Here is a 57,397-nt window from a genome sequence, read left to right as displayed (position 1 = left end):
AAGCGGCTACGACCAGAGCTAACCTGAATACGGTCACCATCCAATACCACTGTGATCACTGAGTTATCTGATAATCCACGGCAGATATCTAGGAATTTACGTGAAGGTACGGTAATGCTGCCCGCTTCGAAATCACCTTCAAGCGTTACACGGCTGATCAGTTCAACTTCTAGATCCGTCGCTGTCATCGACAACACGTTATCTTCTACTTTAATCAGTAGGTTTCCTAGAATTGGAAGCGTTGGCCTGCCACCGAGTGCGCCAGATACTTGTTGTAATGGCTTAATCAGGTGACTACGTTCAATGGTAAATTTCATATCTTGCTCTTACGGTCTAAATGGCACTGCGTCATAGTACGTGGCCAAGATTCTGCTTATTAAGGTTAAGAATACTGTGTATTAAGAAGAAAGGGTACGAATCAGGTTCGAATAATCTTCTTTAATGTCGTGGCTCTCTTCACGCAGCTGAGCAATCTTACGACAAGCATGCAGTACCGTCGTGTGGTCACGACCACCGAATGCATCGCCAATCTCAGGCAAGCTGTGGTTTGTTAGCTCTTTCGCCAGTGCCATCGCCAATTGACGTGGACGAGCAACAGAACGAGAACGACGCTTAGACAATAGATCAGCGACTTTGATTTTGTAGTACTCAGCGACTGTCTTTTGAATGTTATCAATAGTGACCAGTTTTTCTTGCAGGGCAAGTAAGTCACGCAGTGCTTCACGCACGAAGTCGATCGTGATCGGGCGGCCAGTGAAGTTTGCATTCGCAATAACACGGTTCAATGCGCCTTCCAGTTCACGAACGTTAGAGCGTAGACGCTTGGCAATAAAGAACGCCACTTCATCCGCAAGGTGAATTTGGTGGTCTTCGGCTTTCTTCATCAAGATCGCAACACGTGTCTCAAGCTCTGGTGGCTCAATCGCTACCGTCAAACCCCAGCCGAAACGAGATTTAAGACGATCTTCTACCCCGTTGATCTCTTTTGGATAACGGTCAGACGTTAGGATGATCTGTTGGTTGCCTTCAAGCAGCGCGTTAAAGGTATGGAAGAACTCTTCCTGAGAACGCTCTTTATTAGCAAAGAATTGGATGTCATCGATAAGCAATGCATCAACACTACGGTAGTAGCGCTTAAATTCTTCGATCGCGTTGTTTTGCAGAGCCTTTACCATATCCTGAACAAAACGCTCTGAGTGCATGTAAACCACTTTCGCATTCGGCTTATTATCAACAATGGCGTTACCCACCGCATGCAACAAGTGCGTTTTACCTAAACCAGTGCCGCCGTATAGGAACAACGGGTTGTAGGCTGTACCTGGGTTATCAGAAACCTGACGTGCCGCAGCCAAACCGAGTTGGTTCGACTTACCTTCAACAAAGTTATTGAACTTATGTTTTGGGTTCACGTTTGAGCGGTGATTCAAGTCAACCGCGACAGGCTCTTCATCACGCCAGATATTATGGACAGGTTTGCGAGCTTGTAATTGCGCAGGTGCTGATGACTCAGCGGCCACATCAGCTGCAGTGCGAGTCTGAGTTGGTGTCGGTGTCGCAGGCTTTGGTGCAATCACACGCTTGCTTCCCACTTCAAAATGAAGATGTGGGATATCGTTACCGCAATATTCTTGCAGCAGACGGTTAATGCTATTTAGATACTTATCACGAACCCAATCGAGTACGAAACGGTTCGGTGCAAATAGAGTTAGAGTATTGTCATTGAGTTCCGCTTGTAACGGACGAACCCACATACTGAATTCTGTAGCTGGTAACTCTTCTTGAAGCTGTTGCAAACACTGCAACCAAAGCGAAGATGACACGGTGCCCTCACTCTATTTAAAGTAATATGAAATGACCGCTAATTTTACCTGTTGATAAGTCAGATCACCAGCAATTGATCACAGATCCAGTGAATAAGATCCAAGTTATTCACAATAAATTTGTAATTTATCGGTGGATCCACACATCTTGCCCCTAATTTACTCACACAATGATCCACTTATGCCCGGATCCTTGCTAGTTATCCCCAAATCGGGAATTCAATCTGGTTATGGTTAATAACATCTGGTTATTTATTCTAGTGAGCATTTTCCCAGTAACATCCAAACCCATAAATATAAGGAGTTACCAAATGAATAACTGGATTAAGGCTGCAATTGCGGCTATCGCACTCTCTGCTGCTACTGTTCAAGCTGCGACTGAAGTTAAAGTCGGCATGTCTGGTCGCTATTTCCCGTTTACGTTCGTTAAACAAGACCAGCTACAGGGTTTTGAAGTGGATTTATGGGATGAGATCGGTAAGCGTAACGATTACAAGGTTGAATACGTAACGGCAAACTTCTCTGGTCTGTTTGGTCTTCTTGAAACGGGTCGCATCGATACCATATCAAACCAAATTACAATGACGGATGCACGTAAAGCGAAATACCTATTCGCAGACCCATACGTAGTAGACGGCGCACAAATTACCGTTCGTAAAGGTAATGACAGCATTAAAGGCATCGAAGACCTTGATGGCAAGACGGTTGCGGTAAACCTAGGCTCAAACTTTGAACAACTGCTTCGCAGCTACGACAAAGATGGCAAGATCAATGTAAAAACCTACGATACAGGTATTGAACATGACGTGGCACTGGGTCGTGCCGATGCATTCGTAATGGATCGCCTATCAGCACTAGAGCTTATCAAGAAGACTGGTCTACCATTACAACTAGCAGGTCAGCCATTCGAAACAATTGAAAACGCTTGGCCTTTCGTCGACAACGATAACGGCAAAAAACTGCAAGCAGAAGTAAATGAAGCATTAGCAGCAATGCGCGCAGATGGTACGCTAGAAAGTATCTCTCAGAAATGGTTTGGTGCGGACATTACTCAGAAGTAATTACTCACTTTCTCCATTCAAGGCCCACTGCTTTATACAGCGGTGGGCTTTTTGCTTTTGTGCACTGATTAAAAAACCTGATACAACAGTACTTACATATAGAACAACACTGCCAATAAAAATACGAGATAGATTATGGGATTTGACTTTAATTACATGCTAGAGCTGTTGCCAATACTACTGAAGTATTTAGGCACCACGATGGAGATGGCGACCTGGGGCTTGTTCTTTGCTCTGATCCTGTCTCTGATACTGGCGAATATTCGTGTATTCAAAATCCCAGTGCTCGACCAACTGAGCCAGCTGTACATTAGCTTCTTCCGAGGCACACCACTGTTGGTGCAACTGTTCCTCCTTTATTACGGCTTACCACAAGTCTTCCCGTGGATGGTTGGGTTGGATGCCTTCAGCGCCGCTGTGATTGGCTTAACCCTGCACTTTGCCGCGTATATGGCAGAAAGTATTCGTGCCGCGATTATCGGTATTGATCGCAGCCAGATGGAAGCCAGCCTTTCGGTCGGTATGACAACCAGCCAAGCGATGCGCCGAGTGATCTTACCGCAAGCAACTCGCGTGGCACTGCCGTCGTTGATGAACTACTTCATCGATATGATCAAGTCGACTTCACTTGCCTTCACCCTAGGTGTCGCCGAAATCATGGCTAAAGCTCAGATGGAGGCTTCTTCAAGTTTCCGCTTCTTCGAGGCTTTCTTAGCAGTCGCACTGATTTACTGGGGCGTGGTGGTTATCCTCACTCGTATTCAAATTTGGGCCGAAGTGAAACTGAATAAGGCGTATGTACGATGATCAAATTACAAAATATCCACAAGCAGTTTGGTGACACCGAAGTTTTGAAAGGGATCGACCTAGAAATCAAACAAGGTGAGATAATTGTCATCATAGGTTCAAGTGGTACGGGTAAATCTACCCTACTGCGTTGTGTGAATTTTCTAGAGCAAGCCGATCAAGGCACGATTTCGATTGATGATATCAAGGTTGATACTCAGAAACACACTAAGGCAGAGGTGCTTGCACTGCGTCGTAAGACCGGTTTTGTGTTCCAAAACTATGCACTGTTCGCTCACCAAACCGCGAGACAGAATATTGCTGAAGGTTTAATTACCGTTCGTGGTTGGAAAAAACAGCAAGCCCATGAAAAAGCACAACAAATACTTGATGATATTGGCTTAGGTGACAAAGGTGATAGCTACCCAGCCGCGCTCTCTGGTGGCCAGCAACAACGGGTGGGTATTGGCCGTGCAATGGCACTACAACCCGAGCTTTTACTGTTTGATGAGCCGACTTCAGCGCTCGATCCTGAGTGGGTTGGCGAAGTGCTTAACCTAATGAAAAAACTGGCAAATCAGCATCAAACCATGCTGGTGGTTACCCATGAAATGCAGTTCGCGAGAGAGGTCGCAGACCGAGTGATCTTCATGGCTGACGGTCATATTATCGAGCAGGGATCTCCACAGGATATTTTTGGTAATCCACAGGATCCTAAATTAAAAAAATTCTTAAATAAGGTTGGGATCGACTAAGGATCCTTGTGATTTTAGTTATTCTACGTATAATCCCCCGACCGGAATTTTAGTTAACCCAATCATTGACACTTTTTGTGACAGTGATTACAATTCCGCCTCTTTGTTGAGAGGCGTCGGTTTTCCTTTCTTAATATAAAGAAGAGAAAAAATGCCCACGCCGGGTTTAACAAAAACCTAAAACTACTGATCAGTAAGGTAATTACAATGAAACGCACTTTTCAACCTACAGTTCTAAAGCGTAAGCGTACTCACGGTTTCCGTGCTCGCATGGCTACTAAGAACGGTCGCGCAACAATCAATGCACGTCGTGCAAAAGGCCGTAAGCGTCTTTCTAAGTAATCTTTGATTATTTTGAATAAGCTAGCCTTCGGTCGGGAGTTACGCTTGTTAACTCCCGAACATTATCAAAATGTCTTCAAGCAAGCTCATCGAGCTGGCTCCCCTCATTTCACCATCATTGCCCGAAATAACTCTCTTTCAAATCCTCGTCTTGGATTAGCCGTTCCGAAAAAGCAGATTAAAACCGCCGTGGGTCGTAACCGATTCAAGCGTCTTACTCGTGAAAGCTTTCGTAACACTCAACACAAACTTCCTAACAAAGATTTTGTTGTAATCGCTAAGAAGAGCGCGCAAGATTTAAGCAATGAAGAAATGTTCAAGCTACTCGACAAATTATGGCTTCGCCTGTCTCGCCCTTCGCGTGGATAGCGCTAATACCCATCTATTTTTATAGATGGTTTATTAGTCCACTCATCGGCCCACGCTGCCGATTTACTCCAACCTGCTCTTTATATGCGATAGAAGCGTTGAAAGCTCACGGTTTTGTAAAAGGGTGTTGGTTATCAGGCAAACGTCTATTAAAATGCCATCCTTTGAACGAAGGGGGCTTTGACCCCGTTCCACCAGTCCAAAAACAAGACAGAGATAAATAACGATGGATTCTCAACGTAATATCCTGTTAATCGCATTGGCTTTGGTTTCTTTCCTACTGTTCCAACAATGGAACGTAGCTCAGAATCCAGCACCACAAGCGGTTGAGCAGGCACAATCTGGCAGCACCCTACCAGCGCCATCTTATGCAGATGATCTAGACCCGGCTCCTGGTCAAGTTGCTTCTTCTGCTAAAACTATCACAGTAACAACTGATGTACTGACTCTGTCAATTGATACGGTTGGTGGTGATGTCGTTAAAGCAAACCTAAACGATTACTCTGCTGAGTTCGATTCTGAAGATACGTTTGTTCTTCTTAAAAACGAACCAGGTCACCAATTTATCGCACAAAGCGGTCTAGTGGGTCCTCAAGGTATCGATTTAAGCAGCACAAACCGCCCAAGCTACACAGTTTCAGCAGACAGCTTCACGCTTGCTGATGGTCAGGATGAACTACGCATCCCGATGACTTACCAAGCGAACGGCCTTGATTACACGAAAACATTCATCCTTAAGCGTGGCAGCTACGCAATGGATGTTGAATACGATGTAGTCAACAACTCTGGTAACAACGCGACATTCGGCATGTACGCTCACCTGCGTCAGAACGTAATGGATGACGGCGGTAGCCTAACAATGCCAACTTACCGTGGTGGTGCTTACTCTACGGAAGATACGCGTTACAAAAAATACAGCTTCGACGACATGCAAGATCGCAACCTGTCTCTTAACCTAGCAAACGGTCAAGGTTGGGCAGCGATGATTCAGCACTACTTTGCAAGTGCATGGATCCCACGCGACGAAGCAGGCAGCAACCTTTACACTCGTGTAATTGGTAACCTTGGCGACATCGGTGTTCGCATGCCGAACAAAACCATCGCTACTGGCGACGAAGCAAACTTCAAAGCAACGCTTTGGGTTGGTCCTAAACTTCAAGACCAAATGGCTGCTGTTGCACCTAACCTAGACCTAGTAGTTGACTACGGTTGGTTATGGTTCATTGCTAAACCACTTCATACTCTGCTTTCGTTCATTCAAGGCATCGTTGTGAACTGGGGTCTGGCAATCATCTGTCTAACTTTCATCGTTCGTGGTGCTATGTACCCACTAACGAAAGCTCAGTACACGTCTATGGCGAAAATGCGTATGCTTCAGCCTAAGCTGACTGCAATGCGTGAGCGTATCGGCGACGACCGTCAACGCATGAGCCAAGAAATGATGGAGCTTTACAAGAAAGAGAAAGTAAACCCACTAGGTGGCTGTTTACCTATCCTTCTGCAAATGCCTATCTTCATTTCGCTATACTGGGCACTAATGGAGTCTGTTGAACTGCGTCACTCACCGTTCTTCGGTTGGATTACTGACCTTTCAGCACAAGACCCATACTACATCTTGCCACTTCTGATGGGTGCTTCAATGTTCCTAATCCAGAAGATGAGCCCGACAACTGTAACGGATCCAATGCAGCAGAAGATCATGACCTTTATGCCGGTTATGTTCACATTCTTCTTCCTGTTCTTCCCTTCAGGTCTGGTTCTATACTGGCTAGTATCGAACATCGTAACTCTGATTCAGCAAACGCTTATCTACCGCGCGCTGGAAAAGAAAGGCTTACATTCTAAGTAAGTTCGATAATAGAAAGAGACAAAGAAAGGCGACCAAAAGGTCGCCTTTTTGTTTTTAGCTGATTACAATTCAGCTAATTGATTAATCGTGAGCGCCCCTTTTTGGCTTTCACATGCTAGCAGGCACAACTATGACTACAGATACGATTGTTGCTCAAGCGACTGCACCCGGCCGTGGCGGCGTCGGTATTATTCGCGTTTCAGGCCCACAAGCAGCCCAAGTTGCGCTTGAAGTTACCGGCAAAGTACTGAAACCACGTTACGCTGAGTACACCCCTTTTAAATCTCACGATGGTTTAGAGCTAGACCAAGGCATCGCGCTTTACTTTCCTAACCCGCACTCGTTTACCGGTGAAGACGTATTAGAGCTACAAGGCCACGGTGGCCCTGTGGTAATGGATATGCTCATCAAGCGCATCCTCGCGATTCCAGGGCTACGCGCAGCACGCCCTGGTGAGTTCTCGGAGCGTGCCTTCTTGAACGACAAGATGGATTTAACCCAAGCAGAAGCGATTGCTGACCTCATTGATGCCAGTTCAGAAGAAGCGGCGAAATCAGCTCTGCAATCGTTGCAAGGTGAGTTCTCGAAACGCATTAATACGCTGGTGGATTCTCTGATTCACTTACGCATCTATGTTGAAGCCGCTATCGACTTCCCAGAAGAAGAGATTGATTTCCTTGCTGACGGTAAAGTAAGTGCTGACTTACAAGCTATCATCGACAACCTCGAAGCGGTTCGCCAAGAAGCCAATCAAGGTGCCATCATGCGTGAAGGTATGAAGGTGGTGATTGCAGGTCGTCCTAATGCCGGTAAGTCGAGCTTACTGAATGCATTATCGGGTAAAGACTCCGCGATTGTGACTGATATTGCAGGTACAACCCGTGATGTACTTCGTGAACATATCCATATTGATGGTATGCCACTGCACATTATTGATACCGCAGGCCTGCGTGAAGCCTCGGATGAAGTCGAAAAAATCGGTATTGAACGCGCTTGGGAAGAAATTGCTCAAGCCGATCGCGTTTTATTTATGGTCGATGGCACCACTACCGATGCAACCGACCCGAAAGATATCTGGCCAGATTTCGTTGATCGTCTGCCGAATAACATCGGAATGACCGTGATTCGTAACAAAGCCGATCAAACCGGTGAAGATCTCGGGATTTGCCATGTTAATGATCCAACTCTGATTCGACTATCAGCAAAGACGGGACAAGGCGTTGATGCACTACGTAATCACTTAAAAGATTGCATGGGCTTTGCTGGTGGCAATGAAGGTGGCTTCATGGCACGTCGTCGCCACTTAGATGCCCTAGAACGCGCATCTGAGCATCTAGATATTGGCCAGCAACAGCTCGAAGGCTATATGGCAGGGGAAATCTTGGCAGAAGAACTGCGTATAACGCAGCAACACCTTAACGAGATTACTGGTGAATTCAGTTCCGATGACCTACTCGGCCGTATCTTCACCTCTTTCTGTATTGGTAAATAACCTTTAAAGGCCGGCTCATGCTGGCCTTTTTCTTTAGTAAGGACAGCTTAATGATCCACATTATTACAGGCAGCACCTTAGGTGGTGCAGAGTACGTTGGCGATCACCTTAATGATCTTCTTGAAGAGCAAGGCCACGAGATCACCCTTCATAATCAGCCTGAATTCGATGATATTCCCCAACAAGGCTTTTGGTTGCTGGTGACTTCAACTCATGGTGCGGGTGAATTTCCAGATAATATTAAGCCGTTTATCGACGCATTGACCCAGCAATCTCCAGATTTAAGCCCGGTTCGCTTTGCTGTCGTGGCGCTTGGTGATTCGAGTTACGATACCTTCTGTTTGGCGGGAAAATCAGTCCACAGCCAGATGAAAGAGCTCGGTGCTCAGCCTATTTCTGACTGTTTTACCATCGATGTATTGGAAACTCCGGTACCAGAAGACGCAGCAGAAGCTTGGTTCAACGATCATAGCGACCAGTTTTAACCTCTCTCCTCTCTCCTCTCTCCTCTCTCAAAAAGCGGCTTATGCCGCTTTTTTTGTCTCTGAACATCGTGACTGTGAATAACTTTTTTTCAAAAACATCGAAAATTAGCGATCTATTTTCAATTTCTGCTGTGGATAAGATCATACATATACGGTGATTAACCTATAGTTATCCAAATAACAAGTTTTAGGCTAATTTCCTCCTGTGAATAAGTAGCCATTTTGATCCCAGCTAATCCTCATCCTGATCAAAGTTAGATCACATCATTTGATCCAAAAAAGATCCATGATCTCGTTGATCATTTCCGACTTATCCACAGATACCCTCGATCCTAATAATAGATCTAATAAAAGATCTCCTTAAAGATCTTATCTATATTAATTAAAAACAGCTTTTTCGAAAAATCCCAAAAACGTTTTCTCAGGCTATGAAAACAGGTAGAATATCGCTCCTTTTTATCAATCTAGAAAACGTTTGAATACCTGAGGTCGGTTCATGCTTTATCACGAAAAATTTGACGTCATCGTTGTTGGTGGTGGCCATGCAGGAACGGAAGCCGCACTCGCATCTGCACGTACTGGTCAAAGTACGTTATTACTTACTCATAATATCGATACACTAGGACAAATGTCTTGTAACCCAGCCATTGGCGGGATCGGTAAGGGCCACTTGGTAAAAGAGGTCGATGCAATGGGTGGATTAATGGCGCAAGCTATTGATCATGCAGGTATTCAGTTCAGAACATTGAACGCATCAAAAGGCCCTGCGGTTCGTGCTACTCGTGCACAAGCTGACCGCGCACTGTACAAAGCCTTTGTTCGTAACGTTCTTGAAAACACGTCAAACCTGACTTTGTTCCAACAGTCGGTTGATGACTTGATCGTTGAACAGGATCAAGTGGTAGGTGTGGTAACGCAGATGGGCCTTAAGTTCCGCGCAAGCGCTGTGGTTCTGACTGTGGGCACATTCCTAGGCGGCAAGATCCATATTGGTATGGAAAGTTCTTCAGGTGGCCGTGCTGGTGATCCACCATCGATCGCACTGGCTGACCGTCTTCGTGATCTTCCATTCCGAGTTGATCGCCTGAAAACAGGTACTCCTCCTCGTATCGATGCGCGTAGCGTTGATTTTTCTGAGCTTGAGGTTCAGCACGGTGATAACCCGACGCCTGTTTTCTCGTTCATGGGCAGCCGAGCTCAACAACCTCGTCAAATTCCATGTTACATCACGCATACCAATGAAAATACGCATGACGTAATTCGTGCCAACCTTGATCGCAGCCCTATGTACGCGGGTGTGATTGAAGGCATTGGCCCTCGTTACTGCCCTTCGATTGAAGACAAAGTAATGCGTTTTGCTGACAAGAACAGTCACCAAATTTTTATTGAGCCAGAAGGTCTAACGACTCACGAGCTATACCCGAATGGTATCTCTACCAGTCTGCCGTTTGATGTACAGGTTCAAATTGTTCGTTCGATGAAGGGCTTTGAAAATGCTCATATCGTTCGCCCTGGCTATGCGATTGAGTACGATTTCTTTGATCCTCGCGACCTTAAGCTGACTTACGAAACTAAGTTTATCAAAGGTCTATTCTTTGCGGGTCAAATCAACGGTACCACTGGCTATGAAGAAGCGGCTGCACAAGGCTTGATGGCCGGTCTGAATGCAAGTTTGTTTACTCAAGGCAAAGAAGGCTGGAGTCCACGTCGTGACCAAGCTTACATGGGCGTGCTTATCGACGACCTATCTACCATGGGTACCAAAGAACCTTACCGCATGTTTACGTCTCGCGCGGAATACCGTCTGCTGCTTCGTGAAGACAACGCCGATATCCGCTTGACTGAAAAGTCGCGTGAACTTGGCCTTGTTGATGACGCTCGTTGGGCTCGTTTCAACGAGAAAATGGAAAACATGGAGAAGGAGCGTCAACGTCTGAAAGAGACTTGGATTAATCCAAAATCTGAAGATATTGATCAACTGAACCAAATTCTGAAAACACCAATGTCTCGTGAAGCGAGCGGTGAAGATCTTCTTCGTCGCCCTGAAATGACTTATTCACAGTTAACCGCATTGGATCGTTTTGGTCCTGCACTGGAAGATCAACAAGCGTCTGAGCAAGTTGAGATCCAAGTGAAGTACGATGGTTACATTCAGCGTCAACAAGACGAAATTGAAAAATCACTGCGTCATGAAAACACCAAACTGCCTGCTGATATCGATTACAGCAAGGTAAAAGGACTTTCTAACGAAGTGGTTCTTAAACTAACGACAGCTAAGCCTGACTCAATTGGTATTGCTTCGCGAATTTCAGGTATCACACCTGCAGCAATCTCAATTCTGTTGGTTTACTTGAAAAAACACGGCCTGTTGAAAAAAGGTGAGGAAGCATAATGAGCGCATTACGCGAAAAACTGGATCACCTTATTGGCCAGACTGAACTTGAAGTATCTGAAAAACAACGTGGCCAGTTGGTTGGCTACGTTGAGTTACTGAACAAGTGGAACAAAGCTTATAACCTAACATCAGTTCGTGACCCACAAGAAATGATGGTGAAACATATCTTAGATAGCATCATTGTTAGCACTCACTTACAAGGTAAGCGCTTTATCGATGTGGGTACGGGACCTGGTCTTCCTGGGATTCCGCTCTCAATCATGAATCCAGACTGCGAGTTTTACTTGCTAGACAGCCTAGGTAAGCGTATTCGTTTTATCAAACAGGTGATTCATGAGCTGGGTATCGACAACGTGGTACCGGTTCAAAGTCGCGTTGAAGAATTTCAACCAGAAGAAAAGTTTGATGCAGTGCTCAGTCGTGCATTTGCGTCAATGACAGACATGGTAGAGTGGTGTCACCATTTACCTAAAGAGCAATCCGGTGTATTTTTGGCTCTTAAGGGACAACATCCTAGAGACGAAATCGACCTGTTACCTGAATGGTGTTCAGTGACAGACATTAAAGCTTTGCAAGTGCCAGAGCTTGATGGAGAGCGTCATCTAGTTACTTTATCGCGTCAGGGATAATCAGCGAGGCCATAGTGGGTAGAATCGTAGCAATTGCCAACCAGAAGGGTGGCGTAGGAAAAACAACAACTTGCATTAATTTAGCAGCATCAATGGCGGCAACAAAACGCAAGATATTGGTTGTTGACCTCGATCCTCAAGGTAATGCCACTATGGCGAGCGGTGTCGACAAGTATCAAGTTGAAGCAACAGCTTACGATTTGTTGGTTGAAGACACCCCATTTGATGAGGTGGTTTGCCGGAGTACATCTGGCAATTATGACCTCATCGCCGCGAACGGTGATGTTACTGCGGCAGAAATCAAGCTGATGGAAGTGTTTGCTCGTGAAGTTCGTTTAAAAAATGCACTCGAACCCATTCGCAATAACTATGATTTCATCTTTATTGATTGCCCGCCCTCATTAAACCTTCTTACAATCAACGCGATGGCTGCGGCCGACTCCGTATTGGTTCCTATGCAATGTGAATATTTTGCTTTGGAAGGTTTGACTGCATTGATGGATACCATCAGTAAGCTAGCGGCTGTTGTAAACGAGAACCTGAAGATCGAAGGTCTTCTGCGTACTATGTACGATCCTCGCAACCGCTTATCGAACGAAGTATCTGATCAACTCAAAAAACACTTTGGTAGCAAAGTCTACCGAACTGTGATCCCTAGAAATGTGCGTCTGGCAGAAGCCCCGAGTCACGGCAAGCCAGCAATGTACTACGACAAATATTCCGCAGGAGCTAAGGCTTACCTTGCTCTTGCTGGCGAAATGTTGCGTCGTGAAGAAGTCCCAGTATAGGTCCAACCAAAGGAATTCGCTCAATGTCTAAGCGTGGTTTAGGAAAAGGGCTAGATGCATTGCTTGCAACTAGCTCATTGGCTCGTGAAAAACAGCAAGTTGCTTCTCATAGTCAGGCGTTGTCGGCTGATGGTGAGCTTATTGAACTGGCTGTTGGTTGCTTGAAGCCTGGTGTATATCAACCGCGTAAGGATATTGCGCCTGAAGCGCTAGAAGAGCTGGCAGCATCAATTCAATCTCAAGGCATTATCCAACCGATCGTAGTTCGCCCATTGGCGCACGACCAGTTCGAGATTATTGCTGGTGAACGTCGTTGGAGAGCGGCTCGTCAAGCTGGCCTTAAACAAGTGCCATGTTTGGTCAAGAGAGTCGAAGACAAAGCCGCTATCGCGATGGCGTTGATTGAGAATATTCAGCGTGAAGATCTGAATGTTATCGAAGAAGCACAAGCGCTAGAGCGACTACAGAACGAATTTGAGCTGACACACCAACAAGTCGCTGATGTAATCGGTAAATCGAGAGCTACGGTGAGTAACTTATTACGTCTAAATCAGCTCGAAAATGAAGTAAAAGGTTTAGTTTCCAGTAAACAACTAGAAATGGGGCATGCTAGAGCACTGCTTGCGCTTGAAGGTGTTACCCAGGTTGAGGCAGCGAATACTGCAGCAACCAAAAAAATGACCGTGCGTCAAACTGAGCAACTTGTCAAAAAGTGCTTAAAACCAGACGTTGAAGCGGAATCGAAGCCCGAAGACACTGAGGCCATCGAACTTTCACGAAGACTCACGGAAAAATTGCAAGCAAACGTTTCAGTTACTCGTTCTGTTAGCGGTAAGTCAAAAGTGACAATTACTCTTGATGAGCCTCACAAATTAGAGCAACTTATTGCTAAACTAGAGTACTAAATGAGATAATTGATTTAGGTCAATTATGTAATAAACAAGTAATTTCTTACAAAAGTTGTCGGTTTGTATACAGAAATGTAAATGATTGCTGCATTCTTATTGCAATCAATTTGGCTGAACGTATAATTTTCGCCAATTTCTCAGCACGCTTTTAAGCGAGTGGTAAAGTGGGCTTAAAGAGGAACGAATACATGGTAGCGGCGTTAGCAAGACCAGGACGAGTGCTTGCAAAGCAAATGTTATTGATCGAGCTTAGCGCGGTTATATTAGTGGCGATAGGGTTAGGTTTAGCTGTTAATCCTGATTGGGGTTTTGCTGCATTGGTTGGTGGCGGTATTTTTGTCATCGCGAATGTGGTTTTTTGTGTGTGTGCTTTCCTATTTTGTGGAGCTCGCGCAACTAAGTTAGTTGCGGCGTCGTTCTATGCAGGTGAAGCACTAAAGATCCTTATCACAGTTCTACTATTCTCTATTGTCTACATGTATATGCAGGTGGAATTAATTCCCCTCAAACTGACCTATTTACTGGTTCTAGGTATTAATATCTTTGCGCCAGTGCTTTTCATTAACAATAAAAAATAGGATGAGTTATGGCTGCGCCAACAGCATCCGGATACATTGAGCACCACTTACAAAACCTTTCTTTAGCTAAGTTTGGTCTTGTAGAGGAGACAAGTTTCTGGAACGTACATATAGACAGTCTGTTTTTTTCGGTGTTGACAGGGATGTTATTCCTTTGGGTTTTTCGCTCAGTCGCTAAGAAAGCAACAGTAGGTGTACCTGGTAAGCTTCAGTGTTTTGTTGAAATGGTAGTTGAATTCGTTGATGGCAACGTTAAAGACACTTTCCATGGCCGCAACCCTCTGATTGCTCCATTAGCACTGACTATATTCTGCTGGATTATTTTAATGAACTTGATGGACTTAGTGCCTATCGATTTCTTACCATATCCTGCGGAGCATTGGCTAGGTATCCCTTATTTGAAAGTGGTTCCTTCAGCTGATGTTAATATAACCATGTCAATGGCCTTAGGTGTTTTTGCTCTGATGATCTACTACAGCATCAAAGTAAAAGGCTTAGGTGGATTCGCCAAAGAACTTGCTTTACATCCATTTAATCACCCAATCATGATCCCGTTTAACCTACTGATTGAAGTGGTATCGCTACTCGCGAAGCCTCTATCACTTGGTATGCGTCTATTCGGTAACATGTTCGCAGGTGAGGTTGTATTCATTCTTTGTGCGGCAATGCTACCGTGGTATTTACAATGGGTAGGCTCTCTACCTTGGGCTATCTTCCATATCTTGGTTATTTTGATTCAAGCATTTGTTTTCATGATGTTAACAATTGTTTATTTATCAATGGCCCATGAAGATGGCGATCACTAAAAATTTTTAAGTTTTATTCTAACTATTAATGTTAATCGGAGAACGTAAATGGAAACTGTACTAAGTTTTTCAGCAATCGCTGTTGCTATTATTGTTGGTCTTTGTGCCGTAGGTACTGCAATTGGTTTTGCTATTCTTGGTGGTAAATTCCTAGAAGGCGCTGCGCGTCAACCTGAAATGGCTCCAATGCTACAAGTTAAGATGTTCATCATCGCTGGTCTACTGGATGCTGTTCCAATGATCGGTATCGTAATCGCACTACTATTCACGTTTGCTAACCCATTTGTTGGTCAACTAGCAGGCTAATTAACTGTTAATTAGTTAATTAAATTTTTGTAGTTGATTCTTAACGAGGGGTAGCTGTTGTGAATATGAACGCAACTCTGTTAGGTCAAGCAATTGCTTTTTCTATGTTTGTTTGGTTCTGCATGAAATATGTATGGCCACCAATCATGCAAGCAATTGAAGAGCGTCAGAAAAAAATTGCTGACGGTCTAGTAGCCGCTGAACGCGCTGCTAAAAACTTGGATCTAGCACAAGCCAACGCTTCTGACCAATTGAAAGAAGCGAAGCGCACCGCAACTGAGGTTATTGAACAGGCAAATAAACGCAAGGCTCAAATTATTGATGAAGCTCGCGAAGAGGCTCAGGCAGAACGCCAGAAAATCTTAGCGCAAGCGGAAGCCGAAATTGAAGCTGAGCGCACACGTGCCCGTGATGACCTGCGCAAACAAGTCGCAACTCTGGCAATTGCTGGTGCTGAGAAAATCCTTGAGCGTACAATCGATAAAGATGTACACGATGATCTTCTTAACAACATTACTGCAAAACTTTAAAGCAAGGGGCTGTATATGTCTGATTTGACTACAATCGCACGCCCCTATGCTAAAGCAGCGTTTGACTTTGCGGTAGAGAAAGGTGAGCTAGACCAATGGGGTCAGATGCTTACTTTTGCTGCCGAAGTGGCACAAAATGATGATGTTCACAATTTCTTAAGCAGCTCTCAAACTGCTGAAAAATTAGCTGAAGTATTCATTGTAATTTGTGGCGAACAATTTGATGAATTCGGCCAGAACTTGATAAAAGTAATGGCAGAGAATGGCCGCTTAATGGCTTTTCCTGATGTTTGCAAAGAGTTCTTATTGCTCAAACAAGAGCACGAGAAAGAGATCGACGTTGAAGTCACTTCAGCGGTTGAACTTTCTAAAGAACAACGCGCAGAGATCAGCAGCAAATTGGAACAGCGCTTAGCGCGCAAAGTTCAGCTGAATTGCAGTATAGATGAGACTCTACTTAGTGGAGTTATTATTCGAGCCGGAGACCTAGTCATCGATAACTCAGCGCGCAGTCGTTTAGACCGCCTGAGCGATGCATTGCAGTCTTAATGGGGATTGGAGCATGCAACTTAATTCCACTGAAATTAGCGATCTAATTAAACAACGTATTGAATCTTTCGACGTTGTTAGTGAAGCTCGCAATGAAGGTACTATCGTTTCGGTAAGCGATGGCATCCTTAGCATTCACGGCCTAGCGGACGTGATGCAAGGTGAAATGATTGAACTACCGGGTGGCCGTTACGCGCTAGCACTTAACTTGAACCGTGATTCGGTTGGTGCTGTTGTAATGGGCCCATATGCTGACCTACAGGAAGGCATGAAAGTTACAGGTACGGGTCGTATTCTCGAAGTACCAGTAGGTCCTGAAATGCTTGGTCGTGTGGTAAACACGCTAGGTGAGCCAATTGATGGTAAAGGTCCTATTGATGCGAAATTGACTTCGCCTGTAGAAATTATCGCACCAGGTGTAATCGACCGTAAATCGGTAGATCAACCTGTTCAAACTGGTTACAAGTCAGTTGACTCAATGATCCCTATCGGTCGTGGTCAGCGTGAACTTATTATCGGTGACCGTCAGACTGGTAAAACAGCGATGGCGATCGATGCGATTATTAACCAAAAAAATTCTGGTATTTTCTCTATCTACGTTGCAATCGGCCAAAAAGCGTCGACTATCGCTAACGTAGTTCGCAAACTAGAAGAGCACGGCGCACTAGCAAACACTGTTGTTGTTGTTGCATCGGCTTCTGAATCTGCAGCGCTGCAATACCTTGCACCGTATGCTGGTTGTGCGATGGGTGAATACTTCCGTGATCGCGGTGAAGATGCACTGATTGTTTATGATGATCTATCTAAGCAAGCTGTCGCTTACCGTCAGATCTCACTACTGCTTAAGCGTCCACCAGGTCGTGAAGCGTTCCCTGGTGATGTTTTCTACCTTCACTCTCGTCTACTAGAGCGTGCTGCTCGTGTAAGCGAACACTACGTAGAAGAATTCACTAAAGGCGAAGTGAAAGGCAAGACGGGTTCTTTAACTGCTCTTCCTATCATCGAAACGCAAGCTGGTGACGTATCTGCATTCGTACCGACGAACGTAATCTCGATTACCGATGGTCAGATCTTCCTACAAACTGAGCTATTCAACGCGGGCGTACGTCCAGCGGTTGACCCTGGTATTTCAGTATCTCGTGTAGGTGGTGCAGCGCAGACTAAAATCATCAAGAAGCTATCTGGCGGTATCCGTACTGCTCTAGCTCAATACCGTGAACTTGCAGCATTTGCACAGTTCTCATCGGATCTTGATGACGCGACTAAGAAGCAGCTAGACCATGGTCAAAAAGTAACAGAACTGATGAAGCAGAAACAATACGCTCCTATGTCTGTATTTGACCAATCTGTTGTCGTCTTCGCTGCAGAGCGTGGATACCTTCAAGATGTAGAGCTTTCTAAAGTTCTAGATTTTGAAGCAGCTTTACTGTCGTTTGCTCGTAGTCAATATGCAGATCTAGCGACACAGATCGACACAACGGGTGCTTACAACAATGATATCGAAGCTGAGCTGAAGAAGCTTGTTGACGATTTCAAAGCAACCCAGACCTGGTAATTGGTGGGTGACCTTAGGGTCACCTCATACCATTAACGGAGAGTAACGATGGCCGGCGCAAAAGAGATACGTAATAAAATCGGTAGTGTTAAAAGCACACAGAAGATTACGAAAGCAATGGAAATGGTAGCAGCTTCAAAAATGCGTCGTTCTCAAGACGCTATGGAAGCTACTCGTCCATATGCAGAAACAATGCGTAAAGTGATCGGTCATTTGGCTAACGGCAGCCTTGAGTATAAGCATCCTTATCTTGAGGAGCGTGAAGCCAAACGTGTTGGTTACATCATCGTTTCTACAGACCGTGGTCTTTGTGGTGGTTTGAACATTAACTTGTTTAAGAAAGCCATGAATGACATGCAAGAGTGGTCTGGTAAAGGTGCTGATGTTGAGCTTGCAATTGTAGGTTCAAAAGCAACAGCATTTTTCAACAACAGCGGCGCGAAAGTAGCAGCTCAAGTTTCTGGCCTAGGCGATAGCCCAAGCCTTGAAGACTTAATCGGCTCTGTAAGCGTAATGCTGAAGAAATATGATGAAGGTGAATTGGATCGCCTGTACGTAGTGTTCAACAAGTTTGAAAACACTATGGTACAAGAACCAACGATCGATCAATTACTTCCTTTGCCTAAATCGGATAGCGAAGACATGCAGCGTGATCATGCTTGGGACTACATTTATGAGCCTGAGCCAAAACTACTACTAGATGCACTATTGGTTCGTTACGTCGAATCTCAAGTGTACCAAGGTGTAGTTGAGAACCTTGCTAGTGAGCAAGCGGCTCGAATGATTGCAATGAAAGCTGCAACAGATAACGCTAGTGACCTAATCGAAGATTTAGAACTTGTGTACAACAAGGCGCGTCAAGCGGCTATTACACAAGAACTTTCTGAAATCGTTTCAGGCGCGGCAGCGGTTTAATCGCTTATTCGGTTTAAAGCTTAGGTAAAACTAATTAGTTAGAGGATTAACGATGGCTACAGGTAAGATCGTACAGATCATCGGTGCGGTAGTCGACGTAGAGTTCCCACAGGGCGAAGTACCTCGTGTATACGATGCTCTGAATGTTAATGAAGTACAAGAACGTCTAGTTCTTGAAGTTCAGCAACAACTTGGCGGTGGCGTAGTTCGCGCAATCGTAATGGGTAGCTCTGATGGTTTACGTCGTGGTTTGACAGTTGAAAATACTGGCGCTCCAATCTCAGTACCAGTGGGTACTAAGACCTTAGGTCGTATCATGAACGTTCTTGGTGACGCGATTGATGAGTGTGGTGAAATCGGTGCTGAACAGCACTACGCAATTCACCGTCAAGCGCCAAGCTACGAAGAACAGTCTAACGAGACAGCTCTTCTAGAGACGGGTGTTAAAGTTATTGACTTGGTTTGTCCATTCGCTAAGGGTGGTAAAATCGGTCTATTCGGTGGTGCTGGTGTAGGTAAGACCGTCAACATGATGGAACTTATCAACAACATCGCACTTCAACACTCGGGTCTATCTGTATTTGCAGGTGTTGGTGAGCGTACTCGTGAAGGTAACGATTTCTACTTTGAGATGCAGGAAGCGGGTGTTGTAAACATCGAAAAACCTGAAGAATCAAAAGTAGCAATGGTTTACGGTCAGATGAACGAGCCACCAGGTAACCGTCTACGTGTTGCACTGACTGGTCTAACAATGGCAGAACGCTTCCGTGACGAAGGTCGTGACGTACTACTGTTCATTGATAACATTTACCGTTACACGCTTGCAGGTACTGAGGTATCAGCACTTCTAGGTCGTATGCCTTCTGCGGTAGGTTACCAACCTACACTTGCTGAAGAAATGGGTGTTCTACAAGAGCGTATCACGTCAACGAAAGCGGGTTCTATCACGTCTGTACAGGCGGTATACGTACCAGCGGATGACTTGACTGACCCGTCTCCAGCAACAACGTTCGCGCACTTGGATGCAACGGTTGTACTTAACCGTAACATCGCAGCAATGGGTCTATACCCAGCGATCGACCCGCTAGATTCTACTTCTCGCCAACTGGATCCATTGGTTGTTGGACAAGAGCACTACGACACAGCTCGTGGTGTTCAGTCTACACTTCAGCGCTATAAAGAGCTGAAAGATATCATTGCTATCCTAGGTATGGACGAGCTATCTGAAGAAGATAAGCAAGTAGTATCTCGTGCTCGTAAGATTGAGAAGTTCCTTACTCAGCCTTACCACGTAGCGGAAGTATTTACAGGTGACCCAGGCATTTACGTACCTCTTAAAGAGACTCTACGTGGCTTCCAAGGTCTACTATCTGGTGAATACGATGACATTCCAGAGCAAGCGTTCATGTACTGCGGTACTATCGACGATGCTATTGAGAATGCTAAGAAGCTATAAGGCTAACTAGGAGGCGATATGGCAGCAATAACCTTTCATCTAGACGTAGTGAGTGCAGAGAAAAAGCTTTTCTCTGGTCTTGTTGAGACGTTTCAGGTGACCGGTAGTGAGGGTGAACTTGGTATTTTCCATGGTCACTGTCCACTGCTGACCGCTATCAAGCCTGGCATGGTGCGTATTGTTAAGCAGCACGGCCACGAAGAAATCATTTATGTTTCTGGTGGTATGGTAGAAGTTCAGCCTGGTACAGCAACTGTACTGGCTGATACAGCTATCCGTGGTGAAGAGCTAGACGCAGCAAAGGCGGAAGAAGCTAAGCGCAAGGCTGTGGAGAATATCCAAAATCAGCATGGCGACATAGACTTCGCACAAGCGGCCGGTGAACTGGCTAAAGCCATTGCTCAGTTACGAGTTATCGAACTGACAAAACAGCGTCGTTAATCTTTTTAAGATTACAGACTCTGAGATAAAGGCGACCTAAGGGTCGCCTTTTTGCATTTTTAGATTCTCAAAAATGCTTCTTTTACGTATCACTACTGGTTATTGCGATTTAATTTTTTGCCCAAAAACGGTTACAATATCGGCTTAATAAAAATAACGTTGGATAGGTTTACAATGAAGTTTAGCGCGGTAATTCTCGCGGCGGGCAAAGGCACTCGCATGTATTCAAACACACCAAAGGTTCTGCACACACTTGCGGGTAAGCCAATGGTGAAGCATGTTATCGATACATGTAATGGTCTAGGCGCTCAAAACATCAACCTGGTTTACGGCCACGGTGGTGATCAGATGAAGGCTACCTTAGCTGAAGAATCTGTAAACTGGGCACTGCAAGCTGAACAGCTCGGCACAGGTCACGCTGTGGATCAAGCATCTGCACATTTCGCTGATGATGAAAAAGTATTGGTGCTCTACGGTGATGTTCCACTAATCTCACCTGAAACCATTGAAAACCTATTAGACGCTCAACCAAACGGTGGCATCGCGCTACTTACTGTCGTGTTAGACAACCCGATGGGCTACGGACGTATTATTCGTCGTAATGGCCCTGTTGTGGCTATCGTTGAACAGAAAGATGCAACGGATGAGCAGAAGCTTATCAAAGAGATCAATACCGGCGTTATGGTGGCGACTGGTGGCGATCTGAAGCGCTGGTTGTCAGGTCTAAGCAACGACAACGCACAGGGTGAATATTACCTGACTGACGTTATCGCTGCGGCTCACGACGAAGGTCGTGCAGTTGAAGCGGTACACCCAGTAAGCCCGATTGAAGTGGAAGGCGTAAACGACCGCTCTCAACTGGCTCGTCTAGAGCGCGCTTACCAAGCTGAGCAAGCAGACAAACTATTGAAGCAAGGCGTAATGCTACGCGACCCAAGCCGCTTTGATCTGCGTGGTGAACTGCAGTGTGGTATGGACGTTGAGATTGATACTAACGTTATCATCGAAGGCAGCGTAAGCATTGGCGATAACGTGGTTATCGGCACTGGCTGCGTGCTGAAAGACTGTGAGATCGATGACAACACAGTTATTCGTCCATACAGCGTAATCGAAGGAGCGACTGTTGGTGAAGACTGTACGGTTGGTCCATTTACTCGCCTACGCCCTGGTGCAGACATGCGTAACGATTCGCACGTTGGTAACTTTGTTGAAGTGAAGAACACTCGCCTTGGTGAAGGTTCTAAAGCGAATCACCTAACGTACTTGGGCGATGCTGAAATTGGTCAGCGTGTAAACGTAGGGGCGGGTGCAATTACTTGTAATTATGATGGTGCGAATAAGTTTAAGACCATCATTGGCGACGACGTATTCGTTGGTTCAGACAGCCAATTAATCGCGCCTGTTACGATTGGTAATGGTGCTACCGTTGGAGCTGGCTCTACCGTAACGCGTGATGTGTTGGAAAATGAGCTGGTTATCAGCCGAGCTAAAGAGCGCAAGATCGCTGATTGGAAACGTCCGACTAAGAAGTAACCTTTCCGCCTCCAGCACTTAAAATTGGATTCCAATCAAAGCCAGTAACGTCAGTTGCTGGCTTTTTTGTCAGAATTTACTGACAGTGAAATAATAGATTTGCCAATTGTATTTTGTTGGAGGCTTGTTAGTATTCAGGTTACGGTTCGGTAAAGTTGGGTTAATACATCGTGATATTGGTTGAAAAGAAATGGCAAACATTGCCGATCATTATTTTGTCTTTTTCAATGTTAATAGGTCTCTATGGCTTTTATGTCACCTTGGAAAAGTTAGTGGTGGAGAATGAGCGCGATCATCTTGTCTCTTTGATGTCCGATGTTATCTATGAAATTCGTGAAGACAGTGAGTTATTTACGGCTGGCGTGGATGTTGATCACTACATTGGAGGGTTAACCCAAGCCAATACTCGCCTTCGAATTCAAGTGATCAATACCGATGGGGTAGTGATAGGGGATACGGACTTATCTGAGCATGCATTGGCGAGAGTGGAAAACCACGCTAACCGCCCCGAATTCCAACAAGCGCTTCAACAAGGTATTGGCAGTGATGTCCGTTTTAGTACCGTGACCTCCATCGACCGAATCTATTATTCAATGAAAGAGAGCGTTAACGGACAAGATTTCGTTGTCGTGATCTCCTCGCCAATGCATCAATTGAAACAGATGAACTTCCAATTAATGGGAATACTGGTGGGCATGGTCGTGCTGAGTTTAAGCTTCTTGATTGGCACCTCTTACGTGAGCAATCGCCAAATCGTTCAGCGAGTGGAAGAGGAGCAAAAGAAGCAAGATGAACGGATTCGCCAAAGAACCCATGAAATTGAGCTGATGCATCGCCTTGCGACTATGCTGGCCGCGTGCAGCAACATGGTTGAGGCGCAGCAGATCGTTTCAGATATCTTGCCGCGTATTCTTGGTCAGGTGAATGGCAGTGTCTCTCTGATGCGTGCCTCACGTAACCAGTTGGTTACCCAGCTTGATTGGGGAGAAACATGGCCAGGCAGTGTCAGCTTTGCTCCGGAAGAGTGCTGGTCGCTGCGCAAAGGGCGTGCTCATCTATCGAATAACGATTTTCATTCTCTTACTTGTGGTCACATGCATGAAATGGACAACAATCAAACCTTGTGTATTCCGCTGACGGCGCACGGCAATACCATTGGCATTATGCACCTCTATTTTGGTCAAGGTGATATCAAGATTGATCCGATTATCGAACAGTTGGCTTTTAGTGTTTCTGAACACTTGGGGCTCGCTTTAGCCAACCTCAGCTTGCAAGAGAAACTGCGTTCTCAAGCATTGAGCGATCCGCTGACTGGCTTATTCAACCGTCGTTTCTTCGAACAAAAACTGGAAGAGCACTCAATGAATTCGCCCACCAGCGAGCAGCCATTATCGCTATTGATGCTCGATTTGGATCACTTCAAACGCTTCAATGACAACTTTGGTCATGATGCAGGTGACTTCGTATTGAAAGAGATCAGCGCACTGCTCAAACAGAGTGTTAGCGAAGACGAGATTGCTTGCCGACTCGGTGGTGAGGAGTTAGCGGTACTGCTTCCACATTATTCAATGCAAGAAGCGACGGAGTTTGGTCAAACCTTATGTGATACGGTGCGTTCAATGCACCTTGAGCATAAAGGTCTGTCATTAGGTCAGTTGGGTGTTTCGATAGGTGTCGCCACTTATCCTAAGCCAGCGTCTGATACCGAGTCTCTGGTTAAGATGGCCGATAATGCTTTGTACATGGCGAAAGATATGGGCCGCAGCCGAGTGGTTAACTATGATGAATATAGCCGCCATAAAGCGCCAGCGTTAGAAGTAGTCGATGGTGAAGTTGCTGCAAAATAAGTAGAAGTAAAATTTAGATATAAAAAAAGAGCGAGTAATCTCGCTCTTTTTTGTTTTCGTTAACTTAGAAACTAGTCTTGTTTCTCGTCAGCGACTACTCGAGAGTTGTCAGGTGTCGCGAAGTGTTCAGAAAGCTCTTTGTTCGAAACAATATAGCCAACCCACAACGCACCCAAACAGATCACAACGGCAATACCCGTCGCGCTTAGTGCTTGGCTCGCCATTGCTGCGACCAATGCACTTGATAGGCCACTGATACTGATTTGCAGGCTGTTTTGTAGACCAGCAGCTGTTGCTGGGCTTTGTTTAGCGCTTGATAGAGCACGGTTTACTACGATTGGGTAAAGTGCGCCGTTTGCGACAGCAATCAAACAGAAAGGCGCAAGTAGAGGCCAGATTGACGTCAGTTCCCACTGTGATGCGATAAAGATAAGCATCGCCGCTACACTGAACAAACCGATAAGGTTTCTTAGTACAACGCCATCGCCATATTTCTTCACTGCTTGCTTACCGAAGTAACCACCCGCCATGAACGCGATTGTTTGTGGGATAAAGCTCAAACCGATGTCTTTTGCTTCATAACCTAGTTGAGCCATGATCTCTGGCATACCCGTTAGGTAAGCGAAGAACGCTGCAGATGCTGAAGCAAACATTAAGACATTACCCATGTAAGGCTTTGATTTAAGCAACATCTTGATGTCTGTCTTAATCGATGTCTGTTTTACTTCAGGCGCTTCTTTTGGTTGAGCCATTGTTGTCGCCACTAGCAGTGCACCCATCAAGGTTAATGTGATGAAGATGCTGTGCCAGCCAAAGCTATCCGCCAGTAACACACCTAGCTGAGGTGCTAATGCAGGAGATAGCGCAACCAAAGGCATGATGGTTGCAAAAATTTGTTGGCTACTGCTTTGTGAGTAACGCTTGATAACCATTGCTTGCCAGATTACCGCAGGAGCACATACGCCGATCGCTTGAATGAAGCGCAGTGTCAGTAGATGCCATACCTCGGTGCTGAATGCTAAGCCGAATGAAGCTGCAGTAAAGATAACAAGACCAACCGCCAGCGTATTACGGTGACCATACTTGTCACTCGCCAGACCCCAAAGAAGCTGACCCATTGCCATACCGCCAAGGAATACCGTTAAAGACAGGGCAATCTGCTCTGGGCCGGTTGCGAAATCAACTTCCATTGCCTTAAATGCAGGAAGGTACATATCGGTCGCAATAAAGCCAAGCATTGAAAGAACTGCAAGGTAGACCAATTGAAATTTAGAAATATTCATAAGATGCCATTAAGCTAAAGGTAATGATGTTTTTATCATCAAAAAAATTGTTTGATATACAGAAGTGAAAGCCCCTGTTTATTTATGCTGACATTCTATTTTTCAGACCTGATAAAATAAAACGCTAAAATATGTGGTTATCAATCAAAAAATTTGAAGGCTTATGTTCTCTAAATCCTCTTTAGAAATGCTCGATACGGTAGCTCGCTTAGGCAGTTTTACTGCGGCGGCAGAACAATTGCACAAAGTACCATCGGCGATCAGCTACGGTGTTAGGCAGGTTGAGCAAGAACTGGATGTTCTACTTTTCAGACGTTTACCAAGAAAAGTAGAGCTGACACCGGCAGGTGAATTGTTCATTGAAGAGGCACGTGCGTTACTGAGACAGATGGAAGAGGTCAGTGCCCAGACTCGCCGAGCAGCGCGTGGCTGGAAGAAAACCTTGCGCCTAACGCTCGATAACGTGGTTAAGCTCGACAAAATGAAGCCGATGATTGAAGAGTTCTACCAAACCTTTGAGTTTGCAGAGCTTCAGATCAACATGGAGGTGTTTAATGGCTCTTGGGAGGCGATTGCACAGGGCAGAGCGGATATTGTGATTGGTGCGACCTCGGCGATTCCGGTCGGCGGCGACTTTGAGGTTAAAGATATGGGACGCCTAGATTGGGCGTTTGTGATGTCGCCAAGCCACCCGTGTGTGCGAGAGCAAAACCTCAATGAAGAGTTTGTTAGCCAGTATCCCGCAATATGTTTGGACGATACCTCTAGTGTGCTCCCTAAGCGACACACAGGCCATTACTCAAATCAAAGACGCCTATTGTTACCTAACTGGTATAGCGCCATAGAGTGTCTTAAGAATGGAGTTGGGGTGGGTTATATGCCGAGGCACATTGCCGCGCCAATTATCGAGCAAGGCTTGCTGGTGGAAAAAATACTGCCTGAACCGAGCCCGCAGAGTCATTGTTGTTTGGTCTGGCGAAAAGACGATAACCATAAACTGATCGAATGGATGGTGAAGTACCTAGGATCGAGTGAGCAACTTCACCAAGATTGGTTGGATCATCGCAAGGCGATCTAATGATCTGTTTACAAGAAGATCCTTTTCAAGCTTAAGCTGAATCAGCATCAATAAAAAGAGCGAGTAAAAACTCGCTCTTTTGGGTTTGATAGTTTAATTCTTAAGACAAGAAGAACTTGTAGGAAGGGTTATCGGTTTCATCTTTACACTGATAACCAAGCTCTCGTAAATGTGTTGAAAACTGAGCTAAATCATCATCGCCAAGTTCGAAGCCACACAATACGCGACCATAATCGGCACCGTGGTTACGATAGTTGAACAGGCTGATGTTCCAGTGGGTACCTAAGGTATCAAGGAACTTAATCAAGGCTCCTGGGTATTCAGGAAACTCGAAGCTGTATAGGCGCTCTTTCAATGGTTTTGATGGTTTGCCACCAATCATGTAACGAATGTGCAGTTTTGCCATCTCATCATCAGAGAGATCGACAACCGGGTAGCCGCCCTCACGTAAGTCATTGATGATGTGTTCGAGTTCTTCTTGACCACCTTGTAGGCGTACACCAACGAAGATATTCGCTAGGCTTTCGTCGTTGTGGCGGTAGTTAAACTCAGTTACCGCTCGACCACCAATAATATTACAGAACTCTAGGAATGCTCCTTGTCGCTCTGGAATCGTAACCGCAAGTAGACCTTCTCGCTTCTCACCTAGTTCACAACGTTCAGAGACATAACGCAGACCATGGAAGTTGGTATTAGCACCAGAAAGTACAGTTGCCAGTTGTTTGCCTTGCAGTTGGTTCTGCTCTGCAAACTTTTTCAAACCAGCCAGAGCAAGCGCACCAGAAGGCTCGGCAATCGCACGAGTGTCTTCAAAGATGTCTTTGACCGCAGAGCAGATCTCATCGCTAGACACGGCAATGTGACCATCGATGTACTGCTGACACAGACGGAATGTCTCTTCACCAATGCGCTTAACCGCAACGCCATCGGCAAACATGCTGACTTGATCCAGTACTACTGGCTCACCGGCATCCAGTGCTGCTTTCAAGCAAGATGAATCTTCAGGTTCAACCGCGATGACTTTTATTTCCGGCATCAATTGCTTAACTAGCACGGCAACACCCGCAGCCAAACCACCACCACCGACAGGCACAAAGATGTAATCCATGTGACCATTTTGCTGAAGCATTTCCATACCCATGGTGCCCTGTCCGGCGATCACCAATGGGTGATCGAATGGAGGCACAAAGGTGTAGCCATGTTCAGCGGAAAGGCGTTCTGCTTCAGCTTTAGCTTCATCAAAGTTGCTGCCGTGTAGAACTACGTTACCGCCAAAGCCACGTACCGCATCAACCTTGATGTCTGGTGTGGTTTTTGGCATCACAATCGTGGTTTGAATACCAAGCTTAGAACCGGACAGCGCCATACCTTGAGCATGGTTACCTGCCGATGCTGCAATCACACCTGCGGCTTTCTGTTGCTCTGAAAGGCTTGATACCATGTTGTAGGCACCACGTAGCTTGAACGAGTGGACCGGCTGACGGTCTTCACGCTTTAGCTGAACCTGATTACCAATGCGAGCACTTAAGCGAGGCATCTCTTGCAGAGGTGTCACAATTGCGGCTTCGTAAACTGGCGCTCTCAGGATCTGACGCAGATAATCTGCGCCAGTTTGTTTTTGGGGACTGACCGTGTCATCACTCATAGACTAGCCCTCTAGCTTAGACTTATCACGCACGGCGCCTTTGTCGGCACTGGTTGCCATGCTTGCGTAAGCTTTCAGTGCGAATGAAACTTCACGCTGACGGTTTTCTGGTTTCCAGCCTAGTGCGTCTTGCTTAACACGACGCGCTTCTAGCTCGGCTTCAGGCACATCAAGTGTGATTGAACGGCTAGGGATGTCGATAGTGATGATATCGCCAGTGTTTACTAGACCAATCACACCGCCACTTGCTGCTTCTGGAGAAGCGTGACCGATAGACAAACCGGATGTACCGCCAGAGAAACGTCCGTCAGTTAGAAGAGCACAAGACTTACCTAGACCCATAGATTTTAGGTAGGTAGTTGGGTAGAGCATTTCTTGCATGCCCGGACCACCTTTAGGACCTTCGTAACGGATAACAACCACTTCGCCTGCTTTTACTTTACCCGCTAAGATGCCGTCTACGGCTGTGTCTTGGCTTTCAAATACGATAGCAGGACCTTGGAATTTCAGGTTCTCTTCATCAACACCTGCTGTCTTAACGATACAACCGTCAATGGCGATGTTGCCTGAAAGTACGGCTAGGCCACCTTCTTGGCTGAATGCATTCTCTTTAGTACGGATACAACCTTCTTTACGGTCGTCATCAAGACGATCCCAACGGCAATCTTGTGAGAAGGCTTTGGTGGTACGAATACCTGCTGGGCCCGCGCGGAAGAACTTAAGTACCGCTTCGTCTTCTGTCTGCATGATGTCGTATTGAGCTAGCTGCTCTTGCATGCTTAGGCCAAGTACAGTGCGAGTTTGGTTGTTCAGTAGGCCTGCGCGGTCTAGTTCACCTAGGATAGCCATAACACCACCAGCGCGGTGAACGTCTTCCATGTGGTATTTAGGTGTTGAAGGCGCAACCTTACATAGGTGTGGAACGCGGCGAGACATCTCGTCGATATCACCCATATCAAAGTCGACTTCACCTTCTTGAGCTGCTGCCAATAGGTGAAGAACGGTGTTACTAGAACCGCCCATTGCGATATCCAGTGCCATCGCGTTTTCAAATGCTGCGCGGTTTGCGATGTTACGAGGCAGTGCTGATTCGTCATCTTGCTCGTAGTAACGCTTGGTTAGGTCAACGATGCGCTTACCAGCATTGATGAATAGCTCTTCACGGTCTGCGTGGGTTGCTAGCATAGAACCGTTACCTGGCTGAGATAGACCAAGCGCTTCTGTTAGACAGTTCATTGAGTTCGCTGTGAACATACCTGAACATGAACCACATGTCGGACACGCAGAACGTTCTACTTGCTCACTTTGCTCATCAGAAATCGTTGGATCGGCACCTTGGATCATTGCGTCAACAAGGTCTAGCTTGATGATTTGATCTGAAAGCTTAGTTTTACCCGCTTCCATTGGGCCGCCTGATACAAAGATCACTGGGATGTTAAGGCGCATTGCTGCCATCATCATTCCCGGAGTGATTTTGTCACAGTTAGAGATACACACCATCGCATCCGCACAGTGTGCATTGACCATGTATTCTACTGAATCCGCGATAAGCTCACGTGATGGCAGTGAGTACAGCATGCCGCCGTGGCCCATTGCGATACCATCATCGACTGCGATGGTGTTGAATTCTTTAGCGATACCGCCCGCTTTCTCGATTTCACCCGCAACCAGTTGACCCATATCTTTAAGGTGAACGTGGCCTGGTACGAATTGAGTGAACGAGTTTACAACTGCGATGATTGGCTTACCGAAGTCATCATCTTTAACGCCAGTTGCACGCCATAAAGCGCGCGCACCAGCCATGTTGCGTCCGTGGGTAGTTGTTGCTGAACGATAGATTGGCATTGCTTAAATCCTTATAAATACTTGGCTGTTGCTTACTTAGTTGATTGTGTTTGGCTTTCTGAAGCGTGGTTTTCTGGATAAACGTAATCTAACCAGCCCCATTTATCTTCAGTGGTACCATTGAATAAACCAAAGTAAGCCGCTTGAACTTTTTCAGTGATAGGGCCGCGTTTGCCTTCACCTACTGTAATTTTGTCTACGCTGCGAACCGGAACGATTTCCGCTGCTGTGCCTGTCATGAAGACTTCATCAGCAAGGTATAGCGCTTCACGAGCAATATTCTCTTCACGGATCTCATAACCCATGTCTTTTGCTAGTGTCATGATCGAATCACGCGTGATGCCCGGCAGAATCGCACTGGTCGCTGGTGGTGTGGATAGCACGCCGTTACGTACCACAAAGATGTTCTCACCAGCCCCTTCAGAAAGGTAACCATCAACACTCAGTGCGATGCCTTCATCGTAACCATGACGGCGAGCTTCGCCACCAACTAATAGTGAAGATAGGTAGTTACCACCGGCTTTTGCTGCGGTTGGGATCGTGTTTGGAGCGGCACGGTTCCAGCTAGAAATCATTGCATCAACGCCGTTTTCTAGTGCTTCTTCGCCTAGGTAAGACCCCCAAGGGAAAGCAGCGATGATCAGTTCCATCTCAGTATTTTCTGGCGGGCAGACACCCAAACCAACGTTACCTACGAAACCTAGAGGGCGGATGTACGCTGACTCTAGCTTATTTTGGCGTAGCGTTTCGCGAGTCGCTTCCATAATTTCTTCCTCAGTGTAAGGAATAGGGAAGCGATAGATTTTTGCTGAGTCTTTTAGGCGCTTAGCATGTTCAGGGTGACGGAAGATAACCGGCCCTTTTGGTGTGTTGTAACAACGAACACCTTCAAACACAGAAGTACCGTAGTGCATTGCGTGAGTCAGGACGTGAACGTTCGCCTCTGCCCAAGGAACCATCTCACCGTTAAACCAAATATAGTCTGCTGTTTTAGCTGTCATGTTTGCGGTTCCTTATGCGTTTATCTTTTGTTGTAAGTTGTTGTTTGGCAGTTCATTACGGCTGATCGAGATAACGTCAACGGTACGCACATCCCACAGCTTTTCGATTTGATTGACCAAGAACGAGATCGGACGGTCACTGTCTACGATGATCTCAACACTCGCCACTTTGCTTTCGTGGTTTTGAGTGCCCGCAACTTGCTTAACAATGAAGCCACGGTGGCGGATAACACGAAGAACACGCTCTAGTAGTACAGGCTTATCATCGGCTTTGATGTCTAATAGGTATCTTTTCATGTTATGTGTTCTCCAACATCTCACTGTTTGAAGCACCTGGCGGTACTAGTGGCCATACGTTTTCTTCTTCATCGATAAGAACATGAAGTAGGTAAGCGGTTTTGCTCTCTAGCATCTCTTTCAATGCTGGTTCTACTTCTTCTTTACGCGTGATGGTTTTGCCCGGGATATCGAACGCTTTCGCGAGCATCACGAAATCAGGGTTGTCATCTAAGATAGTTTCACTGTGGCGGCCATCAAAGAACAGCGATTGCCATTGGCGAACCATGCCCAAACGAGAGTTATTAAGCAGTACCATCTTCACTGGGATCTGACGACGCTTCAATGTGCCAAGCTCTTGAATGTTCATCATGAACGAGCCGTCACCAGAGATAAGTATAGATTGGTCGTCAGGACGCCCAACCGAAGCACCCATTGCAGCTGGCAAGCCAAAGCCCATGGTGCCTAAACCGGCAGAGGTAATGAAGTTCTGTGGATCGCGAGGCTGAATGTGCTGAGCTGCCCACATTTGGTGTTGGCCCACATCAGTCGATACGATAGAGCTTGCTGGCATCATGTCTGACAGTTGCTTCAACAGCAGTGGAGCAAAAATCAGATCACCAGGGTGGTCGTAACGCCATTTGAATGAGCTACGAAGACCTTCAGAGTGATGAACCCAAGAGGAGATGTCTTGGCTTAGCTCTAGTTGAGGCATGATCTTGTTGATGTCACCGCGAATTGGCGCATTGGCAAGACGCAGTTTGCTGAACTCAGCGGCATCGATATCGATATGGATAACCTTAGCATGCGGCGCAAAGGTATCGAGTTTGCCAGTTACTCGGTCATCAAAACGAGCACCGACAACAATCAACAGGTCACTCTCTTGAACCACAAGGTTAGCGGCTTTAGTGCCGTGCATACCCAGCATGCCAAGGTAGTGTGGGTCGTCACGTTCGATAGTGCCCAAGCCTTTCAGTGTGCTTACTGCTGGCATTGGGTTTAGGCGTAAAAACTCACGAACCGCATCGGTTGCTTTAGCAAGTTGAACACCACCACCTACGTATAAAACAGGACGGGTCGCTTGAGACAAAAAGTACTGTGCCTGTTCAATGGCATCAGTTGTCGCAACAGGAATTGCGGGTGGAGTAAATTCAGGAAGAGCGTTAACAGGTGCTTCTGCTAGTTGAACGTCTTTAGCGATATCGACGATAACCGGGCCAGGGCGGCCAGACTTTGCTACCACAAACGCTTCAGCGAGGGTTGGAGCTAGCTCTTCAATATCAGTTACTAGGTAGCTGTGTTTAGTACATGACAGAGACATACCAATCACATCCATTTCTTGGAATGCATCGGTACCAATGTGGGAACTTGCAACCTGACCTGTGATAGCAACCAATGGGATTGAATCCATAAAGGCATCAGCAAGGCCAGTGACTAGGTTGGTTGCACCTGGTCCCGAGGTTGCCATACAAACAGCGACATCTTGTGTTGCTCTAGCCATGCCGATCGCGGCCATAGCGGCGCCTTGCTCATGGCGACATAGGATATGTTCAACCCCGCCGTCATAGAGTGCATCGTAGATTGGCATGATGGCACCACCGGGGTAACCAAATACGGTCTCAATTCCTTGTTGCTTGAGTGCGGATACGACTAGTTCTGCGCCTTTCATCGGAATTCTCCCGTATTACCTTTATTTTGGTAACTGTTTCCTTTGTCTCTGCACATCTTGTGCTCCCATTCTTCCTGTAAATCGGCAAAGCCGAAAATGCTCAAAAATATAAAAATCGAATGTTTAAATTAGAAAAAACCCCCGGACTTGTCAGTGCGGGGGTTTTTTCTAATTCGTGGTTACTTTCTTCCCACTCGCCCCCGCGCAGTCTTAATAATGACTACGATAATCAGGTTAATCAGTGCGTAAATGCGAGCGTTAAAAATCATAATATTCGAGTTTTCTCGTTTATTGTCTTCAGTAAATGTCTACATCTCTAGTGTTATCACACAAATCTGCCGCATGACAAGGGAAATGTCATTCTTTTTTCACATTAAAATACCATTCCACCAAGCTATATAACAACCTTATCGCTTTGGTGAGCAACGAATATCCAGAGCGAATACTTTTAAATCAAAGACAAAGGAAAGTTATGGGACTCGCGATAATTCATAGCCGAGCTAGTGTGGGTGTAGAGGCGCCAGAAGTGACCGTTGAGGTGCATATAAGCAACGGAATGCCTGGCTTCACGCTGGTGGGTCTACCTGAAACAACGGTCAAGGAATCTAAAGACCGAGTGAGAAGCGCGATCATCAATTCTCGCTTTGAGTTTCCATCGAAAAGAATCACGGTTAATCTCGCCCCAGCCGATTTGCCCAAAGAAGGTGGCCGTTTTGACCTGCCCATCGCGCTTGGGATTTTGGTGGCGTCAGATCAGCTTCCGACATCAAAAATAGCTCAACATGAATTTATCGGTGAGTTGGCATTGTCAGGAGAACTTCGCTCGGTAAAGGGCGTTTTGCCTGCGACGTTAGCCGCCGACAGTGTAGAGCGATGCTTAGTTGTCCCACATCATAACGGTGATCAGGCTGCGCTGGTGGGCAAGGGAGCGCATAAATCTGCACAAACCTTGTTGGAGGTTTGTGCTGACATGTGTGGACAGGCTCAGCTTGGGCTATATAGAACGGAACATCATCAGGCTGATGTTTCAGTGCTTCGCGACCTACAAGATATTATCGGCCAACAACAAGGAAAGCGAGCTCTAGAGATAGCCGCTGCTGGGAATCATAACTTATTGTTTCTTGGCCCACCCGGAACCGGAAAAACTATGCTCGCTTCTCGACTGCGTGACCTATTACCTGAAATGAGTGATGACGAAGCGATGGAAACCGCGTCGGTGGCCTCGTTAACGCAACAAGAAATCAATCAATACAACTGGAAGCAACGACCTTTTCGCTCTCCTCACCATTCCAGTTCAATGGCGGCATTAGTGGGTGGTGGTTCGGTGCCTCGCCCCGGAGAGATCTCTTTAGCGCATAACGGCTTATTGTTCTTAGATGAAATGCCGGAGTTTGAGCGCAAGGTGCTTGATTCATTACGAGAGCCACTAGAGTCGGGCGAGATCATTATCTCCCGTGCTGCGGGCAAGACTCGTTTTCCTGCGCGTTTTCAATTGGTCGGTGCACTTAACCCAAGTCCAACGGGTTATTACGAAGGTAACCAGGCGCGCGCCAACCCACAGATCATCCTGCGTTACCTCAATCGCTTATCTGGGCCCTTGCTGGATAGGTTCGATATGTCATTGGAGATACCTCTGTTGCCAAAAGGAATGTTGGCCGAAGGCGGTGATCGCGGTGAAACCACTCAAGTAGTTAAGCAAAGGGTTAGGCAGGCGCGAGAGTTAATGCTATCTCGCAACCATAAATCGAATGCACTGTTAGGTAGCCGAGAAATTGAGAAGTATTGCCCACTGCGACGCGAAGATGCAGAGTTTCTTGAGACAGCACTACATCGCTTGGGTTTATCGATTCGTGCTTATCATCGAATTATTAAGGTGGCACGAACCATTGCCGACCTTGACGGTAACGAGCAGATCGAAAAGAAACATCTATCAGAAGCGCTAGGCTATCGCGCGATGGATCGCTTGCTGAAACAACTCACGGCTCAAGCTGTCTAGCAAGCAGAAAAAGCCTGCTTAGATGCAGGCTTTCGTTGGATTGCAGTTCATACTCGCTAAGGTTAGAACTTGTAGTTCAAGCCAACTGAAACTATATATTGAGACTCGTCGTAGAAGGTAATGTTCGAGTCGCTGGTGCCGTAGCCTGCCAGTGAAATAAACGACCAGTTTTCCCAATCCATGAATTGATCATACTCATAGGCGGCGAATAGGTTGATATTGTCGTCGCTGCGTTTCTTGTCGTAGATCGGGTTGCTCGCATCGTAAGAGCGTTGGTTGTAACCCGCTGTTAGTGCGTACTTGTGACGCCCCATGCCACCAAACAAGCTTACCTCACCACCGAATTGGTCGTAAGATTCAGCTTTACCATCAGCATCACGTGTTTGATAGATGACGGATGGAATAAGCATCATGGTACGACTAAGTGGCAGGCGATATTGACCTTTCAAGTAGAGAGTATTGGCATCTCGTTTGAGCTCTTGATCTTGAATATCATCCTTGTCGACATCTTTGGTCGCATAGGCCATGTCTAGCGAGAAAGCTGAGCCCGCAATGTTGCTTAGCTTCAAACGAAACGCATTGCCAGTTTCATCGGTCTTGGTGCGAGCTGATGTGGTGTTGTATGGATCAGCCCAAGTTTCACCAGACATAATGGTTGGCAGCAGTGAAGCGTCGATCACCATGTCTGACTCAAGTTGGTATTTGTAACCGACTTCGAGAACTACAGTACCTGTTGCTACATCATCTCGCGCGGTACCTGTGTATACCTGATGGTTTAGCTTTTCACCAAAGGTATAAGCAACACTACCTAAAGGAGCAACCAGAAAAGAGCTTTCCGAAGAAGCCTTCTGATCTGTGGATGAAAGATTGCTATCAGCATCGGTATTAAAGTTCGAGGTGGAAGAGGTAACCCCGGTATTGAGAGAGATTTCACCACTGAAACCTTGTTGGTCTGCAAGCTTGGCAAAAGCGGGAGAAGCCGCAACGCTCAATGCCAAGAGAGTTATTTTTATTTTCATTCAAGGGCTCCTTGCCCACCGGTTCTTAGGACGGGTTATTAATAGCAGTAAAGCTTTAAACTTCCAGGTTAATTATTTATCAATAATGATTTTTGAACTAGCAAAAAAAAAGGAAGCCGAAGCTTCCTTTCATCAATGGCTTACTTCTTTAATAAGAAGTTCACGAGCTCGAAGTACTCATCAAGAGAGTTGATACCTTGAGCTTCTACTAGGTAGCGGTTGTTAACCACAACAGCGGGTACACCTGAAAGGCCGCTGTCTTTGAATGCTTTGTCGAAGCGACGAACCATAGAATCTACAGCAAAGCCGTTATACGCAGCATCGAATTTCTTCGCATCAACGCCTTCGTCTAGGAAGATTTGACGCAGTTCTTCTTCATCACGTGGTGGCTTGTTCATTGTGTGGATGCGGTTAAACATCACTGGCACCATTTTATCTTCAACTTTCAGTGCAATCATTGTCGCGTAAGCTTTGCTCATTGGCAGACCCATGTTGCCACCCATGAATGAAACATGGTTCTTCTGTAGCTTAGCGTCTTTAGGTAGCTGTTGTTTTAGCTGCTGGATGATTGGCTCAAAGCTATTACAGTGTGGGCAGTAAAAAGAGAAGAACTCTGTCACCATTGGTTTTTTTGATGCTTCTAGGTCGAGAACTTTGTAGTGTTCACCTTCGTTAAATTTCGCAGCGTGAGCGGTAAGGCTCAACATGATCAATGAGAAAAATGCGAATAGCTTTTTCATTTATCCAATCTCCATTATGTTTGAATTTTTATCTAGTTGTATGTTGCGATTGCTGTTACCACTGAGGCATTAACGAAAGTGGTGGCTCTTGCAGGGTAGCAATTTGCTCTTTACAAGCAAGTACTTGTTGCTCCCAATATTTCGGATCATTAAACCACGGGAAGGCCAGAGGAAACGCAGGATCGTGCCATCGTTTCGCCAACCATGCCATGTAATGCACCATACGTAGACCGCGTAGTGGTTCGATTAGTTTCAGTTGTGCGGTATTAAAATCGCAAAACTCTTGGTAACTCTCTAGCAAAATATCCAGTTGCATCAGCTTATCTTGGCGCTCGCCATTGAGCAGCATCCACAGATCTTGTATCGCAGGGCCGTTACGTGCGTCATCAAGATCGACGAACATTGGCCCATCGCGCCACAAAATATTGCCAGGGTGGCAGTCACCGTGCAGGCGGATATTCTCAATGTTGCTCGGCCACTGGCTCTCTAGCTCTTTGATCAGAAGGTCAACGTCATTGAAGAAGGCATTTTCTAGGTGCGTCGGGATAAACTGAGAGTTCTCTAGAATCTTACGTGGCTGATAAAGGTATTCATCTAAGCTGATGGTCGGGCGATGCTGGAATGTTCTTCCCGCGCTGGCTTTATGAATACGACCAAGAAAGCGTCCTACGCCTTCCAATTGATCTAGATTGTCAACTTCATACTGTCTGCCGCCAACACTTTCAAATAGTGCAAATAGGTAGCCTTGGTATTCATGTAAGGTTGCACCGTTGATTCGCATTGGAGGCGCAACCGGCATCTCTTGTTCGATAAGCTCGAGTGCGAAGTCATGCTCTTCTTGGATCTGTGCCTTGTTCCAGCGTTGTGGACGGTAAAACTTAACGACGTAGCGCTTACGGTCTTCATCGGTGAACTGATAGACACGGTTTTCGTAACTGTTGAGAGCGAGAAGCCCGGATTCAGCGCGAACTCCGATGCTCTCCAGTGCGTACCACATGAAGTCAGGAGTCAGGTTATCAAAGTTAAAGGCTTGCATCGTCATAGAATAAAAAAGGCTCATTACTGAGCCTTTTTCCATTTATTGGGTTGTTATACCAAGCACTACGGTGCGGGTATCAGAGCTTCTTGATAAAGCGGCTTTCGACTTCCATCGTAAACTCTTCATTATCCGAGAGTATAAACTGAATTGTCGAAACTGGTGAGCTCAGTTTTTCTGGGTCGGCGCCCAAACTGATAGGTAGGTTCAAAACCTCGCCTGGATCGACAGTAATCGTCTGTTTACCATACCAGATAGAATCGGGCAGTCCGCTAACATCGAGTTTGTACTCTTGCTCTTGTTGAGTCTTGTTGATCACTTTCAAGGTGTAGGTGTTTTCAACCAACCCTTGGTTATTGACTCTAAACAGTTGGTTTCGGTCACGCAGAACACTTAGGCCGGCAGGATCAACGCTCGCGATTTGGGCGAAGAACAAGCCCAGCATCACGATCAAGATAGCGCCATAGCCCAACAGCTTGGGACGCATTACCTTGGTCGAGTGACCTTCAAGTCTGTGCTCGGTGGTGTAATTGATCAGGCCTTTCTCATAGCCCATACGCTCCATCGTGTTGTCACAGGCATCAATACACGCGCCGCAGTTAATACACTCGTATTGCAGGCCGTCACGGATATCGATACCCGTAGGGCACACTTGTACACACAGATTACAGTCAATACAGTCGCCTAGACCAAGCTCTTTTGGATCGGCTTTACGAGAGCGAGGGCCACGGCTTTCACCACGTTCTGTGTTGTAACCAACGATGAAGGTGTCTTTATCGAACATTGCCGACTGGAAACGCGCGTAAGGACACATGTGCAGACAAACAATTGAACGCATCCAACCCGCATTGGCATAAGTACATCCAGCAAAGAACAGTACCCAAAACACCGGCCAGAAAGACGAGTTAAAGGTAAAGAAGCCAACCACTAACTCTTTGATTGGGATGAAGTAACCAACAAAGGTTAAGCCCGTCGCAATGGCAATCGCCCACCACGCAATGTGTTTGAGGGTTTTTCTGAGGATTAAATTGCTCGTCAGTTTGCCCGAGTCTTGTTTTCTTCGCTTATTGGCAGCGCCTTCTAGCTTCTCTTCGAACCAGATATACATGAAGGTCCAGACGGTTTGCGGGCATAAATAGCCACACCAGACACGGCCTAAGAAGGTGGTTATGAAAAACAGGCCAAACGCGGCAATCATAAATAGGATCGCGAGTAGGGTCAGATCTTGCGGGTATAAGGTGGTGCCAAAGAAGTTGAACTGTTGGCTGCCGATATCGAGCAAGATCGCTTGACGTTCACCAAAGGGAATCCATGGGATAAGCGCAAAAAGTAAAAGTAAGAACCAACCGCCATAGCGACGCAGTTGTTGGAATTTACCTTTGCTTTCTCGAACATAGATTCGGTTACTTGGGTTAAATCGATCTCCATTACCTTTATGTGTTTTCGGGTTAAAGGTTTTAGGAGTCACATCTTTGATATCGATTTTATCCTGACTCATGGACTATCCTTTTTGTGGCTTGTTTGCCCGGTTAAGTCGGGCATGACGACATTACTTGAAAGTATGGTTTAGAGAACCTGTTGAAATTGAGCTTGGTGCATTTGTTGTTATCGCACTCACTCTTATTATTTTAGAAGATTCTTATGGATGGCGATTATAGCGACAATCTTGTTCTCATTTCTTTAACGCTATCAACCTTTAACAACAAAAGTCATAACAGTTGTGACGAAAAAATAGCGAACAGAAACAAAAAAGCGACCTGGTGGTCGCTTTTTAAAATTGAGTGTTTTATCTATACGGCAATTGAGCTCTAAACTAACGGGCGACTAAAGAAGGCCACGTGCTTTTAGAATTGCGGTTTTGAAATCATCTTCTTGGTCTTTTTTCAGGCCCGGGATCATCTCATCTTTTTCGCTGTTGCGCATTTTTAGGTGATAGATAAGAACATCGTCAGTCAGTTCTTCAAGCTTGCCTTGGTAGCCCGCTTCTTTTGATAGCTTAATGATGAACTCTAATAGGTTAAGCTCTTGATCTTTCTGCCACTCAGGCTCCATCAGTTCAAGCAGTTCTTCAATGCGGTGACACTTCATACTTTATTTCTCCACAAATTTTATAATGATTTGTGGCTAAGGTATCAAATCGGGTAGGGAATACCAATGTGTAAACACATTTCAAGATGGGAGCGGGCAAGAAAAAAGCGCAGTAAAAACTGCGCTTTTTGTTAAGCGGCTTTAATCACTTTCGTTGTAGTCGGTGCTAATAAAGCAGTCTTCTCAACTAGAGTCATTGTAGGAGCCAATTTCTTAGCCGTTGGAGCAGCAACAAAGCCACTACGACGACGCATCGCACTACGGTTGGTGTGCGAGAACCTGACAGCTGTTGGGCGCATTAATTTACCTAACGGTCAGGCATATCCATTGCCAATCTAATGGCCTGATTTACCATGAGCTCCACCTCAATTGCTTGAAGCGTCACTCGTCTGGCTTTCGCCAATCCGAAGAATAAATCAGGATAATGATATGCATGCATATCAAGGCTTAGATTATCACTATCTAAGTTATCGATCGACGCCTGAGTGATAAATAGACGATATTAGAGCTAAAATAGTGTGAGCAGTATATTTGAGTTTGAACCTCTTTCAGGCTTAAGATGATGCTTTAAAGGAGGTGCATATGTCGTTCTTAAAGAAAACGTTAGCAAGTTTTGGAATTGGATCTGCCAAGGTGGATTCTGTATTGCAACAGGAAGTGCTTTATCCAGGCAAGAAGGCGAGCATTATTGTGCATGTCTATGGTGGCGCTCAGCCACAAGAGATCGACAATATCGATCTCAACTTGTGCTGTCGTTACGTCAAAGAAATTACTATGAATTCGCAAAGGCAAGAGGGCGGTCAAACACGTCGAATGCACCAGACATACTCGTTGGCCAAATGGAGCCTGCCGTATGCCTTTGTTATTCAGCCGGGTGAAACCCGTGATTTTGAATGTGAGTTTGATGTCCCGCTGAACACACCTGTCACGATTGGTGATTCAAAGGTGTGGCTAGAAACCGGGCTCGATATTGCGATGGCGATAGACCCATCGGATAAGGATATTTTAACGGTTCGCCCAGATGCACTTCTTGATGGTATTTTTAATGAACTAGAAGCTCAAGGTTTACGCATTCGCCAAGTTGAGTGCGAAGCAGTAGAGGGCTTTGAACTGCCATTTGTTCAAGAGTTTGAGTTTGTCCCTACCACTGGTCCATATCATGGCCGCTGGCGTGAACTGGAAGTGGTTGCTCATCGTGATGAAACCGAGCTTAAGTTGTGGTTTGAGATAGACCGTAATCGCGATGGTGCAAAAGGCATGTTGGCGAGCTTGTTAGGCATTGGCCAACTGCAGCGTCAATTGAGTGTGCCATTGGATACGTCACCACAAGATGCGGGCAAGATGGTACTTGAGTATCTAGACAACGCATCTTAGTTAGCTCTTTGGTTCTGTAGCTTTAGAGACCTTAGCTTCATCACACCGTTTAGGCGTTATTAATGTCATAAAAGATGTCATAAAAATTTAAGCTTACACGTGTAAGCTTAATGTGCAATACTAGGCAAATCGAACATTTACTCTAGTAGGATAATCATGTCTGCATCATCGGCGAGCGAATACAGTGACATCGAAGAACGCGCCAATGCGATAACCCATGGCTTGGGTGTTGTGCTTGGCGTGGTTGGTTTAATCCTGCTGCTGATTCGTGCGTTTGACCATCAAGCCGACATACTGACTATTGCGAGTATGGCGGTATATGGCAGCAGTATTATCCTACTCTTTCTCGCTTCCACGCTTTATCACTCGATCACCACAGAAAAGACCAAGCGATTACTGAAAACTCTCGATCACTGTGCGATCTACTTATTGATCGCGGGCAGTTACACGCCATTTTTATTGGTGAGTTTAAGAACACCATTGGCGATGGGTTTGATGGCAGTGATTTGGGGTATCGCGCTAGTCGGAATCATTATGAAGATTGCCTTCGTCTACCGATTTAAGCGTTTGTCATTGGTGACTTACTTGGCGATGGGTTGGTTATCGCTGATTGTGGTTTATCAACTGGCGATGAATATCGAGATGGGTGGTTTGGTGCTACTAGCACTCGGTGGCGTGATTTACTCGTTGGGTGTGATTTTCTATGTGGCAAAACGCATCCCTTACAATCATGCCATCTGGCATTTGTTTGTGTTGGCGGGCTGCGCTTGCCATTTCTTCGCTATTTATTTGTACGTGACTCCGGTTTAGCGAGCCAGTACCTCAGTAATCTCAGCTTTAATCTGATATTCAGGGTGTTGTTCTAGGTCGAGCTTGATGAGCTTGCCTTCTTCACCCGTCTTTGGTCGTAGGTATGTGTCGGCCATTCGTTTGATTGATTTCCACACAGCAACTTCTTCTTCTGCCAACAACTCACCTTCTGCAGTAAATACGCTGATGTTAAGTGATACCAAAATGACCGCTTGAGTGCCTTGGTTAGTGATGGCTGTCGGAATGATAAGCTCACCATCTTCATAGCGACTTGCACCCAGTACAACATCCACTCCTGACTGAGACAGCTGTAAGCTTGGCTTTTTACTATTAACCACAATCGTAGTGCCACGCGTGTTCGTTGCGACAGGTACGGCTACGACAGGCACTGCAGTCTCTGATGTTGTCGTTGCTGCTTCCGTTTGCTTTGGTGCCACGTATTGCCAAGTAAAATCATCTTTGAGTAACACTTGCTTGCCATCAGGCAAGGTGACCATTTGATCAGCAAAGGCAGAACTTACGAATACTGAGTTTGCGAGCAATGCGCTAGCGAGAAGTACGTATGATTTCATCTGTGTTTCCTTGATTTTGTGCTTGGTTAACGTCGCCAAAAGGCTGGGAAAAATAGAACAATGAGCGTCAATATCTCGAGTCGCCCCATCAGCATTCCTAAGCTTAGCAACCATTTAGCGGCGTCGGGCAGTGGAGCAAAGTTCCCGGTTGGACCGATAACGCTGCCCATACCAGGACCAACGTTGGCAACGGCTGTGATAGCGCCAGATATACTGGTCACGGGATCAAGCCCCATCGCGCTCAAGCCACCTGCAATTAAGATAATCGTAATAAAGAACATCAAACCAAATGCGACTAGTGAACGCACAATATCGTCATTCACCGGTCGCTGATTGTAGCGTTGAACAAACACGCCCGACGGGTGAATCAGTTTCATCATCTGCTTATGAAGCATGGTCATCGCGATCTGGAAGCGGAAGATCTTGATACCACCAGAGGTTGAACCTGAGCACGCGCCCGCCATCATTAAAAAGGCAAACAGCGTGGTAGGCAAAGCGCCCCACGCGGTGAAATCTTCTAAGCCAAAACCGGTTGTGGTTACGACTGACACAATGTTGAACATCGAAACACGCATCGCATCCATGACTGTGTAGCCATCTCTAACCACCAACCATGTTGATATCACGGCACTGGTGACCAAGAATAGATAGGTGAAACCTCTCACTTGCGCGTCTTTGTAGAGGATTGAGAGTTTTCTACCACGCAGTGCGCCAACAAACAGTAGGAACGGCAGACCGCCAAGGAACATGAACACTGTGCCCACCCAGTGAGCGCTATTTGAGAAGTGGTTCATCGAGCCATCAGAGGTCGAGTAACCGCCAGTTGATAGCGTGGTAAACGAGTGGTTGATGGCGTCAAACACGCTCATGCCTGCAAACAGGTAGCTCACTAAGCACAAGCCAGTTAATACCAGATAAACCGCTACGATGTTCTTGGCGACGGTTTTTGCTCTCGGGCTGCTTTTATCGGACCAATCGGAAGATTCCGTTTGGAACAGGCGCATACCACCGACGTTGAGCATCGGCAGTACTGCCACCGCCATTACGATGAAGCCAATGCCGCCAAGCCATTGCAATATCGAGCGCCACAGTAGGATGCTTGGTGCCATGCCGTCTAAGCCACTCAATACCGTTGAACCTGTTGTGGTAATACCGGACATAGTTTCAAAGTAGGCATCGGTAAAGCTGATGTGATTGATGAACACAAACGGCAGTGCGGCGAAGGCACTGGCTATTGTCCATACCAGAGAGGTGATCAGGAACATGTCCCGCACCCCAAGTCGGAACTTAGCGGAGCGCCCTAAGCTCAAGCAGATGAACGCCACAATGTGCGTGATCACTACCGATTGACCAAACTCGAGGAAGCCACCGGTGCCTGTGAAAAAGGCAACCAATGTGGGGATGTACATGAAAAGGGCGAGTTTTGATAACACTAACCCTATCACTAATAATATCGGACGAAAGTTGACCATAGCTTAATAGACCATCGCTTTGTGCCGAAGCGTCGTTCTCACAAGAAGAAGGTTGCGAGAAGATACTTACGAGAACAAGGCTATAAGAAGAACGGGCTCGGTTGGAATAGAGACTCAACATCAGGTACGTATTTCTTGTCCACTAGGAACATCACTACGTGGTCATCTTGTTCGATTACGGTTCTATCGTGCGCGATAAGTACTTCTTCTCCGCGAACAATCGCACCAATAGTGGTGCCCGGTGGTAGCTTGATGTCGCCAATCGCTCGGCCAACCACTTTCGATGTGGTTTCGTCACCGTGAGCAATGGCTTCGATCGCCTCTGCAGCGCCGCGACGTAGAGATGATACGTTAACAATATCAGCACGACGAACGTGAGTAAGCAGCGCAGAAATGGTCGCTTGCTGTGGAGAGATAGCAATATCAATCACGCCACCCTGAACAAGGTCTACGTAAGCACCACGCTGAATCAGTACCATTACCTTCTTGGCACCCATTCGCTTCGCCAGCATTGCTGACATGATGTTGGTTTCATCTTCATTGGTTAGGGCAATGAACACGTCCACTTGATCTATGTTCTCTTCGGTTAGCAGCTCTTGGTCTGCCGCATCGCCACAGAAGACGATGGTGTTTTCTAATTCTTCAGACAGCTTTTCGGCACGAGTGTAGCTGCGCTCGATAAGCTTGATGCTGTAGCTCTGCTCAAGGCGTTTTGCCAAGCTTGCACCAATGTTACCGCCACCGACAATCATGATGCGGCGGTACGGTTTCTCTAGGCGTTGTAGCTCACTCATTACTGAGCGGATATGGTTACTCGCTGCCACAAAGAAAACCTCATCATCGGCTTCAATGATGGTGGTGCCTTGTGGGCGAATAGGGCGACCTTGACGGAAAATAGCGGCAACACGGGTATCAATGTGCGGCATGTGCTCACGCAAAGCAGACAGTGCGTTACCCACCAGTGGACCACCGTAGTAGGCTTTTACTGCTACTAGGCTAACTTTCTGTTCAGCAAAGCTCACAACCTGCAGTGCGCCTGGGTATTGAATCAGGCGCTCGATGTAGCTGGTCACTAGTTCTTCGGGTGCGATCAGGTGATCGACTGGGATGGCACCTGATTTGAATAGCGCTTCTTTCTCTTCTAGGTATTGAGGAGAACGAATACGAGCAATTCGGTTCGGCGTATTGAAAAGAGAGAAAGCAACCTGACACGCAGCCATGTTGGTTTCATCCATGTTAGTTACGGCAACTAACATGTCGGCATCTTGCGCACCCGCTTCACGTAGTGTGTTTGGGTGGCTGGCATAACCGTTTACAACCCTAAGGTCGTACTTATCCTGAAGTTCACGAAGTCGGTCAGCATTACGGTCGACAATGGTGATGTCGTTGTTTTCACCAACCAGGTTTTCAGCAAGGGTACCGCCAACTTGTCCAGCACCTAGGATAATGATCTTCATAGCCTTTCTCTTTTCTTTACCGTGGTAATTCTAGTTATCTAACTTTGTTTTGATAATGCACTAGAAAGAAACAGCGGCTAAGAAATAAATTCTTAGCCGCTGTTAGTTGTTATGCCTGTTTTACTAGAACTGCGTAGTAGAAGCCATCCATATCTTCTTCTCCAGGTAGTATTTGACGACCCGGATTTTCGATATCAGACCCAACCAGCGTTGCGTTTTCAGTACGTGCTAGGAATGCTTTCACTTGCAGCACGTTTTCTTGCGGCGTGATAGAACATGTCGCATAAACCATGGTGCCGCCTTCTTTCAGCTGACGCCACATTGCATCCATAATTTCGCTTTGCAGTTCAGCCAGCGCATCAATGTCAGATGCACGACGTAGCCACTTGATGTCAGGGTGACGGCGAATTACGCCAGTCGCTGAACAAGGTGCATCAAGTAGGATACGGTCGAACTTATCGCCCATCCACCACTCTTCAGGGTAGCGAGCATCACCACAAATTACGTCGGCACGCAGTTGTAGGCGCTCAAGGTTATCGTAAACACGGTCTAGACGTTTGATGTCGCAGTCAATCGCAACCACTTCAGTATCTTGAGTGTGCTCAAGAATGTGTGCCGTTTTACCACCTGGTGCAGCACAACAATCTAAGATCAGCTCACCATCTTTTGGTGTTAGGTAATCAACCGAAAGCTGAGCGGCAGCATCTTGCACTGATACCCAACCTCTGTCGAAGCCAGGAAGCAAAGTAACATCACAAGGTGCAGCTAATTTTATGGCATCAGCTGCTTCTGGGTGCAATGTGTATTCAATGTTTTCGTTTTTAAGCAGTTCTACATACTCGTCACGAGTGTGGTGTTGGCGGTTAACGCGCAGCCACATTGGTGCCTTGCTGTTGTTTGCTTCAACCAGTTGCTCCCATTGATCTGGGTAGCTCTCTTGAAGCATTTTTAGAATCCAGCTTGGGTGGCCGTATTTGCCTGCATTGTGGCTAACGGCTTTCTCGTCTAGTTCTTCTTGGTCACGTAGGTAGCTACGTAACACAGCGTTGATCAAACCACTCAGGCTTGGACCGCGCAGTGTCTTAGTACCCTCAACCGTTTCAGCAACCGCGGCATGCGAAGGGATACGCATGAAGCTTAGTTGGTAAATGCCCACCAAGATTAGGTGGTGGAATACACGCTTTTTACCTTTAAGCGGGTTTTCCATCAGTTCGTTAGCGATTGACTCTAAACGAGGCAGATAACGAAGTGCGCCGTAGCAAATCTCTTGCAGTAGAGCATGGTCTCGCGGACGGATCGTTTTTTGAGCCGCAGGGAGAGCGTGTGAAAGAGAGTGGCCTTTATCGACAACTTGGAATAGGACATTTGCAGCAGCAGCGCGAACATTCATGAGGGGTACCGAATATTTATTTGAATACATGAGGACATCTCTGCCCTCGTAAAGGTTTTCTAAGCTGTGTAATTAACAGCTTTAAAAGCGGATTAAGAAAGTTGAGTACCAACTTCAAACCAGCTTGCACGTGAGTTCAAGATATCCTGAACTGACATGGCTTTCTTACCTGGAACTTGTAGCTGTTCAAGAACAAGTACGCCTTGTCCTGTCGCTACGTAGATACCAGTTTTATCCGCTTGCAGAATTGTACCTGAAGGCTTATCAGAAGTTTGCTCTGCCACACGGCTTTGCCATACTTTGATGCTGTTCTCAGCAGCTTCAAAGTGGCTCATTGGCCATGGGTTGAAGGCACGAACGCAGCGTTCAATATGCGCAGCTTCATCACTCCAGTTGATACGCGCTTCTTCTTTGCTTAGCTTCTTGGCGTAGTTAGCCAGTTCGTCGTCTTGCTTTTCAGCTACCGCTTTACCAGAAGCGATGTCAGATAAACACTCAACAAGCGCATCAGGGCCAAGGCCCGCTAACTTCTCGTATATTGATGCGCTAGTATCTGTCGCTTCGATAGGCAGCGTTGCGATGCTTAGCATGTCGCCAGTATCTAGGCCGATATCCATCTGCATGATCGTCACGCCTGTCTCTTTATCACCTGCCCAAATAGAGCGTTGAATCGGAGCAGCGCCACGCCAGCGCGGGAGGATAGAACCATGCACGTTGATACAACCTAAGCGAGGTGTATCTAAAACCACTTGTGGAAGCAATAAGCCGTAAGCGACAACCACCATGATGTCAGCATTCAAATCGGCTAGCTCTTGCTTAGCTTCATCTGACTTGAAGTTTTCTGGTTGGTAAACCGGAATGTTGTTCTCAAGTGCGATGTTTTTTACTGGGCTCGCAGTGAGTTTTTTACCGCGGCCTGCTGGGCGATCTGGCTGTGTGTAAACAGCAACAACTTCATGCTCCGAAGACAACAACGCCGCCAAGTGACGGGCGGCGAAATCCGGAGTACCTGCAAAGACAATTCTTAAAGACTGACTCAAGGTAGGCTTCCTTCTAATTTAGTAATAGCAGCGGTTATTAACCTTGTTTCTCGTTGAAACGTTTAATCTTCGCTAGCTTATCTTGGATACGTTTACGCTTTAGTGGCGATAGGTAATCAACAAACAACTTGCCTTCTAGGTGGTCAAGTTCGTGCTGAACACAGATAGCCAGAAGGTCGTCAGCGTCGAATGTGAATTCGTTGCCGTCACGGTCTAGTGCTTTAACCGTTACTTCTGCAGCGCGAGGTACTAGAGCTCGAGCGCCTGGTACAGATAGGCAGCCTTCTTCGATTCCATCTTCGCCGCGCTTCTCAGTAATTTCAGGGTTGATAAGCACCATTGGCTCATCACGTGTTTCTGAAATATCGATAACAACGATGCGTTGGTGGAAATCTACTTGCGTTGCCGCAAGGCCGATACCTTCTTCGTCGTACATGGTTTCAATCATGTCATCAACGAACTTTTGAATCTCTGGGGTAACTTCTTTTACCGGTTTCGCCACGGTACGTAGACGATCATCTGGTAATGTTAATACTTGTAATACAGACATATACACTCGAAATATTGAACTGTGCCGAAACAGCTTAAACCTTGTTGGCTCAATTCTAGACATTTTAGAGGTCAAATGACAGCATCCTGAAGGTAATTCTCCAATCAGATGTCATATATTCAGACCAAGGAACCTAGGTCATGCGTCATTTATTGCCTGCTTTATCTCTTATTTGTGCCTCGATTTCGTTCGCCGCTACGGCTGAAAATAGTGAGCAACCTTTAACCATTAAACAGGGCGCACCTGAGGCGTATGTGGTGGTTAAGGGCGATACTTTGTGGGATATCTCTGCGATGTATCTCGATAGTCCATGGTTGTGGCCAAGGTTATGGCAGGTCAATCCAGAGATAGAAAACCCTCATCTCATTTATCCCGGAGATAAACTGTCTTTGGTTTGGATTAATGGCGAGCCTGTATTGAGCCTCAAGCCTGTTATCAAGCTTAGCCCTAAGATTCGTGTCTCTGAGAAGAAAGCAGTACCTACCGTCAATGAAGGGCTGGTTTTGCCATATTTACAGTCTGATCGCTTGGTAGAGCAGCAAGATATCGAATCGGCGCAACGAGTATTAGGTACCAGCGATGGCAAACGCTTCTTATCGGGTGTAGAACGGTTATTTATCTCAGGTAACCAACAGCATCAAAAGTGGGGTATCTACCGCGCAGTTGAAACCTACCAACGGCAGCAACCCCAAGCAAGTATGACCTCTTTGCGTTTGGTCGCCACGGCGCGCTTAAAAGAAGTGGATGCTGAGTTCAGCAGCTTGCATATAGACACTCAGCTGCAAGAGGTATTGCTGAACGACCTTGTGCTACCAGAACTTGGTGTTGATCAGGTGAAGCTCTCAACCACGTTTTATCCTGCGCCTAGTGCTGCGGGTCAGTTTGCTAATATCTTGGGTTCGTTAGATGGCAGCCAATACAGCGCAAAGAATCAGGTTGTGGTTATTAACAAAGGCTCGCAAGACAATCTTCGCCAAGGCTCTATGTTTACCCTCAGCGAAAGCGGCGCGGTGGTGTTTGGTAAGCAAGGCGAATACAGCTACAAAGAGTCTGCGGCGAGCGATAAGGTGCAATTGCCAAGTACCTCACTCGGTAGCTTGATGGTTATTCGTCCTTATGAGTATTTTAGCTTGGCGTTGATCACTCAAAGCTCTAAGCCGGTTAGCAATGACATCCTGGCGGTATCGCCTTTAGATCTTGCGTTGACGGAAGAGGTTAAGGGCACCGAGTGAATGAGCAACAACTGAGTGCTTGGTTAACTCTAAGTTTTGTTCCGCAATTGGGTGGCAAGCGCCTTGCTCGTTTGCTGAGTATTGATTCTCCTTCTAATATTGTTGGTTATTCAAGTCAGCAGCTGCAAGCGATTGGCTTGTCTGCCAAGCAAATTGCCTATCTAAGAGAGCAAGCCCCAAGAGAAGTGGATGCTTGCTTATCATGGCAAGCAAAACAGCCTAACCATCACATTATTACCCCTAATTGCCCACATTATCCCAAACTGCTTAATGAGATTGCCTCTGCGCCCAGTGTTCTTTTCGTTAAAGGTCACGTTGAAAAACTGATCGAGCCTCAAATCGCGATGGTCGGCAGCCGCAATGCCAGTATTGAAGGACTGCAGACCGCCAAGTCCTTCGCCAAAGAGTTTGTCCAAAACGGTTTAATTGTCACCAGTGGCTTAGCTTTAGGTATCGATGGCTATGCTCATGATGGTGCTCTAGATAAAAGAGGGGAAACTTTTGCAGTGTTGGGGTCTGGCTTGGACTCCATTTATCCTGCCCGCCACCGAAATCTAGCTGAGAGGATCTGTGAGAACGGAGCGCTGATTTCAGAGTTTCGACCGAGTGCTAAACCAAGACCTGAACATTTCCCCCGTCGTAACCGTATTATAAGTGGCTTGTCGTTAGGAACCTTGGTGGTGGAAGCGGCTGAGAAGAGTGGCTCTTTAATTACCGCTCGCTATGCCATGGAGCAAGGTCGAGAAGTGTTTGCGCTGCCCGGTTCTATTCATAGCCCAACCAGTCGCGGAGGTAACAGTCTCATCAAAGCTGGAGCATGTTTAGTGCAAAATGCTCAAGATGTTCTGATTGAAATAAAGAGTCTGTTAAACTGGTCTATAGATCAGCAGCCGAGCTTATTCGAACCTACGCCGAATGAGGGTGAAAATGAACAATTGCCATTTCCACAGCTGTTAGCTAACGTAGGATTAGAGGCGACACCCGTTGATATTTTGGCACAGAGAACCCATATACCTGTGCATGAAGTCATGATGCAGCTTTTAGAGCTTGAGCTCTCAGGGCATGTTGTTGCAGTTTCCGGTGGCTATATTCGAAAGGGGAGAGGCTAGCTATGATGATGGACATACTGATGTACTTGTTTGAAACCTACATCCATAGCGATTCTGAATTGCAGGTGGATCAAGATGAGCTGGAAGATGAGCTTCTTCGAGCAGGGTTTCACCAAGATGATATTTATAAGGCCCTCCATTGGTTAGAAGACCTTGCTGCACTGCAAGATACCGATAACCAAGCGGCGATTACTATGTGCTCTAATACCTCGATGCGTGTTTACACAAGTAAAGAGATATCACGTATTAATATGGAGTGTCGTGGTTTCTTGTTGTTCCTTGAGCAGATCAACGTCCTCACGACAGAGATTCGTGAAATGGTGATTGATCGTGTGATGGGGCTTGAGACAAACGAATTTGAATTGGATGATCTGAAATGGATTATCTTAATGGTGCTATTTAATGTGCCGGGTAATGAAAGTGCTTACACGCAAATGGAAGAGCTGTTGTACACCAAAGAGCAAGGTATCTTGCATTAATACAGGCTTGTCATGAGTAGTAAGATTGATAATCAGCTTTTTTCAGCACATGAACATGCATTAGAGCATGAACCATGTCCACAGTGCGGTGGAGAGCTTCAGCTTCGCCATGGTAAGCACGGCCCATTTTTAGGCTGTAAGCAGTATCCGAGCTGTGATTACATCAAGCCTCTTCATCAAAATGATGGTCATGTGGTGAAAGAGCTGGGCGTGCCGTGTCCTAAATGCCAAAACGAATTGGTATTAAGGCAAGGTCGCTTTGGGATGTTCATTGGTTGTAGTAGTTACCCAACGTGTAATCACATCGAATCTTTGGATCAACCGAAAGAACAACCTGAAGAACAGCCACTTGTTGCCTGCCCTGAGTGTGGTCGAGGTCACTTGGTTGAGCGTAAATCTCGCTATGGCAAAACCTTCTATGCGTGTGATAACTACCCTAAGTGTAAGTTTGCCGTTAATCAGCCACCAGTTATAGGACGCTGTGAAGAGTGCCAGTTCCCACTGTTACTGGAGAAGAAAACGGCCAGTGGTACCAAGAAGCAATGCGCAGATCGCAAGTGTCACCACATTCAATCTCAATAACTCGATATTATAGACACAAAAAAACGGCGCTCACTGAGCGCCGTTTTTGTATCCAATAAACTTTTTATATCAATAAGCCAATGTAGGCTTACTTCATCTGCTCAGCAAACTCATGCACAGCAGGGTAGGCTTGTTTATCAAGAATCTCAGCCAATGAGCACAACGCTCTTTGTAATTCTGCGTTGTAGTCAGCGCTCACGTTAATGTGGCCCATCTTACGACCTGCACGCTTCTCTTTGCCATACCAATGAACATGACAACCACCTTGAGCCAGAATCGCTTCAGGTAGGGTATCTTCACCAAGAATGTTGATCATTGCGGTTGGACGAATCAGTTTAGTGCTGCCTAGTGGCATGCCACATACGGCACGTAGGTGGTTTTCAAACTGACAAGTCTCTGCGCCTTGTTGCGTCCAGTGACCAGAGTTATGAACTCGTGGTGCAATCTCATTAACTAGCAGTGAACCTTGAACATCAAAGAACTCAAGTGCAAGCACGCCAACGTAGTCCAAACGTTCTGCAACTGCGGTGAACATGGTTTTCGCTTGCTCTTGCAGTTCAATGTCATCAATCGCTGTCGATAAGCTTAACACGCCGTCGGTGTGAACATTTTCAGCCAGTGGGTACACTTGAATCTCGCCATTAGCGCCACGAGCACCAACCAGTGATACTTCGCGATCAAACGGAACGAACTCTTCAGCCACAATGGCTTGGTTGTCTGTTGCGGCGATGCACTCGGCCATTTCTGTCCAAGTTGCGTCAACATTGTCTAATGTTTTTAAGCGCCATTGGCCCTTGCCGTCGTAGCCGCCAAGTGTGCTCTTCAATACCATTGGTAAGCCAACGTGAGCGATCGCAGCGTCAAAGTCTTCGCGAGAGTTAATCACGTAGTATTTGGCATTTTTCACATTTGCTTCGTCTAACAGGGCTTTTTCAAGACGACGGTCACCGCCGGCTTTAATTGCTTCTGTTGTCGGTAAGAACTTACCGCTGCGTTCACACACCTCAAGTACATCGTGAGGAATATGTTCGAATTCAGCAGTAATGACGTCCGCACGCTCTATCGCATTTTCTAAGCCGTTACCTAGAATCGCTTGCGTTAATGGGTGAACAATATTTTTGCTGCCAACATCAAAAGCAGAAATTTCAATATTCAGCGGCGCCCCAGCTAGGGACATCATGCGAGCAAGTTGGCCCGCGCCTAACACAAGAACATGCATGGAAATTAGTCCTCTGCAGGGTTTGGATTAGCCAAAACCGTTTCTGTTTGCTCAGAACGGAATGCTTCTACTTTTGCCATTACTTCTTCATTGTGTGTACCAATGATTTGAGCGGCTAGGATACCTGCATTGGCAGCGCCAGCTTCACCGATAGCCAAAGTACCTACCGCGATACCTTTTGGCATCTGCACGATAGAAAGCAGAGAGTCCATGCCTTTCAGTGCTTTAGACTGAACTGGAACACCCAGAACTGGTACGCTTGTGAAAGCAGCAGCCATGCCCGGAAGGTGCGCTGCACCGCCAGCACCAGCAATAATTACTTTAATACCGCGCTCTTTCGCACTGGTTGCGTAGTCTGCAAGCAACTGAGGTGTGCGGTGAGCAGAAACCACTTTTGTTTCGTACGCCACGCCAAACTGATCCAACATTTCTGCAGCTAGCTTCATTGTTGGCCAATCAGATTTAGAACCCATGATAATACCGACAGTCATCTCAAACTCCTTCAGGTACGATTTAATTAGTGATTAGATATTTTGCGCGCATTATACGGGTAAAATTGCCTAAGGAAAACGTTTGCGTCAGTCTGGGTTGTTAATTGATACATTTTATAAACAAATAGCTTTAGTCACAGTGAATGATAATTTGTACACTTAGTGAGTTAGATAACTGAATTAATGAGGCAACCCGTGGATAACTTTCAACATACTTTGCAGGCATTACAACAAGGTGAAGTCATTGCTTACCCGACTGAAGGCGTTTTTGGGGTCGGTTGTGATCCCGATAATCCACAAGCCATCAAGAAATTACTCGACTTAAAACAACGACCGATCGAGAAAGGGTTGATCTTAATTGCTGCAAGTTACGAGCAACTGTTACCTTACATTGATGAAAGCCAGTTGACGGAAGAACAGTTGGTAACAGTGAAAGCGACATGGCCAGGTCCGGTCACTTGGATTATGCCAACCAGCAGCAAAGTTACTGACTGGGTAAGTGGTCAATTTGATTCCATCGCGGTACGAGTGACTGATCACCCTTTGGTTCAAAGAATGTGTAATGAGTTTGGTAAGCCGTTAACCTCTACCAGTGCTAACCTGACCGGCGAGCCGCCTTGTATGACGACTGAAGAAGTTAAGCAGCAACTTGGCCAACATTTGGTGGCTATTTTAGAAGGTCAAACGGGTGGTCGTGAGAAGCCAAGCGAAATTAGAGATGCAAAAACGTCGAAAATATTAAGACAGGGCTAAACCCTGCAAAGGAAGTAAGATGTCAGCAATTGATAAAGAAGCAGTAAAGCAGTTTTTACTGAGCCTACAAGATTCGATTTGCCAGCAGCTTGAGCAAGCTGATGGTGTAGCGTTGTTTGAAGAAGATGCATGGGAGCGAGAACCTGGCGATCGTCTAGGTGGCGGTGGTCGTACTCGCGTGATGACCAATGGTGCTTTATTTGAACAGGGTGGAGTTAACTTCTCTCACGTCGCTGGTAAAGCAATGCCTGCCTCTGCAACCGCTCACCGTCCTGAGTTAGCCGGACGTAAGTTTGAGGCGATGGGGGTTTCATTAGTTATCCACCCTAAAAACCCATATATCCCAACCTCACACGCGAACGTTCGATTCTTCATTGCGGAAAAAGAAGGGGAAGACCCGATTTGGTGGTTTGGTGGTGGTTTTGACTTAACGCCATTTTATCCTGTCGATGAAGATTGCCAATCTTGGCATCAAACTGCTAAAGATCTTTGTGCGCCGTTTGGTGATGATGTTTATCAAGAACACAAAGAGTGGTGTGATAAGTACTTCTATCTTCCTCACCGAGACGAAACACGTGGTGTTGGTGGTCTGTTCTTTGATGACTTAAATGAGTGGGGTTTCGATAAGAGCTTTGCTTATATGCAGGCTGTCGGTGAAGGTTTTGCTGCGGCGTACTTACCTATTGTCGAGCGTCGCAAAGATACACCTTATGGCGAACGTGAGCGTGACTTCCAACTATACCGTCGTGGCCGCTATGTTGAATTCAACCTAGTTTACGACCGTGGTACCTTATTTGGCCTGCAAAGCGGTGGGCGCACAGAGTCTATATTGATGTCGATGCCGCCGTTGGCTCGTTGGGAATATCGCTATGAACCGCAAGCGGGCTCACCAGAAGCTCTGCTTTATAGCGACTACCTAAAGCCTCGAGTTTGGTAGTTCTTCCTTCCTTATAGGGATAGTGATAGGGTCATCTATATAGATGACCCTTTTTATTATTTCTGTTAGGTAAGGATATGACACAGCAAGTAGATCGTTATGCCGTTTTCGGTAACCCTATTGGGCAAAGCAAATCGCCATTCATTCACACATTATTTGCTCGCCAAACCAGCCAACAACTTACCTATACAGCACTGCAGCCAGAGCATGGTGAATTTATCACTGCTGCCAAATCCTTTTTCAGCGAAGGTGGTCGAGGGTGCAATGTCACAGCGCCTTTTAAAGAAGATGCCTATCAGTTTGCCAATCGCCTAACTGAGAGAGCTGAGCTAGCCGGTGCCGTAAATACCCTTAAGAAGTTAGATGACGGAGAGATCATTGGTGATAACACCGATGGTGAGGGTTTAGTTCAAGACCTGCTTCAACATCAAGTGACGCTAAAGGGAGCACGTGTTCTTCTTCTTGGTGCTGGTGGTGCTGCGAGAGGAGTGATTCAACCTCTTCTCGACCAAAAGCCACAACAGTTGGTGATCGCTAACCGAACCAGTTCAAAAGCAGAACTATTGGCTGAGATGTTTTCGTCGCATGGAAATATCAAAGGTATGGGCCTAAGTGATGTTAATGATGGCTTTGATGTCATTATTAACTCGACCTCATCAGGTCTAAGCGGTCAGCTCCCTGAAGTTTCCGATGTAATCTTTAATACAAACAGCGCCGTTTATGACATGGTCTACGGATCTGGAACGACAGTATTTAATCAGTGGGCGTTAGATAACGGTGTTCATGCTGCTTATGATGGTTTGGGTATGTTAGTGGGGCAGGCAGCAGAAAGCTTTATGCTTTGGCGTGGCCTTCGTCCGGGAACAAAACAGATTTTAAGAGAATTACGTAAAAACCTAGAGATGTAATGAGGTATTTATAAAAAAATGAATCAATCAATTCTATTTCCAGATATCCAAGATTGGAATGAAGAGAATCAAACAATCACCTTCCCTGCACAACAGTCGGGCGCATTGATTGAATGTGTCATGTCTATTGAAGAATTATCACGATTGGCAGGTAGAGATATAGAAGAAGGCGATCAAGCTTTAGTTATCTTTTCTGAGTTACGTTTCGATATTGAAGAGCTAGCGGAAGAGTTAATAGAAGAAGAGGAGTATGACTCCTCTAATCGGATTCAGATCAAAGCGCTTTAGACTGGAAGTACAGAGTCTAGATAGTCGTTTTTATTCTGAACATAGTTGTCAGCGGACTTCTGTAAAAAGGCACGCTCTTTATCATTTAATGGGCGTGCTTGTTTTACTGGGCTTCCTACATATAGGTAACCGCTTTCAAGTACCTTATTAGGCGGCACTAAGCTACCAGCACCAATCATGACTTCTTGTTTGATGATCACGCCATCCAACACGATAGCTCCCATGCCAACAAGTACACGATCTTCAATTGTGCAGCCATGCAGCATTACTTTATGTCCGATAGTGACATCATTACCTATTAATAGAGGATAACCCTCAGGGTTTTCTGCATTCTTATGGGTGACGTGCAAAACGCTGCCGTCTTGGATATTCGTTCTATCTCCAATATGAATGTGGTTTACATCTCCTCGAGCTGCAACCAAAGGCCACACGCTAGAGTCGTTACCGATTTTGATATCACCAACCAGTATCGAACTTGTATCTATATAGACGTCTCGCCCGATCTGAGGTGATATACCTTTATAACTGCGTATTGAACTCATAAATCCTCCTTTATATAGGCACCTTAAGCCCTTAATTAAGAGGAATACTAGTGAAAATGGCGTGTTTTGAACAAAAAACGCTCGAACAATCAAAAAAGTAAGAAAAACTTCAAAAAGGGCTTGCCAGTGTGATCGAAATCTCTATAATGCGACCTCGTTGAAACGGGAAGGCTTCGTAAGAAACCAAAACGAATCAGCAGGTCAAATTAGCCAAGCTAAGCGCTTGAAAAAAGTTTTGAAAATAGTGGTTGACACTAAAACTTAAATCGCTAAAATGGCCGTCCGATTTGAGCGAAGCTCAAAAAGGAAAAGCTCTTTAAC

The 57,397-nt window shown here is 46.1% G+C and carries 59 protein-coding genes (1 of these 59 cut by a window edge); 36 read left to right on the top strand and 23 right to left on the bottom strand.

The window, feature by feature from the left end; genetic code table 11:
- Positions 1–317, bottom strand: partial view of a DNA polymerase III subunit beta gene (gene dnaN, locus F0229_RS14195; RefSeq protein WP_171733085.1) — the 5' portion only. The gene continues 784 nt to the left of window position 1, outside the view; only the first 317 of its 1,101 coding nucleotides appear in the window; the start codon lies at positions 315–317; the stop codon falls past the left edge of the window.
- An 81-nt stretch (positions 318–398) separates the two neighbouring features.
- A complete protein-coding gene (gene dnaA, locus F0229_RS14190; protein WP_017058808.1) occupies positions 399–1,820 on the bottom strand; it encodes a chromosomal replication initiator protein DnaA in 1,422 nt (473 codons plus the stop codon).
- A 311-nt stretch (positions 1,821–2,131) separates the two neighbouring features.
- Here dnaA and F0229_RS14185 point away from each other — a divergent pair, with 311 nt between their 5' ends.
- The 24 genes from F0229_RS14185 to F0229_RS14070 all read left to right on the top strand — a co-directional run bounded on the left by F0229_RS14185 (position 2,132) and on the right by F0229_RS14070 (position 24,195).
- Positions 2,132–2,881: an amino acid ABC transporter substrate-binding protein gene (locus F0229_RS14185; RefSeq protein WP_009848135.1), complete on the top strand. Its 750-nt coding sequence runs from the start codon at positions 2,132–2,134 to the stop codon at positions 2,879–2,881.
- Positions 2,882–3,016: 135 nt separating this feature from the next.
- A complete protein-coding gene (locus F0229_RS14180) occupies positions 3,017–3,688 on the top strand; it encodes an amino acid ABC transporter permease (RefSeq protein ID WP_009848134.1) in 672 nt (223 codons plus the stop codon).
- The gene (locus tag F0229_RS14175) at positions 3,685–4,422 is read left to right on the top strand and encodes an amino acid ABC transporter ATP-binding protein (protein WP_017058807.1); all 738 of its coding nucleotides are present in this window, start codon (positions 3,685–3,687) and stop codon (positions 4,420–4,422) included. Before F0229_RS14180 ends, F0229_RS14175 begins: the two co-directional genes overlap by 4 nt.
- Positions 4,423–4,629: 207 nt before the next feature.
- Positions 4,630–4,764: a 50S ribosomal protein L34 gene (rpmH, locus tag F0229_RS14170; protein WP_004735800.1), complete on the top strand. Its 135-nt coding sequence runs from the start codon at positions 4,630–4,632 to the stop codon at positions 4,762–4,764.
- Positions 4,765–4,809: 45 nt separating this feature from the next.
- On the top strand, positions 4,810–5,133 hold the full coding sequence (gene rnpA, locus F0229_RS14165; RefSeq protein ID WP_017055478.1) for a ribonuclease P protein component: 324 nt from the start codon (positions 4,810–4,812) through the stop codon (positions 5,131–5,133).
- The gene (gene yidD, locus F0229_RS14160; RefSeq protein WP_004735802.1) at positions 5,100–5,357 is read left to right on the top strand and encodes a membrane protein insertion efficiency factor YidD; all 258 of its coding nucleotides are present in this window, start codon (positions 5,100–5,102) and stop codon (positions 5,355–5,357) included. The genes rnpA and yidD overlap by 34 nt, the downstream gene beginning before the upstream one ends.
- Positions 5,358–5,359: 2 nt before the next feature.
- Complete coding sequence (yidC, locus tag F0229_RS14155; protein WP_017058806.1) at positions 5,360–6,982, top strand: membrane protein insertase YidC; 1,623 nt, start codon at positions 5,360–5,362, stop codon at positions 6,980–6,982.
- Positions 6,983–7,112: 130 nt separating this feature from the next.
- Positions 7,113–8,474 (top strand): tRNA uridine-5-carboxymethylaminomethyl(34) synthesis GTPase MnmE, encoded by a 1,362-nt coding sequence (mnmE, locus tag F0229_RS14150; RefSeq protein ID WP_029235098.1) that lies wholly within the window; start codon positions 7,113–7,115, stop codon positions 8,472–8,474.
- A gap of 50 nt (positions 8,475–8,524) precedes the next feature.
- On the top strand, positions 8,525–8,959 hold the full coding sequence (mioC, locus tag F0229_RS14145) for an FMN-binding protein MioC (RefSeq protein WP_017058804.1): 435 nt from the start codon (positions 8,525–8,527) through the stop codon (positions 8,957–8,959).
- A 496-nt stretch (positions 8,960–9,455) separates the two neighbouring features.
- Positions 9,456–11,351, top strand: a complete 1,896-nt coding sequence (gene mnmG, locus F0229_RS14140) for a tRNA uridine-5-carboxymethylaminomethyl(34) synthesis enzyme MnmG (RefSeq protein WP_171733084.1) — start codon at positions 9,456–9,458, stop codon at positions 11,349–11,351.
- Positions 11,351–11,983, top strand: coding sequence for a 16S rRNA (guanine(527)-N(7))-methyltransferase RsmG (gene rsmG / locus F0229_RS14135; protein ID WP_017058801.1), 633 nt, complete (start codon positions 11,351–11,353; stop codon positions 11,981–11,983). Before mnmG ends, rsmG begins: the two co-directional genes overlap by 1 nt.
- A 14-nt stretch (positions 11,984–11,997) precedes the next feature.
- Positions 11,998–12,771 carry a ParA family protein gene (locus F0229_RS14130; protein WP_029235097.1) on the top strand — a complete coding sequence of 258 codons (774 nt, stop codon included), beginning with the start codon at positions 11,998–12,000 and terminating at the stop codon, positions 12,769–12,771.
- Between the two features lie 23 nt (positions 12,772–12,794).
- On the top strand, positions 12,795–13,676 hold the full coding sequence (locus F0229_RS14125; RefSeq protein ID WP_171733083.1) for a ParB/RepB/Spo0J family partition protein: 882 nt from the start codon (positions 12,795–12,797) through the stop codon (positions 13,674–13,676).
- Positions 13,677–13,867: 191 nt separating this feature from the next.
- Positions 13,868–14,257 (top strand): F0F1 ATP synthase subunit I, encoded by a 390-nt coding sequence (locus F0229_RS14120; RefSeq protein ID WP_010433210.1) that lies wholly within the window; start codon positions 13,868–13,870, stop codon positions 14,255–14,257.
- An 8-nt stretch (positions 14,258–14,265) separates the two neighbouring features.
- Complete coding sequence (atpB, locus tag F0229_RS14115; protein WP_017058797.1) at positions 14,266–15,063, top strand: F0F1 ATP synthase subunit A; 798 nt, start codon at positions 14,266–14,268, stop codon at positions 15,061–15,063.
- A 48-nt stretch (positions 15,064–15,111) separates the two neighbouring features.
- Complete coding sequence (gene atpE, locus F0229_RS14110) at positions 15,112–15,369, top strand: F0F1 ATP synthase subunit C (protein ID WP_004411110.1); 258 nt, start codon at positions 15,112–15,114, stop codon at positions 15,367–15,369.
- Between the two features lie 59 nt (positions 15,370–15,428).
- Positions 15,429–15,899: a F0F1 ATP synthase subunit B gene (gene atpF, locus F0229_RS14105; RefSeq protein WP_032545592.1), complete on the top strand. Its 471-nt coding sequence runs from the start codon at positions 15,429–15,431 to the stop codon at positions 15,897–15,899.
- Between the two features lie 15 nt (positions 15,900–15,914).
- On the top strand, positions 15,915–16,448 hold the full coding sequence (gene atpH, locus F0229_RS14100; protein ID WP_017058795.1) for a F0F1 ATP synthase subunit delta: 534 nt from the start codon (positions 15,915–15,917) through the stop codon (positions 16,446–16,448).
- 13 nt (positions 16,449–16,461) lie between these two features.
- Positions 16,462–18,003, top strand: a complete 1,542-nt coding sequence (atpA, locus tag F0229_RS14095; RefSeq protein ID WP_171733082.1) for a F0F1 ATP synthase subunit alpha — start codon at positions 16,462–16,464, stop codon at positions 18,001–18,003.
- 48 nt (positions 18,004–18,051) lie between these two features.
- The gene (atpG, locus tag F0229_RS14090; RefSeq protein WP_017071782.1) at positions 18,052–18,918 is read left to right on the top strand and encodes a F0F1 ATP synthase subunit gamma; all 867 of its coding nucleotides are present in this window, start codon (positions 18,052–18,054) and stop codon (positions 18,916–18,918) included.
- A gap of 52 nt (positions 18,919–18,970) precedes the next feature.
- A complete protein-coding gene (atpD, locus tag F0229_RS14085; protein WP_171733081.1) occupies positions 18,971–20,374 on the top strand; it encodes a F0F1 ATP synthase subunit beta in 1,404 nt (467 codons plus the stop codon).
- Positions 20,375–20,392: 18 nt separating this feature from the next.
- Positions 20,393–20,815: a F0F1 ATP synthase subunit epsilon gene (locus F0229_RS14080; RefSeq protein ID WP_017069564.1), complete on the top strand. Its 423-nt coding sequence runs from the start codon at positions 20,393–20,395 to the stop codon at positions 20,813–20,815.
- 174 nt (positions 20,816–20,989) lie between these two features.
- Positions 20,990–22,348, top strand: coding sequence for a bifunctional UDP-N-acetylglucosamine diphosphorylase/glucosamine-1-phosphate N-acetyltransferase GlmU (gene glmU, locus F0229_RS14075; protein WP_171733080.1), 1,359 nt, complete (start codon positions 20,990–20,992; stop codon positions 22,346–22,348).
- 227 nt (positions 22,349–22,575) lie between these two features.
- Entirely contained in the window at positions 22,576–24,195 is a 1,620-nt protein-coding gene (locus tag F0229_RS14070) for a sensor domain-containing diguanylate cyclase (protein WP_171733079.1), read from the top strand.
- Between the two features lie 71 nt (positions 24,196–24,266).
- On the opposite strand, the gene punC is transcribed toward F0229_RS14070, so the two are convergent.
- Complete coding sequence (gene punC, locus F0229_RS14065) at positions 24,267–25,478, bottom strand: purine nucleoside transporter PunC (protein WP_017063021.1); 1,212 nt, start codon at positions 25,476–25,478, stop codon at positions 24,267–24,269.
- A 163-nt stretch (positions 25,479–25,641) separates the two neighbouring features.
- Between punC and punR the strand changes: the two genes are divergently transcribed.
- A complete protein-coding gene (gene punR / locus F0229_RS14060) occupies positions 25,642–26,556 on the top strand; it encodes a DNA-binding transcriptional activator PunR (protein ID WP_017058788.1) in 915 nt (304 codons plus the stop codon).
- A 100-nt stretch (positions 26,557–26,656) separates the two neighbouring features.
- On the opposite strand, the gene ilvA is transcribed toward punR, so the two are convergent.
- From ilvA to ilvG, 5 genes are read right to left on the bottom strand one after another with little or no spacing between them, the layout of a single operon-like run.
- The gene (gene ilvA / locus F0229_RS14055) at positions 26,657–28,201 is read right to left on the bottom strand and encodes a threonine ammonia-lyase, biosynthetic (protein WP_171733078.1); all 1,545 of its coding nucleotides are present in this window, start codon (positions 28,199–28,201) and stop codon (positions 26,657–26,659) included.
- A gap of 3 nt (positions 28,202–28,204) precedes the next feature.
- Complete coding sequence (gene ilvD / locus F0229_RS14050; RefSeq protein WP_171733077.1) at positions 28,205–30,046, bottom strand: dihydroxy-acid dehydratase; 1,842 nt, start codon at positions 30,044–30,046, stop codon at positions 28,205–28,207.
- Positions 30,047–30,078: 32 nt separating this feature from the next.
- Positions 30,079–31,047 carry a branched-chain amino acid transaminase gene (locus F0229_RS14045; RefSeq protein WP_171733076.1) on the bottom strand — a complete coding sequence of 323 codons (969 nt, stop codon included), beginning with the start codon at positions 31,045–31,047 and terminating at the stop codon, positions 30,079–30,081.
- A 12-nt stretch (positions 31,048–31,059) separates the two neighbouring features.
- Positions 31,060–31,344, bottom strand: a complete 285-nt coding sequence (ilvM, locus tag F0229_RS14040) for an acetolactate synthase 2 small subunit (RefSeq protein WP_017055442.1) — start codon at positions 31,342–31,344, stop codon at positions 31,060–31,062.
- A 1-nt stretch (position 31,345) separates the two neighbouring features.
- Complete coding sequence (ilvG, locus tag F0229_RS14035) at positions 31,346–32,992, bottom strand: acetolactate synthase 2 catalytic subunit (RefSeq protein WP_102321080.1); 1,647 nt, start codon at positions 32,990–32,992, stop codon at positions 31,346–31,348.
- Positions 32,993–33,464: 472 nt separating this feature from the next.
- Here ilvG and F0229_RS14030 point away from each other — a divergent pair, with 472 nt between their 5' ends.
- Positions 33,465–34,988 (top strand): YifB family Mg chelatase-like AAA ATPase, encoded by a 1,524-nt coding sequence (locus F0229_RS14030; RefSeq protein WP_017058783.1) that lies wholly within the window; start codon positions 33,465–33,467, stop codon positions 34,986–34,988.
- 62 nt (positions 34,989–35,050) lie between these two features.
- Here the strand turns inward: F0229_RS14030 and F0229_RS14025 are convergent, their stop codons facing one another.
- The 6 genes from F0229_RS14025 to F0229_RS14000 all read right to left on the bottom strand — a co-directional run bounded on the left by F0229_RS14025 (position 35,051) and on the right by F0229_RS14000 (position 40,170).
- The gene (locus tag F0229_RS14025) at positions 35,051–36,007 is read right to left on the bottom strand and encodes a DUF2860 domain-containing protein (RefSeq protein ID WP_171733075.1); all 957 of its coding nucleotides are present in this window, start codon (positions 36,005–36,007) and stop codon (positions 35,051–35,053) included.
- A gap of 140 nt (positions 36,008–36,147) precedes the next feature.
- Complete coding sequence (locus F0229_RS14020; protein ID WP_017063015.1) at positions 36,148–36,747, bottom strand: thiol:disulfide interchange protein DsbA/DsbL; 600 nt, start codon at positions 36,745–36,747, stop codon at positions 36,148–36,150.
- Between the two features lie 55 nt (positions 36,748–36,802).
- Positions 36,803–37,789 carry a serine/threonine protein kinase gene (locus tag F0229_RS14015; protein WP_017058781.1) on the bottom strand — a complete coding sequence of 329 codons (987 nt, stop codon included), beginning with the start codon at positions 37,787–37,789 and terminating at the stop codon, positions 36,803–36,805.
- A 73-nt stretch (positions 37,790–37,862) separates the two neighbouring features.
- Entirely contained in the window at positions 37,863–39,281 is a 1,419-nt protein-coding gene (gene ccoG, locus F0229_RS14010) for a cytochrome c oxidase accessory protein CcoG (RefSeq protein WP_065584151.1), read from the bottom strand.
- 326 nt (positions 39,282–39,607) lie between these two features.
- On the bottom strand, positions 39,608–39,871 hold the full coding sequence (locus F0229_RS14005) for a YihD family protein (protein WP_009848104.1): 264 nt from the start codon (positions 39,869–39,871) through the stop codon (positions 39,608–39,610).
- A gap of 131 nt (positions 39,872–40,002) precedes the next feature.
- Entirely contained in the window at positions 40,003–40,170 is a 168-nt protein-coding gene (locus tag F0229_RS14000) for a hypothetical protein (RefSeq protein ID WP_004739323.1), read from the bottom strand.
- Between the two features lie 283 nt (positions 40,171–40,453).
- Between F0229_RS14000 and F0229_RS13995 the strand changes: the two genes are divergently transcribed.
- On the top strand, positions 40,454–41,245 hold the full coding sequence (locus tag F0229_RS13995) for a sporulation protein (protein WP_017058778.1): 792 nt from the start codon (positions 40,454–40,456) through the stop codon (positions 41,243–41,245).
- Positions 41,246–41,401: 156 nt separating this feature from the next.
- Positions 41,402–42,055 (top strand): hemolysin III family protein, encoded by a 654-nt coding sequence (locus tag F0229_RS13990; RefSeq protein ID WP_017063010.1) that lies wholly within the window; start codon positions 41,402–41,404, stop codon positions 42,053–42,055.
- On the opposite strand, the gene F0229_RS13985 is transcribed toward F0229_RS13990, so the two are convergent.
- The 6 genes from F0229_RS13985 to def all read right to left on the bottom strand — a co-directional run bounded on the left by F0229_RS13985 (position 42,052) and on the right by def (position 48,536).
- Positions 42,052–42,627: a DUF3157 family protein gene (locus F0229_RS13985; RefSeq protein ID WP_017065828.1), complete on the bottom strand. Its 576-nt coding sequence runs from the start codon at positions 42,625–42,627 to the stop codon at positions 42,052–42,054. The two genes, F0229_RS13990 and F0229_RS13985, sit on opposite strands and share 4 nt — an antisense overlap.
- A 26-nt stretch (positions 42,628–42,653) precedes the next feature.
- A complete protein-coding gene (locus F0229_RS13980) occupies positions 42,654–44,099 on the bottom strand; it encodes a TrkH family potassium uptake protein (protein ID WP_171733074.1) in 1,446 nt (481 codons plus the stop codon).
- Positions 44,100–44,179: 80 nt separating this feature from the next.
- Positions 44,180–45,556, bottom strand: coding sequence for a Trk system potassium transporter TrkA (gene trkA / locus F0229_RS13975; RefSeq protein WP_004735766.1), 1,377 nt, complete (start codon positions 45,554–45,556; stop codon positions 44,180–44,182).
- 109 nt (positions 45,557–45,665) lie between these two features.
- Entirely contained in the window at positions 45,666–46,946 is a 1,281-nt protein-coding gene (gene rsmB, locus F0229_RS13970; RefSeq protein WP_017058774.1) for a 16S rRNA (cytosine(967)-C(5))-methyltransferase RsmB, read from the bottom strand.
- A gap of 92 nt (positions 46,947–47,038) precedes the next feature.
- On the bottom strand, positions 47,039–47,986 hold the full coding sequence (gene fmt, locus F0229_RS13965; protein ID WP_171733073.1) for a methionyl-tRNA formyltransferase: 948 nt from the start codon (positions 47,984–47,986) through the stop codon (positions 47,039–47,041).
- Between the two features lie 37 nt (positions 47,987–48,023).
- Positions 48,024–48,536, bottom strand: coding sequence for a peptide deformylase (gene def / locus F0229_RS13960; RefSeq protein ID WP_017058772.1), 513 nt, complete (start codon positions 48,534–48,536; stop codon positions 48,024–48,026).
- Positions 48,537–48,676: 140 nt separating this feature from the next.
- Between def and F0229_RS13955 the strand changes: the two genes are divergently transcribed.
- Genes F0229_RS13955 through F0229_RS13940 form a run of 4 tightly spaced genes read left to right on the top strand, consistent with a single transcriptional unit; the run spans position 48,677 to position 51,938 of the window.
- A complete protein-coding gene (locus tag F0229_RS13955) occupies positions 48,677–49,768 on the top strand; it encodes a LysM peptidoglycan-binding domain-containing protein (RefSeq protein ID WP_171733072.1) in 1,092 nt (363 codons plus the stop codon).
- On the top strand, positions 49,765–50,877 hold the full coding sequence (dprA, locus tag F0229_RS13950; protein ID WP_171733071.1) for a DNA-processing protein DprA: 1,113 nt from the start codon (positions 49,765–49,767) through the stop codon (positions 50,875–50,877). Before F0229_RS13955 ends, dprA begins: the two co-directional genes overlap by 4 nt.
- A gap of 2 nt (positions 50,878–50,879) precedes the next feature.
- Positions 50,880–51,356 carry a DUF494 family protein gene (locus F0229_RS13945; protein WP_029235095.1) on the top strand — a complete coding sequence of 159 codons (477 nt, stop codon included), beginning with the start codon at positions 50,880–50,882 and terminating at the stop codon, positions 51,354–51,356.
- Between the two features lie 12 nt (positions 51,357–51,368).
- Entirely contained in the window at positions 51,369–51,938 is a 570-nt protein-coding gene (locus tag F0229_RS13940) for a type I DNA topoisomerase (RefSeq protein WP_004735775.1), read from the top strand.
- Between the two features lie 88 nt (positions 51,939–52,026).
- Here the strand turns inward: F0229_RS13940 and F0229_RS13935 are convergent, their stop codons facing one another.
- Together F0229_RS13935 and purE are read right to left on the bottom strand one after the other, a co-directional pair.
- Entirely contained in the window at positions 52,027–53,157 is a 1,131-nt protein-coding gene (locus F0229_RS13935) for a 5-(carboxyamino)imidazole ribonucleotide synthase (RefSeq protein WP_017058768.1), read from the bottom strand.
- A 5-nt stretch (positions 53,158–53,162) separates the two neighbouring features.
- Positions 53,163–53,648: a 5-(carboxyamino)imidazole ribonucleotide mutase gene (gene purE / locus F0229_RS13930; RefSeq protein ID WP_004735777.1), complete on the bottom strand. Its 486-nt coding sequence runs from the start codon at positions 53,646–53,648 to the stop codon at positions 53,163–53,165.
- Between the two features lie 195 nt (positions 53,649–53,843).
- Here purE and F0229_RS13925 point away from each other — a divergent pair, with 195 nt between their 5' ends.
- The 4 genes from F0229_RS13925 (at position 53,844) to F0229_RS13910 (ending at position 56,534) form a co-directional block, all read left to right on the top strand.
- The gene (locus F0229_RS13925) at positions 53,844–54,401 is read left to right on the top strand and encodes an L-threonylcarbamoyladenylate synthase (RefSeq protein ID WP_065584144.1); all 558 of its coding nucleotides are present in this window, start codon (positions 53,844–53,846) and stop codon (positions 54,399–54,401) included.
- Positions 54,402–54,420: 19 nt separating this feature from the next.
- On the top strand, positions 54,421–55,338 hold the full coding sequence (hemF, locus tag F0229_RS13920; protein ID WP_017069580.1) for an oxygen-dependent coproporphyrinogen oxidase: 918 nt from the start codon (positions 54,421–54,423) through the stop codon (positions 55,336–55,338).
- A 77-nt stretch (positions 55,339–55,415) separates the two neighbouring features.
- Positions 55,416–56,246, top strand: coding sequence for a shikimate dehydrogenase (gene aroE / locus F0229_RS13915; RefSeq protein ID WP_108083469.1), 831 nt, complete (start codon positions 55,416–55,418; stop codon positions 56,244–56,246).
- Positions 56,247–56,264: 18 nt separating this feature from the next.
- Positions 56,265–56,534 (top strand): DUF1488 domain-containing protein, encoded by a 270-nt coding sequence (locus tag F0229_RS13910; protein WP_048662686.1) that lies wholly within the window; start codon positions 56,265–56,267, stop codon positions 56,532–56,534.
- Here F0229_RS13910 and F0229_RS13905 read toward each other — a convergent pair.
- Positions 56,531–57,076, bottom strand: coding sequence for a gamma carbonic anhydrase family protein (locus F0229_RS13905; RefSeq protein ID WP_108083468.1), 546 nt, complete (start codon positions 57,074–57,076; stop codon positions 56,531–56,533). The genes F0229_RS13910 and F0229_RS13905 overlap by 4 nt on opposite strands.
- Positions 57,077–57,397 lie beyond the last annotated feature (321 nt).

This window comes from Vibrio sp. AIC-3 (genome assembly GCF_013114515.1).
GTDB classification, from domain to species: domain Bacteria; phylum Pseudomonadota; class Gammaproteobacteria; order Enterobacterales; family Vibrionaceae; genus Vibrio; species Vibrio crassostreae_C.
Note: the sequence above shows the minus strand (reverse complement) of the source record. Positions and strands in the feature narration are given on the sequence as shown.

What these genes read in the sequence shown, in the direction of transcription:
- atpD (WP_171733081.1), top strand. Translation starts at nt 18,971, where the DNA reads ATGGCTACAGGTAAGATCGTACAGATCATCGGTGCGGTAGTCGACGTA.
- F0229_RS14005 (WP_009848104.1), bottom strand. Translation starts at nt 39,871, where the DNA reads ATGAAGTGTCACCGCATTGAAGAACTGCTTGAACTGATGGAGCCTGAG.
- atpA (WP_171733082.1), top strand. Translation starts at nt 16,462, where the DNA reads ATGCAACTTAATTCCACTGAAATTAGCGATCTAATTAAACAACGTATT.
- trkA (WP_004735766.1), bottom strand. Translation starts at nt 45,556, where the DNA reads ATGAAGATCATTATCCTAGGTGCTGGACAAGTTGGCGGTACCCTTGCT.
- ilvA (WP_171733078.1), bottom strand. Translation starts at nt 28,201, where the DNA reads ATGAGTGATGACACGGTCAGTCCCCAAAAACAAACTGGCGCAGATTAT.
- F0229_RS14175 (WP_017058807.1), top strand. Translation starts at nt 3,685, where the DNA reads ATGATCAAATTACAAAATATCCACAAGCAGTTTGGTGACACCGAAGTT.
- glmU (WP_171733080.1), top strand. Translation starts at nt 20,990, where the DNA reads ATGAAGTTTAGCGCGGTAATTCTCGCGGCGGGCAAAGGCACTCGCATG.
- F0229_RS13910 (WP_048662686.1), top strand. Translation starts at nt 56,265, where the DNA reads ATGAATCAATCAATTCTATTTCCAGATATCCAAGATTGGAATGAAGAG.
- F0229_RS14000 (WP_004739323.1), bottom strand. Translation starts at nt 40,170, where the DNA reads ATGCGCCCAACAGCTGTCAGGTTCTCGCACACCAACCGTAGTGCGATG.
- F0229_RS14120 (WP_010433210.1), top strand. Translation starts at nt 13,868, where the DNA reads ATGGTAGCGGCGTTAGCAAGACCAGGACGAGTGCTTGCAAAGCAAATG.
- F0229_RS14185 (WP_009848135.1), top strand. Translation starts at nt 2,132, where the DNA reads ATGAATAACTGGATTAAGGCTGCAATTGCGGCTATCGCACTCTCTGCT.
- F0229_RS13905 (WP_108083468.1), bottom strand. Translation starts at nt 57,076, where the DNA reads ATGAGTTCAATACGCAGTTATAAAGGTATATCACCTCAGATCGGGCGA.
- F0229_RS14020 (WP_017063015.1), bottom strand. Translation starts at nt 36,747, where the DNA reads ATGAAAAAGCTATTCGCATTTTTCTCATTGATCATGTTGAGCCTTACC.
- ilvG (WP_102321080.1), bottom strand. Translation starts at nt 32,992, where the DNA reads ATGAAAGGCGCAGAACTAGTCGTATCCGCACTCAAGCAACAAGGAATT.
- def (WP_017058772.1), bottom strand. Translation starts at nt 48,536, where the DNA reads ATGTCTGTATTACAAGTATTAACATTACCAGATGATCGTCTACGTACC.
- mnmE (WP_029235098.1), top strand. Translation starts at nt 7,113, where the DNA reads ATGACTACAGATACGATTGTTGCTCAAGCGACTGCACCCGGCCGTGGC.
- rsmG (WP_017058801.1), top strand. Translation starts at nt 11,351, where the DNA reads ATGAGCGCATTACGCGAAAAACTGGATCACCTTATTGGCCAGACTGAA.
- F0229_RS14015 (WP_017058781.1), bottom strand. Translation starts at nt 37,789, where the DNA reads ATGACGATGCAAGCCTTTAACTTTGATAACCTGACTCCTGACTTCATG.
- aroE (WP_108083469.1), top strand. Translation starts at nt 55,416, where the DNA reads ATGACACAGCAAGTAGATCGTTATGCCGTTTTCGGTAACCCTATTGGG.
- F0229_RS13945 (WP_029235095.1), top strand. Translation starts at nt 50,880, where the DNA reads ATGATGATGGACATACTGATGTACTTGTTTGAAACCTACATCCATAGC.
- F0229_RS13985 (WP_017065828.1), bottom strand. Translation starts at nt 42,627, where the DNA reads ATGAAATCATACGTACTTCTCGCTAGCGCATTGCTCGCAAACTCAGTA.
- F0229_RS13980 (WP_171733074.1), bottom strand. Translation starts at nt 44,099, where the DNA reads ATGGTCAACTTTCGTCCGATATTATTAGTGATAGGGTTAGTGTTATCA.
- ilvM (WP_017055442.1), bottom strand. Translation starts at nt 31,344, where the DNA reads ATGAAAAGATACCTATTAGACATCAAAGCCGATGATAAGCCTGTACTA.
- hemF (WP_017069580.1), top strand. Translation starts at nt 54,421, where the DNA reads ATGTCAGCAATTGATAAAGAAGCAGTAAAGCAGTTTTTACTGAGCCTA.
- F0229_RS14080 (WP_017069564.1), top strand. Translation starts at nt 20,393, where the DNA reads ATGGCAGCAATAACCTTTCATCTAGACGTAGTGAGTGCAGAGAAAAAG.
- mioC (WP_017058804.1), top strand. Translation starts at nt 8,525, where the DNA reads ATGATCCACATTATTACAGGCAGCACCTTAGGTGGTGCAGAGTACGTT.
- rpmH (WP_004735800.1), top strand. Translation starts at nt 4,630, where the DNA reads ATGAAACGCACTTTTCAACCTACAGTTCTAAAGCGTAAGCGTACTCAC.
- F0229_RS14070 (WP_171733079.1), top strand. Translation starts at nt 22,576, where the DNA reads ATGTTAATAGGTCTCTATGGCTTTTATGTCACCTTGGAAAAGTTAGTG.
- F0229_RS13995 (WP_017058778.1), top strand. Translation starts at nt 40,454, where the DNA reads ATGTCGTTCTTAAAGAAAACGTTAGCAAGTTTTGGAATTGGATCTGCC.
- punC (WP_017063021.1), bottom strand. Translation starts at nt 25,478, where the DNA reads ATGAATATTTCTAAATTTCAATTGGTCTACCTTGCAGTTCTTTCAATG.
- ilvD (WP_171733077.1), bottom strand. Translation starts at nt 30,046, where the DNA reads ATGCCAATCTATCGTTCAGCAACAACTACCCACGGACGCAACATGGCT.
- atpH (WP_017058795.1), top strand. Translation starts at nt 15,915, where the DNA reads ATGTCTGATTTGACTACAATCGCACGCCCCTATGCTAAAGCAGCGTTT.
- purE (WP_004735777.1), bottom strand. Translation starts at nt 53,648, where the DNA reads ATGACTGTCGGTATTATCATGGGTTCTAAATCTGATTGGCCAACAATG.
- rsmB (WP_017058774.1), bottom strand. Translation starts at nt 46,946, where the DNA reads ATGAATGTTCGCGCTGCTGCTGCAAATGTCCTATTCCAAGTTGTCGAT.
- F0229_RS13935 (WP_017058768.1), bottom strand. Translation starts at nt 53,157, where the DNA reads ATGCATGTTCTTGTGTTAGGCGCGGGCCAACTTGCTCGCATGATGTCC.
- F0229_RS14180 (WP_009848134.1), top strand. Translation starts at nt 3,017, where the DNA reads ATGGGATTTGACTTTAATTACATGCTAGAGCTGTTGCCAATACTACTG.
- yidC (WP_017058806.1), top strand. Translation starts at nt 5,360, where the DNA reads ATGGATTCTCAACGTAATATCCTGTTAATCGCATTGGCTTTGGTTTCT.
- mnmG (WP_171733084.1), top strand. Translation starts at nt 9,456, where the DNA reads ATGCTTTATCACGAAAAATTTGACGTCATCGTTGTTGGTGGTGGCCAT.
- atpG (WP_017071782.1), top strand. Translation starts at nt 18,052, where the DNA reads ATGGCCGGCGCAAAAGAGATACGTAATAAAATCGGTAGTGTTAAAAGC.
- F0229_RS14030 (WP_017058783.1), top strand. Translation starts at nt 33,465, where the DNA reads ATGGGACTCGCGATAATTCATAGCCGAGCTAGTGTGGGTGTAGAGGCG.
- punR (WP_017058788.1), top strand. Translation starts at nt 25,642, where the DNA reads ATGTTCTCTAAATCCTCTTTAGAAATGCTCGATACGGTAGCTCGCTTA.
- atpE (WP_004411110.1), top strand. Translation starts at nt 15,112, where the DNA reads ATGGAAACTGTACTAAGTTTTTCAGCAATCGCTGTTGCTATTATTGTT.
- F0229_RS13955 (WP_171733072.1), top strand. Translation starts at nt 48,677, where the DNA reads ATGCGTCATTTATTGCCTGCTTTATCTCTTATTTGTGCCTCGATTTCG.
- F0229_RS13940 (WP_004735775.1), top strand. Translation starts at nt 51,369, where the DNA reads ATGAGTAGTAAGATTGATAATCAGCTTTTTTCAGCACATGAACATGCA.
- F0229_RS13990 (WP_017063010.1), top strand. Translation starts at nt 41,402, where the DNA reads ATGTCTGCATCATCGGCGAGCGAATACAGTGACATCGAAGAACGCGCC.
- F0229_RS14025 (WP_171733075.1), bottom strand. Translation starts at nt 36,007, where the DNA reads ATGAAAATAAAAATAACTCTCTTGGCATTGAGCGTTGCGGCTTCTCCC.
- yidD (WP_004735802.1), top strand. Translation starts at nt 5,100, where the DNA reads ATGGCTTCGCCTGTCTCGCCCTTCGCGTGGATAGCGCTAATACCCATC.
- F0229_RS14045 (WP_171733076.1), bottom strand. Translation starts at nt 31,047, where the DNA reads ATGACAGCTAAAACAGCAGACTATATTTGGTTTAACGGTGAGATGGTT.
- ccoG (WP_065584151.1), bottom strand. Translation starts at nt 39,281, where the DNA reads ATGAGTCAGGATAAAATCGATATCAAAGATGTGACTCCTAAAACCTTT.
- F0229_RS14125 (WP_171733083.1), top strand. Translation starts at nt 12,795, where the DNA reads ATGTCTAAGCGTGGTTTAGGAAAAGGGCTAGATGCATTGCTTGCAACT.
- atpB (WP_017058797.1), top strand. Translation starts at nt 14,266, where the DNA reads ATGGCTGCGCCAACAGCATCCGGATACATTGAGCACCACTTACAAAAC.